The sequence below is a fragment of the Rhizobium phaseoli genome (genome assembly GCF_010668805.1).
Taxonomy (GTDB): domain Bacteria; phylum Pseudomonadota; class Alphaproteobacteria; order Rhizobiales; family Rhizobiaceae; genus Rhizobium; species Rhizobium phaseoli_A.
In genome coordinates this window covers 57672-112557 of the sequence record NZ_WUFT01000020.1, presented here as the reverse complement: position 1 = coordinate 112557, position 54886 = coordinate 57672, and the positions used below count along the sequence as shown (strand labels likewise).

The following is a 54886-nucleotide window of genomic DNA, read 5'->3' as shown; positions in this document are numbered from 1 at the left end:
CGCCACCTGGTCGCCATTGGTCTTCAGATGGCGGTCGATGCAATTGTAGGAGACGTTGGTCTGGCCGTCCTCGAACCACTTGATCGAGACCTTGCCGGTAAAGGACGTGTTCTTGACCTTGGTATAGTGCTTGAACCAGTCGATCCGTTTGCCGTGTTTGCCCCAGAATTTGTCGGGGTTCTCGACGCTTTCCTCGTACCATTTCAGGTACTTTTCCCGGTCTATGAATGCAAGGTCCCGGATAAGGCGAGGAACGGTGTAGCGTTCGAGGACCACGGTTTGACTCCTTATTAGTGGCTCCCAGAGGCGCATTTTCGTCCGATTGACGAGGATCTTGAATCCAGTTCTGTCCGATTCATATGTCGACGCAATGTCGGCTTGGATTGCAGCCGACCTCGACAGCTACATCATTTCGGGACGCCTGATCTGCGAACCGTCGAGGAACCGACTCAACCTGTAGGGTGAGATGTCTGTCATCGGGGTCTCGTTCATGACGATCTCGCTCGCCAGTCGGCCAGCGCCCGGTCCGATAGCAAACCCATGTCCGCTGAAGCCGGCGGCAATCACGTAACCAGGTAGCTGTTCCACTTTCGAAATAACCGGAACGAGGTCCGGAGAGGTATCGATGAGCCCTCCCCACGCGCGCTCGACCCTAATCCCTTTGAGCGCCGGGTACTCGCGTTCAAGGTTCTTCAAAGCGAGTTTGACAAGGTCCATGTCGGGCGCCGGATCCAGAATGCGGTGCTTTTCGAAGGGCGAGATCTCATCGTTTTCCCAACGGCCAATGGCATCTGGGCCACTCCAGAAGCTGCTCTTGAGGCGGTACTTGAGCTTCTTGCCGACCTTGCTGCGGTACATCTGGTAGAATTTGATTGCGTGTCGCATCCCCCGCGGAGTGATGTCGAGCGTACCACGTCCCGGTACGGCAATCGTGTAGGCGCCGTCTGTACGACGCCGCAACACGAAGTTTGAAGCCGAGAGGCATCCTGCTTGAATGACCTCGGGCGCGGGAGTTGTCTTAATTGCGGTCCCGGAGATGTTTGCGACCGGCAGCTCGATGCCATATCGATGTGAAAACCGGGAAGCCCATGCTCCGCCAGCGCAAACAACGGTGCTGGCTTTCACAAGTCCTCGCTCTGTCCACACGCCTGTCACCCGGCCGTTGGCAATGTCGAGGCCCCGAACTGCGCAGTTTTGGTGGAGCGACACGCCGTTTTCCTTCGCGGCGTCGGCGATGGCAGGCACAGCAAGGCTGGGCTCAGCTCTCCCATCCGTCGGAGACCAAACGCCGCCGACCCAGGACGATGTGCCGCCCGAAGCCCGCTCATTGGCCTCGGACGCACTGAGTATCTGGCTATGAAATCCTTGAACGCGTGCAGCCTGCCCCCACTTTTCCCAACGGGCGACATCCGACTCGCTCTTCGTACAGTAAAGTATCCCGCTTCGACGAAAGCCAAGATCGCGACCGATCTCGGTGCTCAGTTCTTCCCAGCGCCGCAGACTGAACATGGCAAGCGCAAGTTCAAAGAGGTCCCGGTTCTGCTGGCGGACCCATCCCCAGTTCCGGCTCGACTGCTCGCCACCGACGATGCCTTTTTCGAGCAGAGCAACGGATACCCCTTTGCGGGCGAGCTCATAGGCCGTGCAGGTACCCACGATCCCCGCCCCGATGACGACGACGTCGACCTGGGTTGGAAAAGAGGCGCTATCACTTACTTTCTGAACCTGGACCGGCATAGTCTCTATTCCTCTGGAATCGTGCTCCAGTCATCTCCGACAGGAACGATAAAGCTCAATAATCAGTCGTCGTGAACACAGAACATTCCGACGCTTGGCGGCGGCGATGACGCCCTCTGTTCCGCCGACTTGGCGTGCAGGTCAGCGGTCTCTTTTGGTGGCGCGCGACATGGTGTTTTTTCTCAGCTCTGATCACCGCGAACATCGAGCGCATCGCGCAGCCCGTCGCCGATGAAATTGAAGCTGGTTACAGCGATCGTTATGGCGGCGCCGGGAATGATCGCCAGCCACGGTGCGGTACCCAGATATTGCTGCGCGCCGTTGAGCATATTACCCCAGCTGGGCAGCGGCGGCTGGATTCCATAGCCGAGGAAGCTGATGTAGGCCTCCATCAGGATCGCCCGGGCAACAGTCAGGGTTGAAGCAACGATGATCGGACCGACGGCATTGGGAAGGATCTCGCGGAACATAATATGTGTTGCGCTCAGTCCCAGCATGCGGCCGGCCAGCACGAATTCCCGCTCGCGCAGGGATCGAACCTCGGCCTCGACAATGCGGGCAACCTCCATCCAGCTTGTGGCAGCGATGACGACGGTAATCATGATCGGGCTTGGCTTCAGCGCAGCCGCAAGGGCAAGCACGAGGAAGATGGACGGGAAGGAAAGGAAGCCATCCACGGCACGCATAAGCACCGTGCCGACCAAGCCACCCCTATATCCCGCCACCACGCCGACAAGGGTTCCGATCAGCGTCGACAACAGCATCGCCGAGAAACCCACCAGGAGCGAAATCCGGCCCGCCATGAACAACCGGGCGGCCAGGTCTCGTCCCAGCGGGTCGGTGCCCAGATAATGCTGGCCGCTCAGCGGCGGAGCGAAGCGTGCGCGCAGATCGATATAGAGCGAATCGTATGGCAATAGATGGGGTCCCAAAACGCATGCCAGCGTCAGGAGAGCGATCATCACTATGCCGATGAGGGCCAGATGGTGCTTCATGAAACGGTGCGCAGCTCGGCTGTTCCACCAGCGCTCCCGGGGCGAATTTGCGGCAATGGCAGTCATGATGGCTGACTCCTGATGAGCGTTCATGGCGCTTAACTCAGACGGATACGGGGATCAATGATGGCGACAACGATGTCGGCGGCAAGGTTGCTCACCACGACAAGGATCGCCGAGAACATGAGCAATCCCATAACCACCGGGTAGTCACTGTAGCCGAGGCTGTCGAGGAACAGGCGCCCCATGCCCGGCCAGGTAAACACCGTCTCGGTGACCAAAGCACCCGTCAGGACACTGGGAAGCTGCATCCCAAGGAGCGTGATCATCGGCAGGAGGGCATTGCCGACAACATGTTTCATCAGGATGCGGCGCTCGCTCAGGCCCTTGGCGCGGGCCGTTTTGATGAATTCCTGATTGATAACGTCGAGAGTAGCGGACCGCATGTAGCGACTCCAGATGGCCACATGCACTAGCGCGAGCACGACGCTGGGCAGAATGAGATGGTGGATATAGTTAAAAACGGACTCGTCGCCGATCGTGTACATGTTGCCGGCTGGCAGCCAGCCAAGTCTCAGCGAAAAGACGTAAATGCCGATCAGGCCGAACCAGAAAGTCGGGATCGAAAGGGCCACCATCGCACCGACTGTCGCCATGTAGTCGAAAATCGAATAACGCCTTATGGCGCCACGAACACCGATCCACGTTCCGATGGCGATCGCGATAACGGTGGACGATCCCATCAGCAACAGCGTTGCCATGAAGTGTCGTCCAATCACCTGGAGAACTGGGACGCCATCGCGGAAGGAATGGCCCCAGTCCCCTTTCAAAAGGCGCCAAGCCCAATCCAGATACTGAATCCACAGGGGACGGTTTAGGCCCAACTGCTCCGCCAGTCGGTTCAAGTCATCCTGGGTCATGCTCGCATCCAGCCCAAATTGCGCTAGGGGGCCGCCGGGAATCAGGTTGAGAACCACGAAGCCAATGACGGAAACGATCAGGAGCAGTACTAGGCTCTGAGCGAACCGGTTAAGTAGGAAGCTACGCATTGAGCTCTCCCTGTGATAGCGCCAATAGAGGCCGCCGCCGCGACGCGCAGCGGCGGCGACGTTAGGTTAACTCAGCTCTTCCAGTGCCAGCCGGCAGCATGCCATGATGCCGTGCGCGTGTTCGTATTCGGTATCCAACCTTCAAGGCCTTCCTTCGTGCCAACCACATAGGTGGCGGCAAACAGCGGAAGGAAGGGAAGGTCCTGACGCACAATTTCCTGGATACGGTAGTAGATTTCACGACGTGCTTCCGGATCGAAGGTCTGGGCACCCTTCTTGAGCAGCGCATCCACTTCCGGATTGGAATACTGGCCGACGTTCGATCCCTTTCCACCCTTCGCGGCAATCGCGCTGCTGGCAAGGCGGTTGGTGGCGTCTGGGTCTGCGGCAATCAGATGGGTGACACCCGAGATCGCCGTGTCGAACTGTGACTTAAGCCAGAATTCGCCAAACATGACAGCGGCCGGCAAATTCGAGATGGTCATCTGGACGCCAATATCCGCGAATGTCTGCTGTAGGAACTGCTGCACCTGCTCGCGGAGATTGTTGCCAGATGTCGTCGAGTTGTTGAACGCCAGCTTCACTCCATTCTTCTCACGGATACCATCCGCCCCCGGTACCCAGCCGGCGTCGTCGAGGAGCTTGCGTGCGGCGTCAAGATTGAATTCCTGCGCCGGAAGGTTCGGATTGAAATAGTACGACTCCTTCGGCATGAAGGTTTCTGTGGTTGTGACCACGCCGAAATAGAGCGCGTCGATGATCGCCTTTCTGTCAATGGCGGCATAGAGTGCCTGGCGCACCGCTAGTTCCTTGAACTGCGGCCGCTCGAGATTGAGATAGAGCGACTCGACGGAGGCACCGGGCACCAAGCTGACCACACGGCCGGGCAATTTGCTGGCTTCGTCGTAGTGGTCGGGCGTAATGTACGCCTGGTCTGTGAGGTCGATGTCACCACTCTTGAACTGGGTGTAAAGCACCGTCTGGTCAGGAATGTATTTGAATATGACCTGTTCGAGATACGGGCCGTCCCCAAAATAATCCGGGTTCGCCGCCAGTTCGAGATGGTCGCCGGCGACACGCTGGCTCCACTTGAAAGCACCGGTACCAACGGGTGCCTGATTGAAGGCTGCTGCGTTCGGATCAGCTTCCTTCTCGAGAAGGTGCTTCGGCACGATAAAGGTTTCGGTGAGAAACGACAGGTAAGGCGCGAAAACCTGCTCCATGCGCCAGGTGATTTCAGTTGGCGAGACCACCGTGAGGTCACGCACCAGTGAATGGCCGCCCGTACGCCACGCGCGGAATTTCGGATTGGTGATCAGTTCAAGGGTGAACTTCACATCCTCAGCCGTAAAGGCCTGGCCGTCATGCCAGCGAACATCGTCACGCAGGCGGACGCGCCAGTTCAGGCCATCCTCGGAGATGCCGCCGTTCTTTTGCGTGGGCACTTCTGCCGCAAGATTGGGCTGGAGTACGCCGCCGGGATCCATGCGAAAGAGGGCGTCGAAGAGCGAGAAGTGTACCGCATCGTCCGTTTCGATATGAGGCATCAGCGGATTGAAGACGGTCGGTTCCTGTGAAAGCCCGACCACCACGCGACCCGCAGGTTTCTTGTCGGCAGCCAGGGCAAAGTCAGGCTTGCCAATCAGATTTGGAGCAACAAAGCAAGCAATCCCGCTTGCTGCCATCAAGCGCAGTGCGTCGCGCCGAGAATAGTCCGTTTTGGTCGTAGAATCTTTTGTCATTTTATTCCCTCTCTTTTGCTCATTAGGAAGTTACTGCCAGGAGGTAATTGAACTTTCTCAATTGTCTCTTCGGCTTTCTCCCGGAATTGCAGCCACAAGTTCACGCGTGTAATCCGATTGGGGTTTCAGGAAGATCTGAGACGGCGGGCCGCGCTCGACGACCCGGCCTTTCTGCATCACCGCAATTTCGTCACAGATCTGACTGGCGACACGAAGATCGTGGGTGATGAAGATCATTGATATGCCCGTTTCGCGCTGGATTTGGTCAAGCAGCTTGAGAATCTGGGCCTGGATCGACACGTCGAGCGCGGAGACTGCCTCGTCTGCAATGAGCAGCTTGGGCTTGAACATCAGAGCCCGAGCAATGCCGATGCGCTGGCGCTGCCCGCCCGAGAATTCGTGCGGGTAACGGCCGAAGGCGCCGGCATCGAGACCGACGTGGGAAAGCAAAGCCCGAGCCTCTTCGCGCGCCTGTGCGTAAGGCATACCATGTGCGACGGGCCCGACGGTCAGTATCTGACCGATTGTGGAACGCGGATTGAGCGAGGCAAAGGGATCCTGAAAGATCATCTGAATTCGAGGGCGCATCGGCCGAAACTCGGATTCCGAGAGCTTGACGATATCCTTACCCTCAAACAGGATCTGACCGCTGTCGCTATCCTGAAGCTTGATCAGGAGCCGTCCCAATGACGATTTTCCCGAGCCGCTTTCGCCGACAATGCCGAGGGTGCAGCCTGCAGCCAACGTGAATGACGCGTCCTGCACCGCAGGCACGACACGCTGGCTGCCGAACAGGGCGCTGCCGCTGCGGTAGGTCTTGCACAGTCCACGGACCGTCAGGATGGTCTCGTCGCTTGTCTGCGCATGGAGCTTTCTGTCTTCGCCGGTGAGGCGCGGAACAGCCGCGATCAGGCGCTGGGTATAGGGATGGCTGGGGGATTTGAGAACCTGATCGGCGCTCCCCTGCTCGACGATCCGCCCTTTCTCCATCACCACCACGCTGTCGGCAATTTCGGCCACGACGCCGAAGTCGTGGGTGATAAACATGACGCTCATATCCTTGCGCCGCTGAATGTCACGGATGAGCTTCAGGATTTGCGCTTGGGTGGTTACGTCGAGCGCTGTCGTTGGTTCGTCTGCGATCAGAACGGTCGGCTCGAGGGCCAGCGCCATCGCGATCATGACCCGCTGGCGCTGTCCGCCAGAAAGCCGGAACGGGTACTGGTGGTACATGAGTTCTGGGTCGGGGAGGCCGACTTCGGTTAGCAACTCGAGAGCGCGGTAACGACGCGAGGCTTTCGTACCCACTCCATGGGCCGCCATCACTTCGGTAACCTGTTCGCCGACCGTCATCAGCGGGTTAAGCGCCGAAAGCGGATCCTGAAAAATCATGGACACGACACGGCCACGCAGCTGGCGCAGCTTTTTTGCCGGCGCGCCGACGATGGTCGTTCCATCGAGATTGATCGCGCCCGACGAGACTGGAATTATCTTGGGCAAGAGCCCCATGATCGTGTTTGCCGTTACCGACTTGCCCGACCCAGACTCACCGATAATGCAAAGGATCTGACCACGCTTGAGGTCGAACGAGACGTTTTCGACGGCATGAGCCCGCTCCATGCCTTTCGGCAAGTCGACTGTCAGGGCACGCACAGAAAGCGCTGCGTCGCCTGATGTAGCAGCCTCTGTCATAACGGCCATCGGTCTAGCTCCCTTATCTATGCAGCTTCTCGTTTGAAATTTTGTCGCCGATTTATGCATGCTGCCGCATAGTCCCGTCGAGCAGGCGCACAGCTCCTGAACTCGGCACCATTCGCTACCAATCGGCGTTGGTTCGATGATCAATATAAGATTGGTCTTGCCATTGGTGTCAATATAGATCAAATTGGTTTCACAAAATATTTCTCGTGGAGGTCACATGAGCGTGGTGTTGAAGGACTTCATTGAGGCGGAAGGTCTGGAACCAGGCGATCGCCTGCCTCCCGAGCGTGACTTGGCGCTGAAACTCGGGCTGCCGCGTACCGCCCTCAGAAGGATGCTCAGTTCGTTGGAGAAGGAAGGCCGCCTTATCAGGCACGTTGGCAGAGGCACCTTTATCGCCGGCAGCGGCGTAAGCTCCAGCGCCCTTCGCCGGCCGGCAACCAATGAGGGAGACACATTGCGCACCTATCCGGCGGAAGTGTTTGAGGCTCGGCTGATCATTGAACCCAAGATTGCTGCCTTGGCAGCGCTACGGGCGACGAGGCAGGAAGTCGAAGAAATGCAGAAATCAATCGCACGAGGCAGCACGTCGGAAACACTGGTTGAATTCGAGAAATGGGACGCCGTTTTTCATCGCATCATCGTCCAAGCCGCTCGTAACGGTCTTCTTGCCTCGCTCTATGAAGGCATTCACGCAGTACGGGCGGGAAACCTCTGGGGGAAAATGAAAGAGCAATCGCTGACATCTGAGCGCATGGCGACCTATATCGTCAGCCATCAGGCGATTCTTGATGCAATCAAAGACCGCGACAGCAGAGAGGCTGAGCGAAACATGTACGACCATATCATCGAAGCCAGAGCAAACATACTAGGCCCCAGCATCTGAACTTGGTCTGAGCGATTGGTATCAAAGCACGTTGTCGCGTTGTCCGCTGCGGCCCTTTCGGCTGCGATCTCCACCATGTCGCTCATCTCGCCCCACTATCTCACGTAGCGGAGCAGCCTCAGGTGTTGAGCAGACTGCGCGCTTCAGGGACCAAACTGCCGTCGAAGCCAGGAGAGGAAGTTTCGTTTCCTAGCATCGCCTTCGAACGGGAGGCGGCTCAAAAGGATGTAGCTGTATCCGTTGCCGGAGAATCCCCGCGGCGCCACCAATTGCCCACTTTCTACAGCATCGGCTACCAACGGCTCTGGACCGATTGCAGCACCTAAGCCAGCGATTGCCGCCTCGATACTTAGATAGAAATGTTCGAAGACCTGGTTGCCGGGGGAATTTGAATCTCCAATCTGGTTATCCGCGATGTACCGCGACCATGCATCTCGACGCGTAGCCGAATGAATGCGAGGCAAGGAGAGAATATCATCGCTGCCGGGAACCAACAGGCGGGGCGCACATACGGGGCCGACCCGCTCTTCGACCACCGTTTCCATAAAGATTTCCGGAGGCCAGGAAAAATCGCTTCTCCGCAATGCCAAATCGATATGGCTCCTGTCAAAGCTCACCGGACCGCCAGCGGCCAATACATGAACCTCGACATCCGGATGAAGTGCATTGAATTGCGGGAGGCGAGGGATCAGCCAGCGCTGCGTGAATGTCGGTTCGCACGAGACCACCAACGGTGCCGAGCCGCCACCTCTTATTTCGTCGCAACAATCGCCGATCTGGCGGAGCACCTCACTCATCGTAACAAGCAGGCGTCTCCCCCCCTCCGTGAGGAAAACGGCCCTGTTTCTTCGTTCGAAAAGGGCCACTCCCAGATCTTCCTCAAGCACACGGATCTGCTTGCTGACGGCGCTGTGCGTCACAAACAATTCATCACCGGCGCGCCCGAAATTCAAATGACGTGCAGCGGATTCGAAGACTCTCAGTGCGGATAATGAAGGGAATCGTGCGGCCATATCTGTGACTTGAAGTTACGGATTTCTGTCAGAATTCATCGTTTTTTCGTCAGAAGCAATAGCGCTAACATCCTCGTCGTCACAAAAAAGCCGACGAGACAGCGATGTTGAAGGTAGGAATTCTAGCCGATGATCTGACTAGTGCAACGGATGGCGCCGCGCCATTCGTGAGCATGGGGCACAGATGCGTTGTCTTTACGGATCATCGGGGATCGCCTCCGGAAAATGTCGCGATTGTCTCGGTGAATAAGGTAAGCCGCGCAGCATCCGTTGAGGACGCCGTCGATCGGGCGACCCAGGTGGCAAAAAGCCTGATGTCCGCAGATATTCTTTACAATACCGTCGATTCCACCATTCGGGGCCACCTCGGAGCTGAAATAATGGCTGCGCTCGCGGCCTCCGGTCGGGCTGTTGCAATTGTCGCTCCGGCTTTCCCGGGAGGTGGGAGGACCACTGAAGGAGGGCGTCAGCTTCTTCGTGGGATGCCGGTGGAGAACACAGAATTCGCAAAGGACCCGCTTCACCCCATAACCGACTCGCATCTTCGCCCTCTGTTTCGAGGTATCCCAGACGCGGAAGTGCGTTTTCTCGGGCTTGCCGAAATCCGAGCATTGAAGTCCGGCGAACTTATCGCGGATGGTCGGAAATTGCTGATAGCCGATGCGGCAATTCAGGAAGATCTGGCCCTGCTGGTGAAATCGGCGGCGGATCCGAAGTCCATCCTTTGGTGCGGGTCTCCGGGACTGGCGACCGCGTTGGCAGACTATGTCGGTTGGGCTGATGACATCGCACTGTCGACCGCCCCGGCACCGCTGAACCTCTTCGTCATCGGCAGTATCAATCCGCTGAACCGTGAGCAATGCTCAAGGCTGATAGGCACTGGCAATGTCCAGCAGATCACGGTCAACGCCGAAGAGGCATCTCGCTCTCCCGTTCTCGCGGCCCAAAGCGCCCTTGCGCAATACAGCCAATCTGTATCCAGCGGAGATGTCATTCTAACCACATCTGAGGGTGGAACGTCGGCTCAGCCTAGGTCCGTCGCGATGGCTCTTGGCCAGGCAGTGCGCGCGATTATGGACCTTCATCCCGTGACCGGGCTCTTCTTGACAGGCGGCGACACTGCCGAATCCGTGTTGAGAGAACTTGAGATTGGTTCGCTGGATCTTCTGGGCGAGATCGAGCCCGGAATTCCGATCGGCCGCACGACCGGATCGCATCCTATTCACATCATCACAAAGGCAGGCGGCTTCGGTTCGTCGAATGTTCTGCTGAAATCAGCCGAGTTGCTTCGGGGCCTTTGGCTTGGAGATAAGAAATGAAGAAGCCAATTGGAATAACAATGGGCGATCCCTGCGGGATCGGCCCTGAAATCGTCGCTCGCGTTTTCGCGGACGGACTGCCTGAGCAAGCGGTGGTGATTGGTGACGCCAAGGTGATGGAACGTGCTATCCGAGCCCTTGACCTTGCTCTCCAGGTGCAGCCCATCGCGTCAGTCAATGACGCTGTCTCAGATACAAAACTCATACCCGTTCTCAACGTTTCCAACCTACCGGACGATTTGCCGATCGGCCAGGTGGACGCTCGCGCTGGCCGTGCCAGCTACGACTATGTCGTGAGAGCGGTCGACGAAGCGCTGGCAGGTAACATCGGGGCAATCGTTACCGCGCCGATTAACAAGGAAGCAATGAAGATGGGCGGGCTCAATTATCCCGGGCATACCGAAATTCTTGCAGAACGGTCAGGGACCGACCAGTTTGCGATGATGCTGGCAAACGACGAATTGCGTGTGATCCTGGTTACGATCCACGTCTCGTTGCGTGATGCCATCAACCTCGTGACGCAGGATTCCGTCCTTAGAACGATCGAATTGGCGCACAGGGCAAGCAAGGCCTATGGCATTACTTCTCCCCGCGTTGCCGTCGCCGGCCTCAACCCCCATGCCGGGGAAAACGGCATGTTCGGTCGGGAGGATCTCGACATTATCGCGCCAGCCATCAGCCGAGCTCAGGAGCGCGGAATAAACGCATCCGGTCCGTGGCCCGGAGACACAATTTTCATGCGAGCCCGCAAAGGCGAGTTCGACATCGTCGTTGCGCAATATCACGATCAGGGCCTCATTCCGGTCAAGTATCTCGGCATTGACAACGGCGTCAATGTCACCATCGGCCTGCCCTTCATCCGTACCAGCGTCGATCACGGCACCGCATTCGACATCGCGGGCCAAGGTACGGCCGACCATTCCTCACTTCGCTACGCCTTCGATCAGGCGCTGCTTCTCAACGCAATCTAGGAGCGCTTTCGATGCCCCAGACTTCTCCCGACTTCATATTTATGTTGACCAACCAGGACCGCACCGTTGCCGACGCGGCCGAGCGCCTCCAGGATGTGCTTGCCGCCGGCATCAGACATGTGGGGTTCAAGGATATTGGCCTGCCATTCGATAAACTCTTGGGCCTTGCTTCGGCAATCAAGGCGGCGGGTGCCACGCTCTATCTCGAAGTGGTCAGCCTCGACGAGGAGAGCGAGCGACGATCCGCGCAGGCCGCGGTCGACCTTGGCGTCGACATTTTGATGGGTGGCACTCGACCGCATGTCGTTCTCCCAGTTATTGCTGGCCGAAACATCGGGTACTATCCGTTCCCCGGCAAGATTGTCGGTCATCCAAGCAAGCTCGAAGGGACGATCGAGACAATTGTGGAAAGTGCCCGGCATTTGACGGCGATCAACGGTGTCAGCGGTCTCGATCTGCTCGCCTATCGCTTCGGCGGCGATGTCGAAGCGCTGATGGCGCGGGTGTGCGAGGCCGTGGCCAAGCCTGTGGTTGTTGCCGGATCGATCGACAGCCCTGAAAGGAGATCGCCCGCTCGACGAACAAGCGGATAGCCGGAAACTCCAATGCGTCGGCGGCGGTGAGACCAGCCGCCGGAGGTGGCATATCCAGAGATGGAAGCCTGTAGACACTCTCCCCCTCGACCCGCAACGCCTCGCGACTGGTGGCAACGATACCGATCTCCGGTGCTTCACGGAGCAACGTTTCTGCAAGCCGGGCCGCGCCGTCGAGGACCAGTTCGCAGCTGTCGAACACGAGCAGCATACGCTTATCACGAAGGTGCGCGCCCAGATGCATGGTGGGATCATGGGACGTGTCGTTCAGACGGAGCTGCGAAGCCAGCATGAAGGGCAGTGCTTGGGGGTTCGAAATCGGTGCCAAGTCCAGAAAACACAAGCCGTGCTCGTACGATGATGCCAGGCGCTCTGCCACGCTGAGGCCTACGGTGGTCTTTCCTATCCCACCTGGTCCTACTATGGTTACAAGACGGAACCGTTGGAAGCGCCCTTCGACAACCCTGATCGCCTGTTCCCGCCCGATGGGCTGCGTCAGCAGTCTTGGCAGATTGTTCGGTGCAGCCGTTACGGTTGTCGCGGTGTCACCTTGAGCACGTGAAAGAGGAGCGATGAAGCGATAGCCTCGTGAAGGCACGGCGGCGATGTATCGCGCAGCGGCATGATCGTCACCGAGCACTTTTCGGAGCAAGGCAATCTGCGCTCTGAGATTTGACTCTTCGACTGTGGCTCCAGGCCAGGCCCGCGATATCAGTTCGTCCTTCGTTACGAGCTCGCCCGCGCGTTCCGTCAATGCGATAAGGATTTCGAGCGCTCGCGAACCGATGGTGACAGGTTCATCGCCTTTGAGTAGAAGATGACGCGCAGGATAGAGGAAGAAGGACCCAAATATTGTTGCCAGCTCTATGGTAGCGATTGCCGTCAGGTCAGCCTGCCCTTGCATTCAATACCTTCCTTTGCGGCTATTCTTTTATGCGGAAAGTACTTTACGGCGTCAGCCATTGTGGCTCAAGTACCGATGTCTAATCCAGTGCGCGACGCGCTAATGCGCCACAACCGCTCGGCTCTCTCTGGGTCGATGGCATACGGGCGCACTCCGAACCTCTCTTCGGGCTCCACGGACGCAACATCGCAGTTTTCACAGTAGACGCCCCCTGTGGCCTCGAGCGCGGGAGCAGTTGCGCACCACACTGTCGTTGCCGCTCCTTGTTCGGCGGTCTTCTTGTCGTTTGCCGGATCGATTACCGGCGTCCCATCCTGGGCCAGAGCGCCAACTGCATCGAACTCGGCCCTCGTCAGATGGCGAATTCCTGGGGTGACAATCATTCCCGGGTGTGCGGAGAAGGCGCGGACCCCATGACCGCGGCCGCGCTGGTCGAGCGCGACTGCGAAGAGCGCGTTAGCGGTTTTCGATTGAGCATAAGCCATCCACTTGTCGTACGGTCGTCGCACGAAATCGAGATCGTCGAAATCGACCTCGCACAGCTGGTGAGCGCGCGATGAAAGGATGACGACCCTGGATTTCCCTGCCGCAAGCAAAGCCGGCCAAAGCAACGCCGTCAGGTGAAAGTGTCCGAGGTAATTGACCGAGAAGTGGCGCTCACGGCCGTGCTGGTCGCGCGACAGCGGCTGCGCAATGACGCCCGCGTTAAGGACCAGGAGATCAAGGCTGCGACGACGCTCAAGGAACGCGTTCGCGAAAACTTTGATAGAGCCGAGGTTCGACAGGTCAATGGGCCAGACATCTACTCCTTTAATGCCCCTCAAAGCGGCTCTGGCAGCGACGGGGTCAATAGCCGGAACGCATACTTGGGCGCCCGATGATGCAAACGCTCGGACAGACTCGAGACCGAGGCCGGAAGAACCGCCGGTTACCAACGCAACCCGCCCGGTAAGGTCCACGTGGCGAATGACTTCGGCCCCAGTCACAGCGGCATCGATCCGTGTGTGGAGCAGCGTCTGAGTTTCGTACATCGCACTTCTCCAGAACCTATTGGTGGACCGAAACAGGCTTCGTCGGAGACTTCACCGGCGGTATGATGCGGGGAGCTCTACAGACGTTTCTTGTATAGCAGCAGTCCGAAATTTTCGATCTGCCTAACTCGGCAAGAAGTCAGATTGGCCCAACGGGGATTGCCTCAGATTCAAGCCGCCACGGAAAAACGTGAAGCTCTTCGCCTTGAAAGGACTCGAACCGGCGGCCTGTTGTTGCGAAAGCCCTTTTGTTCGCAAAGGCGCCGACAGGAGATGTTGCGGTACAAATTTTGGCTGAACAGCAAATCGACGATGTCGCGATAGGGTCAGGTGCACCGGTTGATTTGCACCGGAGTTCGCATCCTTGGATTCCCGTTCGATGCAACGACTTTTACCGCCTTAGCGAGCGATCGAGTGCGTACATGTTGCAGACCTGATGCTGCGGCGGCGGCAGGCCTTTAGCATGCTGACTACGGAGCCGGGGCCGCACATCGCACCTTACCACGACCGGCAGATTGTCATCCTCGATCGCGACGCATGCGCCGATTGGCTCGATGCGACCGTTTCTGCAAAGTCTTTGATCAAGCCGCTCCCTGTTGGAACGCTATCGGTGGAGCAGGTTGACTGAACAGCAATGCCGATGCCCATCTCCAGGCCACTGCATCCGGGAAAGTTCTAGCTATCTCAGAGCCTCGCCTGCGCTTCAATTGCTGTTTTGTCGATTACGGAGAAAACCTCGGCAATCTTGCCCTTCCTCAGAGCGTAAAAGGCGTGCTCATGGAAGACGACGCGCTTGCCATGGACAGGCACGCCAAGAAATTCGTTGATCGGCGCGCAGTCGAATCGAATCCGGGACGCAACATGGCTTTCATTCGCTACGACGAAATCGACGTGGAAATAGAGGTCGGGAATTTCGCGGCAGTTCTCTTCCAGCATTGCTCGGTAGCCATCCACCCCGAGCAGGCGGCCGTTGTGAACCACATCGTCCGCCACGAATTCGCCCAGCCCTTTCCAGGCGCGGGCATTCAAGCAGGCAATATATCGCTCGTACATGATCGTCGCTGCTCGTTCGTGTGATGAAGCGTCCATGTTAAGTCTTCCGATCGTTCGCCATCAGGAGTGGAAACGGCGCGAGGTGCAGGTCAGGAAAGAAAGAAGTCCTGACCCGCTATCGGCAGGCCGACCGCCTTTCGAGGATAACGATGACTGACCGGCTGTGCAATTGATCGGCTTGAAGGGATACGAACTGGCGGCCTGTTGTTGCGAAAGCCCTTGTGTTCGCAAAAGCGCCGACAGGAGATGTTGCGGTACAAATTTTGGCTGAGCCGCCAGTCGACGAATGTCGGGAACTCTCGATCCCGATGCGTGGCCAGTTCCTATTGATCCATTTCCCAACTCTGAGAAGTCTGCCTCCGGGGACTCAGCCGCGGCTGGCGGCGATCAGGGCGTGTGCCGCATCGCGAAGCAAACCGGTCGCCTCGCCGGGTTCGAAAACCTGCATGCTGACAAAGGCGCCGTTGATCAGCACCGCGAGTTGCCCAGCAAGCCGGTCGGGTGCCGCGACCGCCAGTCTCCCGGCGATGGTCTTCAGGCGGCGCCGCATTTCATGCATGTGGGCTTCGGCGACTTTGCGGGCGGGGTGGCCGGCCTCCGGAAACTCGGCCGCCGTGTTGATCTGCGGGCAGCCCCGGTAATTGTCCCGGCCGACCCGTTCGCCGATCCATTCGAAATGGGCGTCGAGTTCAGCCAAAGCGTCATCCGGGTGCTGTTCGGTTACCTGGTCCCAGGTGCTCCAGAAGTCCAGGTCTTCGCGCTTCAGGAAGGCCGCGACCAAATCGTCCTTCGTGCCGAAATGGCGGTAAAGGCTGGTTTTGGCGACACCGGATTTTTCAACCACCAGATCGACGCCGACGGCACGCACGCCGCGCCGGTAAAAGAGTTCCGATGCCGTCTCGAGAATTCTGTCCCGCACGTCGTTCACGGCTGGGGCGGGTGCGTTCACTGTGCTTTTCGTCATTCGCGTATCTCCAATTCAGTCACCCTAGCAGAAAGTGGATTGACGCGCTACAGACCTGTATGTTTTATTGAGTACAGACAGGTCTGTAGCGATGGAGAGAGCAATGACCACGACCCAACAAGCCGACATCACCAGAACACCATCCGAGGCCGTGGCGGTCCTTGGCGCGAATGGCCATACCGGCCGTTTTGTCGTCGCCGAACTGCTGCGGCGCGGGCTGAAACCGATCGCGATCGGACGGAGTGCCGAACGATTGGCGGAGGCGGGCTTTGCGGAGCGCGGCATCGAATGCCGCGAAGTAGCGATAGAGGATGATGCAGCGCTGGACCGTGCGCTCACCGGAGCGGCGGCGGTCATCAACTGCGCCGGCCCGTTCATGGACACGGCCGACGCAGCCGTGCGTGCCGCGTTGCGGGCCGGCATCCATTATCTCGACGTCACGGCCGAACAGCCGAGCGTACAGGCGACGTTCGACCGGCATGAGGCTGCGGCCCGGAAAGCCGGCGTAGTCGTCATCCCGGCCATGGGATTTTACGGCGGACTGGCCGACCTGCTGGTGGCAGCCCTGATGGACGAATGGCAGCACGCCGACACCATCGAAATCCGGGTTGCGCTCGATAGCTGGCTGCCGACCAAAGGCACGCGCGTGACCGGGGAAAAGAACACAGCAAAGCGCCTGGCGGTCAGCGGTGGCGAGCTTAGGCCCGTGCACCAGCCGCCGGCCGAGAAGGTATCCGTCTTGCCGGCCCCATTCGGCCGGCAGACATTCATCGAGCTTCCGTTTTCGGAAGTACCGCTGATCGTCCGCCACGTCCGGACCAACGAGCTGCATACGTTTCTCAGCACGATTGCCCTGCGGGATGTTCGGGATCCATCGACGCCCCCGCCCCAGGCCATCGATGAAACCGGACGTTCGGCGCAGCGCTTCGCCGTTGAGGTGATCGTCACGCAAGGCGACTTGCATCGGCGCGCTCTCGCCCAGGGACAGGACATCTATGCCGTCACGGCGCCGATCATCTGCGAAGCGGTCCAGCGTATCCTGTCGGGTGACATCCGCGATACCGGCGCAAAGCCACCGGCTGCCATTTTCCATGCCGCGAGTTTCCTCGGCGCGCTCGGCCCCAATCTGTCGGTTGAGACATCGATATCGACGGAGACGCCGTGGATCACCGGAACGGCACCATAATGCTTGCGGGCCTCGTCGACCGTAACCGATGCCACGTCGTTTCCTCCAGAGATCAAAGACTGAGCTGCCAGATTTCGGCGGCAAGTACATTTCCCTCGGGTGCGATCAGACGCGCAGCACTTACCCCCTTGTAGCCGGGCAGCCGCTTGGTTCCCGTCCAGCGGCCATCGTCGGCGAAGACCTCGATCGAGCCTGCATCGAGGAATATCCGGATGGTCGACGGGCGTGCGCCGGCGGCGATATAGCGGGGTGATGGCTTGGCACTCGCCACCGCGAAGGGAATGCTCAGCCCGGCCTCATTCAGCTGAACCGCGACCGTCGCCTCGGGATGTTCGAGATCGAGGCGGAACGCGTTGCCGGCTTGCCGGAGAGTGAGCAGGATTTCGACGGAGCCGTTGGCGAGATCGACGGTCCGGCCATCCAGAAGACCTTCGGCATCCAGTCGACGCTGCCGCAAGCTTTCGACACCTGACACCGGCGGCGTGATCAGCGCCCCACTTTGCAATGCCAGCCGGCGCGGCAGGGTCATTGCCGTCGGCATGTCGATCTCTCTTGATATATCCGTCCAGTTCGCAAGCCATGCGATGCCGATCGGGCCGGCGTCGTCGACGAATGCCTGGAACGCGTAGGCGTCGGTGCCGAAGTCCAGTTCCTGTTCGAATTCCATCCAGAACCTTTGGCCATCGAAACGGCCGACGGTCGCAAGCGTCATGTTGCGCCGGCCGGTTGCCGGGTCGCGGCTGGTGAGCAGACCGAAAATCAGGGCCCAGCGCGTCGTCGGGTCGTTGGCGGGACCATCGAGGGGCACCATGCAGGGGCACTCCGCCGCCGTCATCCCGAAGCGGTTCTCGCGGTGAAGCATGCCGAGAAAGCTCCATCCCGTCGCCGCAGCCGGATCATCGGTTTGGTAGAGCAGGATGACGCCGCCCTCGCGGTCGCGCGTGCCGAGCAACATCTTCCATTTGCCGTCGGGGCCCAAGAAGACGTAAGGGTCGCGGAAGTCGGTCGTCAGGCCGAGCCCGGCGGGACGCGCCGGCAGGATCAGGCTCGCCGGCTCGACATTGACGAGATCGCGGCTGGTGGCGGTGAACTGAACCTGTTCCTCCGGTTCCCGATCCTTCATATGCTCGGTGAAGAAAATGCGAAGGCCGGCTTCATCGCCGGGAAGAGCGATCGCGGAGCCGGAAAATGCCCCGCCCCGCCCGTCGGCCCGCGCAGTGAGTTCATCCGAAGGGAAAAGAAGGATCGGGAGATGCGTCCAGCGAAGATAGTCCTCCGAGACCGCATGACCCCAATGCATGTTGTTCCACCGAAGGCTATGGGGATAGTGCTGGTAGAAGAGGTGCAGCTTGCCACCGTATCTTCCAAACCCGTTGGGATCGTTCATCCAGCCGAAAGGCGGGCGGAAGTGATAGCTGCCGGGGACCTCGGGTGTGGCATTGGCAGGGCTGGCATGCAGCAGCCGGACGCCTTCTTCAAGAACGCGCGGCTGAAGGAAGGCATAGAGGACCGAGACCTCGGTCGTCGCGGGATCATAGGAGAAGGCCGCCTCTCCGCCGCTTTCCAGCGTCAGCAGCCGAAACTCGAATTCGTCAGGATTTGCTGTTTCGACAGCACCGGCCGGGTTCCCATCGACATGTGCCGTCAGCTTTCCCGGGGCGGCCCCATGTGCCGCCTTGATCCAGGCATGGATCGTGGACCCCTCTGGCAGGACAGCGCTGATCGTCTCCAGCGCCCCTTTATCGGACGGAGAAATCGCTTGGCTTGTCATCAATTCAACCTTTCACGGCAGAGCCGATAAAGGAACTCACGAACCACCGCTGGAATGCGAGGTAGAGCCCCAGGATCGGGATCATCATCAAAACGGAGGCTGCCATGGCACGATCCCAGTAGATGCTGTCCTGCCCGAAGAAAGTGGCGATGGCGACGGAGATCGGCCGGGCATAATCCGTCTGCGTGACCAGGATCGGCCAGAGATACTGGTTCCAGGTCTCGATACCCATGAGGATCGACACGGTGGCGAGCGCGGGCAGACTGAGCGGCAGGAAGATGGAGCGATAGGCCCGGAAAAAGGACGCGCCGTCGATCTCGGCTGCCTCCAGCAATTCCTTCGGCAATTGCGCGAAGAACTGGTAGAGCAGAAAGATATAGAGGGGGCTGGCGACCCAGGGCACGATCTGCACTGCGAAGGTATCGGACATTCCCGCCCGCGAGACCATGATCACCAACGGCATGATGATGCTTTCCTGCGGGATCACATAGAGTGCAATCACGATCGACAGGATGACGGCGCGGCCCTTGAACGATCCCCAGGCCAGTACAAACGCGGCCATCGAATTCACAATTAGGCCGCAACAGACCGTCGTGACCAAGATGATCAGCGAGTTGATGAGGTAGCGTCCGAAGGCAAGTTCGCCTGAGAGGTGGCCGACCTCGGCATAGTTGGAAAGCGTGGGGTTCGAAACCCAGAAGGCGCGGAAGCTGCCCATATCGGCCAGAATCCGGAACCGGTCATCCTTGAGGCTTGCCACGACCAGCAGCAGCAATGGAGACACGATCACCAATGCGATGATGAAAATGCATATCGTCTGAATGATGCGAAGAACCGTTGCGGGGGAACGGAGCCGCGCCGTGCGGACCTGCGGGATCGAGAGAGCGAGATCAGACATCGAAGCGCCTCAGGAGCTGGCGCTGGATCAGCGCGATGATGAGAACGATCACGAACAAGATGACCGAAACGGCAGAGGCGTAGCCCATCTTCTGCTCTTCGAAGCCGGAACGGACCATGTAGTGCACCACCGTTTCGGTGCTGCTCTTCGGCCCGCCCTGCGTGAGGATGGCCACCTGGGTATAGAGTTTAAAGGCCTGGATGGTGGTGATCACCAGAACGAAGACATGGGTCGGCCGCAGGCCGGGCATGGTCACATGCCAGAAGCGCCGAAAGGCGTTCGCACCGTCGATCTTGGCGGCATCGTAGAGTTCGTCCGGAATGCCCTGAAGGCCGGCGAGATAGACGATCATCTGGAAGCCGTAGGCCTGCCAGGCCGAGAGCAGGACGAGCGAGAACATCGCCCATTGCGGATCGCCGAGCCAATCGATCGGTTGGATCGTCCCGCCGGAGAGAAAGCCGAGGATCTGGTTGAACGGTCCCGTGGGATACTGGAACAGGGTGCCCCAGATGACGCAGACCACGACCATCGAGGTGATCGCCGGCAGGAAGAACATGCCGCGCAGCAGATTGCGGAACGGCAGCTTTTGATGAAGCAGCAGCGCCGTCGCGAAAGCGAGGCCGCACTGCGCTGGAATGATCCAGAAGGTGAAGCGCGCGACGTTCCAAAGGGCGGTCCAGAAAAGATCGTCCTGGAAAATGCGGATAAAATTGTTGAACCAGACGAACCGGACGGGCGTCGGCCGCGGCACCAGAGGCTGGTTGGTCATCGCCGTCCAGAAGGACAAGAGAAACGGCAGGATCAGAAAGAGGGTCAACAGGATCATGGCCGGCGCGAGCATGGCGGCTTCCTGCATCAGCCGTCCTTTGTCATGCCGGCGCGCCGGAGCCTTTCGGACGGATGTCGACGATGTCGATTGTTGCATGACCATGCAGTTCCTCCTTTCCAAGCCTAAAGCATGTCGCGCAAAAATGGGCGGTGGTTTTCCCGGGCAAAGCGCGAAGCGCTTTTGCCGCAAACGACATGCGAGAAAATAAAGAGCTAAAGCGCGCGAGGCGCGAATCTGAAAGATCGCGACGCGCTTTAGATGCCGGTCCCGCCCTGCGATGTCTGCCGGAGACATCGCAGGGCTTCGACCTATCGGCAGCGATCACGCTTATTGCCCGTCGCCAAATGGCGGATAGCCGTCATTGTCCTCGATATCCTGATCGATTTTCTTGGCGGCTGACGTCAGCGCCTCCTTGGGATCGCCGCCATTGAACGCCTGGTCGACGGCCTGCATGAAGGCCGAGGTGATTGTGGGATAGGCAGGATGTGGCGGGCGGGCGACGGCCGTCTTCGATGCCTGCTCGAAGGCGATCGCCATCGGGCCGCCGGCGGCATAGAGCGGAGATTCGGCAGCGAAGCTCTTCAAGCCGGGATAGCCCGACTGGCTTGCGGCGAAGGTCCGGAACTCCTTGTCCTTCAGCAGGAAGCTGATGAACTTGGCGGCGATATCGGGATGTTTCGACGTCTTGGTGATCGCCCAGATCCAGGTGCCATTCGGGCTCGCGCCTTTAGCGCCGAATTTTGGAAGCGGCAGCACGACGATGTTGTCCTTCATGGTCGCGGCAGCCTCGGCATAGACCCAGTGTCCGCCGAGCGCCAGCGCGGCCGGATTGCCTTCGGCAAAGAACTGGTTGGTTCCGGCCGACTGCGGCACGACCCAGCCGTTCTTGACCCATTTCTGCATCATGGCGAGAGCATCGACGCAGGCATCGCTATCGAGTGTGCCCTCGGATTTCCAGGCCTTGCGGTCGATCAGGTCGCAGCCGGCCGATTGCAGGATCGGGCCATAGGCATAGGTGATCCATTCGGTCTTGATGCCGTAGCCGCGGAAGGTATCGATCGGCCACTTCACGCCGTCGAGCTTGGAAAGCTTTTCGAGATAGGTTTCGAATTCCACCCGGGTCCAGGCATCGTCGACGGATTTCGGGATGCGGGCGCCGATCGCTTCGAGATATTTCTTGTTGCCGTAAAGAACCACCGACGAGTCGGTCAGGCCGATTGCGTAGAGGTCCTTGTCGATCGGGTATGTGCCCTGGGCGATGTTGGACTCCGTCATGTCGTCGAGGAGGTCCTTGTCGATCAGCGGCTTGATCGGCTGAAGATAGCCCGACCAGACGTAATTGGCGAGAAACGGCGCATCGAGTTCCATGACGTCGGGCAGTTGCTTGGCCATGACGGCCGCGCTGAACTTCTCGTTATAGGCATCGTGCGGCGCATAGATGAACTGTATGTCGACATCGGGATTGGCGGCCTCGAACCGTTCGGCGACCTTGCCGTAGGCGGCGACAAAACCGGGATCGCCCTGATGCATGACCTGGATTGCGGTTTTCTCGGCTGCCTGCGCCCACGAGGCTGATAGTGCCGAGGACAGGACCAGAGACAAAAGTAAACGTTTACCCATTAGAATTCCTCCTCAATTGAATGGGACTTTCTCAATTTATACGGATGCCCGCTCCACCAACTGGAACGGCAGTTTCTGCACCCCGACCGGAGCCCGGTCTTCGGCAAGCAGGATGTGCGCAGCCTGACGGCCCATAGCGCGATGGGGCAGCGCCATGGTGGTCAGCGGCGGGTCGAGACGCGAGGCGATCTCGACCTGGTTGTCGAAACTCGCAACGGCGACGTCGTCGGGAATGGCAGCACCCGTCCGGCGCAGCGCGGCATAGACCTCCATCGCCACGCGGTCATTGCCGCAGAGGATGGCATCGGGACGCTGCGGGCCGTTCATCAGCGCATGCACATGCGTGCCTACGAGGCTGTGTGCCCGGTCGCTGTAGATCGCCTTGCTGACCGCAGGCAGGACGATGGCGCCGGCTCCGTCGATGCCGGCATGATCGAGCGTCTGCCGGAAACCAAGTTCACGCAGGTCCCCGGCGAGCAGCCCCGGAAGGTTGATGAAGGCGATATTGCGCCGGCCGGCATCGATCAGGTAGTTGGTGATCTCAATCGCCGCCCCCGTTTCATCGGGCACCAGCGAGGTCACGCGGTCGTTGGCATCGCGGCAGTTGATCATGACCCCGACCGCATCGGCAAATTCCGGCGGCAGGTCGACGCTCTTGTGATACATGGCGGCATAGGCGATCGCCCGCGGGCGAAAACGCCGCATCTCGTCGAGGATCGACGCGACGCTGCGATGGCCGCCGAGCGTCATCGCGAAAACGGCCATGTCGGCGGCGCGCACGGCGCCGTCGAGCCCCCTGATGATCTCCGTCGCAAAAGGCGACGTGATCAGATCATCGGCAACAAGGCCGACGAGCGGCATCCACCCCTGCCGCATGCTGCGGGCGGCGAAGTTGGTGACATAACCCAGTTCCTCGGCAATCTCCTTGATCCGCTGCCGGGTGTCCTCCGACATGCGCGCCGAGCCGCCATGCAAGGCGCCTGACACGGTCTTGACGGAAACGCCTGCACGGGCGGCTATGTCGTTGAGGGAAGTCGTCACGGGCTGCGCTTTGGGTTATCGATTACCCAGATTGATACCAATCGCCTTTCGATGAGTCAAGCCGGTGTCGGGAATGCCGCCGAGAAGGGCTGAGCGATGAGACAAGAACCCCGCCGAAGCGGGGTTTTTGTCTGGGGAAGCCAATCAGTTGTTATGGGCTGCGCAGGCTTCGTCCATCGGCGTCGCATTGCTTGTGCCGCCCTGAGTCTGGAGTTTGGCGGAGTTGTTGACCGGGTTCGGGCACTTGGTCTTGTCCATTTTCATGGTGCCGCTGGTCGTGGAATTGGTCGTGGTGGAATCGGTCGCCATCGGCTTCTTGGCCTTCATGTCGCTGGCCGCGCCCCCACCCTGATCGGCCTGATTCTTGTCGATCGTGGCGCCGGCCGGCGCCGGGTTGGACTGGGCGAAGGCCGATGTGGCCATGCCGATTGCGAAAAGCGAAGCTGCTACGAGTTTCATATGCATTCTCATATCCTCCTTGGGATCTTTGCCTGACTGGCGTATCCACAACCTCGCCGGCACATCATTGTTCCCAAGCCGTCGCTCAACAAAATCTCCCTACTTCGCGTAAAGTGCGCGCGAGCGTTCGAGGTGTTTGAGCAGCGCGGTTTCCGAGCCGTCGATATCGTTGGCTTCAAGGCGGTCGACGATTTCGTCGTGTTCGGCGAGCGTGAACTTTTCCTTGCCGGTCCAGATCAGCATCTCGGTATGATATTCCTTCAGCCAGGCGAGCATGGCTTCGCTGACGGCGACGTAGATCGGATTGCCGGAGATCTGGGCGATGCGAGTGTGGAACTCCATATCGGCATCGATGAATTCTTCGGGCCGCCCGAGCGACCGGCGCTGGCGCTCGATAATCTCCCTGAGGTCGCCGATATCAGTTGCCGAAGCCCGCTGCGCGGCCTCGCGCGCCATGCCGCGCTCGAAGAAGATGCGGGCGCTCTTCAGATGCTCCAGCGAGTCCGCCGATTGCGACAGCATGATCTTGGCGGTGAGATCGACCTGGCGGAAGATCGACTTTGCCGTCAGCCTCAGAACCTTCGCCCGCTCGCCGTGCGAAATGCTGACAAGGCCCTTGTTGGCGAGCGACTGCATGGCCTCGCGGATCGCCGGCCGGCCGACCCCGAAGCGCTCCATCAGCACCCGCTCGGAGGGCATTTCATCGCCGGGCTGAAGCTCGCCCGAGGTGATCAATCGCTCCAATCGATCAAACACTTCGTCGGAGAGTTTGCGGCGGACGATCTGTTCGAGGGGTTGGGTCATAACATCTCGCTGGCTCAAAATGTCTCCTCCTAACAGTTTTCCGGACCAAGGACAAAGCTCGCGATCGAAAATCGCGCAGCCGAAGATTCCGCTTTTCAACAGTTGGAATACTCATTATACCAGCTCACGAGTTGACGCCATGGCAATCGGCGTTGGCGAGAGGAGCAGCCGTCGGTTTCATGATGATTACCCTGACCTACCGCATCGAAACGGCCGGCAGCGTCGAGGCGATGGCGGAGAAGATCGCCAGCGACCAGTCGACCGGGACCTTCGTGCCGGTTCCGGGCGAGACCGAGGAGCTGAAGGCGCGCGTCGCCGCTCGGGTGCTGGCGATCCGCCCGCTCGAGGATGCGCGTCATCCGACCTGGCCGGAGGCGGCTCACGGCACGCTGCTCCACCGCGCCGATGTCGACATCGGCTTTCCGCTCGAGGCGATCGGCACCGATCTCTCCGCTCTGATGACGATCGCGATCGGCGGCGTCTATTCGATCAAGGGCATGACCGGCATCCGCATCGTCGACATGAAGCTGCCGGACGCCTTCAAAAGCGCCCATCCCGGACCGCAGTTCGGCATTCCGGGCAGCCGCCGCCTCACCGGCGTGGAGGGACGGCCGATCATCGGCACGATCGTCAAGCCGGCGCTTGGTCTGAGACCGCATGAGACGGCTGAGCTCGTCGGAGAGCTGATCGCATCGGGCGTCGACTTCATCAAGGACGACGAGAAACTGATGAGCCCGGCCTATTCGCCGCTCAAGGACCGTGTCGCCGCGATCATGCCGCGCATTCTCGATCACGAGCAGAAGACCGGCAAGAAGGTGATGTATGCCTTCGGCATCTCGCATGCCGACCCGGACGAGATGATGCGCAACCATGACATCGTCGCTGCGGCCGGCGGCAACTGCGCCGTCGTCAATATCAACTCGATCGGCTTCGGCGGCATGAGCTTTCTGCGCAAGCGCTCGAGCCTGGTGCTGCACGCCCATCGCAACGGCTGGGACGTGCTGACGCGCGATCCGGGCGCCGGCCTGGACTTCAAGGTCTACCAGCAGTTCTGGCGGCTCTTGGGTGTCGACCAGTTCCAGATCAACGGCATCAGGGTCAAATATTGGGAGCCGGACGACAGCTTCGTCTCGTCCTTCAAGGCCATCAGCGCGCCGCTGTTCGACGCCGCCGATCGGCCGCTTCCGGTCGCCGGCTCCGGCCAGTGGGGCGGGCAGGCGCCGGAGACCTATCAGCGCACCGGCCGCACCGTCGACCTCCTCTATCTTTGCGGCGGCGGCATCGTCAGCCATCCCGGTGGCCCTGCGGCCGGCGTTCGCGCCGTGCAGCAGGCCTGGCAGGCTGCGGTCGCCGACATTCCGCTGGAGGTCTACGCCAAGGATCATCCTGAATTGGCCGCCTCGATTGCAAAATTCAGCGACGGCAAGGGCGCGTGACCGATATGGACGGACGTCTCGTCAGCTATTACGGCGATGATTTTACCGGCTCGACCGACGTCATGGAGGCGCTTGCCTCGAACGGTGTCGAGACCGTGCTTTTCCTCGACCTTCCCACGCCGGAATTCTTCGCCCGCTTCAAACACTGCCCCGCGATCGGCTTGGCGGGAACGAGCCGCAGCGAGACACCGGCGTGGATGGAGGAACATCTTGCGCCGGCCTTCGACTGGCTGAGTTCGCTCGGTGCTTCGATCTGCCATTACAAGGTCTGCTCGACCTTCGATTCCAGCCCGGGGATCGGTAATATCGGCAAGGCGATCGAAATCGGCCGCAGGCGATTCGGGCAATCCATCGTGCCGGTTATCGTCGGCGCGCCGCAATTGAAGCGCTATACGGCTTTCGGCAATCTCTTCGCCGCCTATCAGGGCCGCATCTTCCGCATCGACCGCCACCCCGTCATGAGCCGCCATCCTGTTACGCCGATGGACGAGGCGGATCTTGCGCTCCACCTGTCGAAGCAGACCTCCCTCCCCGTCCGGCTCGCCGATCTCGTCGCGATCACCGCGGCGGACGCAGACCAACGGATCGACCAATTAACGTCGAAGGGCGAAGGGATCCTGCTCCTGGATGTCGACTCCGAGGCAACGCAGGCGGCGGCCGGCCGGCAGATGCTGCGGGTCACCGGCCGCTCGGGAGGTTTCGTCGCCGGCTCCTCAGGGGTGGAATATGCTCTCCTCAGCGCCTGGCGGCAGACCGGCGCGATCGGCGAGAACAGCGCCGAATTTCCCGATATCGGTCCGGTCGAGCGCCTTGCCGTCGTCTCCGGCAGCGTCTCGCCGACCACCGAGCGGCAGATCCGCACGGCTGCCGAGAACGGTTTCGAGAGCATTGCGCTCGACCCGCTGGCGCTGGTTTCCAATGGGGAAGCCGCCGTGGAGGCGGCCGTGCAGGCGGGTGTCGGCAAGCTGAAAGAAGGCAAGAGCGTCATCCTCTATACGGCGCTCGGCCCATCGGCGGACCGTGGCGCCGATATCGACCGGCTGCCGGGCGCCCGTCACCAGCTCGGCAGTAGCCTCGGCACGATCCTGCGCCGGCTGATCGAAACGGAAGGGCTGTCGCGCGCGGTCGTTGCCGGCGGTGACACGTCGAGCCATGCGCTTCGGCAATTGAGGATCGACGCGCTGACGACGCTACTGCCGCTGCCCCAGACGCCGGGTTCGCCGCTATGCCTCGCCCATGGCGATTACCCGCCGACCAACGGCCTGCAGATCGCGCTGAAAGGCGGCCAGGTCGGAACGGACGGCTATTTCGCGCAGATCCGTCTGGGAAGGAAGAACTGATGGTCGTCTGGGTCGGCACCAGTTTCAAGATGAACAAGACGGTGGAGGAAGCGCTGGCTTTCGCGCACCGCCTCGCAGCGACGGACGCGGAACGCGATACCCGCGTGCAGCGCTTCGTCATTCCCGCCTTTACGGCAGTGCGCGAGGTCAAGCGTCTGCTGGCCGAGACTTCGGTGAAGGTCGGCGCCCAGAACATGCACTGGGAGGATGCCGGCGCCTGGACCGGCGAGATTTCTCCTCTGATGCTGAAGGATTGCCAGCTCGACATCGTCGAACTCGGCCATTCCGAGCGGCGCGAGCATTTCGGCGAAACCGACGAAACCGTCGGCCTCAAGGTTTCCGCCGCCATCCGCCATGGCTTGACGCCGCTGATCTGCATCGGCGAGACCTTGCAGGAGCGCCAGGAGGGCCGGGCCGATGCGGTTTTGCGGCGGCAGGTCAAGGCCGCCTTGCGGGGCGTCGATACCGAGGCCGAAATGGTTCCGATCCTGCTTGCCTACGAACCCGTCTGGGCGATCGGCGTCAACGGCATTCCGGCGAGTGCCGACTACGCGTCGGAGCGGCACGGAAAGATCGCCGAAGTGGCCAAGGCCATTCTCGGCCGTGCGGTACCGGTTCTCTACGGCGGCAGCGTCAATCCTGAAAATTGTCAGGAACTGATCACAGAGGCGCATATCGACGGGCTGTTCATCGGCCGCTCTGCCTGGTCCGTCGACGGCTACCTCGACATTCTCCGCCGCGTCAGCGCGGCGATCGAACGGTGATTTCCATGCCTGAGGGCGAGCGAAAGGAAACGGCTATGAAGATCGCAATCGGCGCAGACAGCGCAGGCAAACCACTATTGGATGTCATTGCCGCCCATCTGGCCGGCAAGGCAGACCTCGAAGTTCACGACCTCAGCCAATCCGGCTTCTATGCCGATCTTTCGCAACGTCTCGCGCAGACTATCGTCGATGGCGAACATCAGCGCGGCATCCTGTTCTGCGGCACCGGCATCGGCGTGTGCATTTCCGCAAACAAGGTGCCGGGTATTCGCGCCGCCCTCACCCACGACACCTATTCGGCGGAGCGCGCGGTGAAATCGAACAACGCCCAGATCATAACGATGGGGGCGCGGGTCATCGGGCCGGAACTGGCGAAGTCGATCGTCGACGTCTGGCTTGCTTCCGAATTCGACCCCGATGGCCCGTCGGCCGGCAACGTGCAGGCGATCGACAGGCTCGACGCCGAAAAACACAGGTCCTGACAAGATTCCTGGTGATATAGTGATTGACTCATCATACCAGTGTATGATCCTATCGCGACTGAAATAGTGAGGAAAACATGACCAAGATTGCTCTCTTCGGCGCCGGCGGCAAAATGGGATATCGGCTTGCCAAAAATCTCAAGGGCTCACGCTTCGACGTGCGCCATGTCGAGGTAAGCGATGCGGGCAAAGCGCGTCTGAAGAATGATCTCGGCTTCGATTGCGTGCCGGTTGATGCCGCACTCGACGGCGCAGACGTGGTCATCCTCGCGGTGCCGGATACGGCGATCGGCAAGGTCGCGGCTGGAATCGTCGACAAGCTCGCTTCGGGGACCATGGTGGTCGCTCTCGATGCCGCCGCCCCCTTTGCCGGCCACCTGCCGAAGCGTGATGACCTCACCTATTTCGTCACCCATCCCTGCCACCCGCCGATCTTCAACGACGAGACGGATATGCAGGCCAAGAAGGATCACTTCGGCGGCCTATTCGCCAAGCAGCACATCGTCTCGGCGCTGATGCAGGGTCCCGACAGCGCCTATGCGCTCGGCGAGGAAATCGCCAAGCTCATCTGGGCGCCGGTCATGCGCTCACACCGGGTTACGGTCGATCAGCTCGCCATGCTCGAACCTGGCCTTTCCGAAACCGTCTGCGCATCGCTACTCGTCGTCATGCGCCAAGCGATGGATGAATGCGTTGCGCGTGGCGTGCCTGAACAAGCCGCCCGTGATTTCCTGCTCGGCCATATGAACGTGCTCGGCGCGGTCATCTTCAAGGAAGTCGACGGCGTGTTCTCGGATGCCTGCAACAAGGCGATCGAGTTCGGCATTCCGGCGCTGATGCGCGACGACTGGAAGAAAGTATTCGAACCGCAGGAGATCGCCGAAAGCATCCGGCGCATCACCTGAACCGGCTGGGGAGGCAAGCCCTCCCCCTCTACCGCTCCGGAGACGGGGCAACGCTCCGGGGAGACGGAGTAACCGCTCCGGGAAAACGGGGCTTCATTCACAACGGGAGGAAAGAATGAAACTGACGCGCAGACTAACACTTGCAGCTTTTGCCGGCGCGCTGGCGCTTGGAACTGCCATGCCGGTTTTCGCAGCCGATCTCATCGCCATCATCACGCCGGCGCATGACAACCCCTTCTTCAAGGCTGAAGCCGTCGGCGCCGAAGCCAAGGCGAAGGAACTCGGCTACGAAACTCTCGTCATGACGCATGACGATGACGCCAACAAGCAGTCGGAAATGATCGATACGGCGATCGGGCGTGGCGCCAAGGCGATCATCCTCGACAATGCCGGCGCGGACGCCTCCGTCGCTGCCGTCAAGAAGGCCAAGGATGCCGGCATCCCATCCTTCCTGATCGACCGCGAAATCAACGCGACAGGCGTTGCAGTCGCCCAGATTGTTTCGAACAACTATCAGGGTGCCCAGCTCGGGGCGCAGGAATTCGTCAAGCTGATGGGCGAGAAGGGCAATTACGTCGAGCTGGTGGGCAAGGAGTCCGACACCAATGCCGGCATCCGCTCGCAGGGTTATCACGACGTCATCGACGACTATCCGGAGCTGAAGTCGGTCGCCAAACAGTCGGCCAACTGGAGCCAGACGGAAGCTTATTCGAAGATGGAAACCATCCTTCAGGCAAATCCCGATATCAAGGGCGTCATCTCCGGTAACGACACCATGGCCATGGGTGCCATCGCAGCCCTGCAGGCTGCCGGCCGCAAAGACGTGATCGTCGTCGGCTTCGACGGTTCCAACGACGTGCGCGACTCGATCAAGTCGGGCGGCATCAAGGCGACCGTGCTGCAGCCCGCCTATGCGCAGGCTCAGCTGGCGGTCGAACAGGCCGACGCCTACATCAAAAACAAGACGACCCCGAAAGAAGAGAAGCAGTTGATGGATTGTGTTCTCATCAACGCCGACAATTCCGGCAAGCTTGAAACCTTCGCCCTGACGAACTGATCAGCACCAATTGCGGAGGGTGCAGCGTTGCGCCCTCCGCAATGCATTTTGCAAGACGTCGAGGTTCACCCGCATGTTGAGAATGAAGGGCGCTCTGCTTGCCGCCGTCGTGGCGGCGGCCCTGCCCGGTTGCAAGATCATCAAGACGCCGACCGCTGAGGAGAAGGCTGCGGCAGCGGCGAAGACGGCCTTCGACCCGAATGCGAAGGTCGAGGCGATCTGGCAGCCTGAGGTCGTGCCCTATTTCGAAAAACGCGCCGGCGAGCTGAAGGACGTCATGCAGCTCGTTGCCACGAGCCCCGATACCGCCGGCGAAAAATTCGGTAATCCGCGCAAGCAGAGCAGCTCGCCATGGACCTATGCGGTGAAGATTACCGGCAAGGTCGTCGCCGCCGATACGGCCTCGCGCGCGGCAACACTCGATGTCGACGCCGATGGTGACGGCAAGGCCGATGCGAAGGTGCAGATCGGACCGGCGCTGCGCGGCACCGCACTGCGCGACACGCTGGAGTTCGTCAATTTCAACGAGTTCAAGAACCAGATCGAATGGGCGCAGTTCGGCAAGGCCTTCAACGAGAAGGCCAATACGGCCATTCTGTCTTCCGTCCCGCGCGACGGCTTGGTCGGCAAGACGGTGATGGTGATCGGCGCCTTTGCGTTGCCGAAAAGCGGCGAGCTTCCGCTCGTGACACCTTCTGAACTGAAGGTGGGCTCATGACGGCGGCAGAGGCACAAGAGGACGATATCATCCTGCGCCTCGACGATGTGTCGAAGGTCTATTCGGGCATCGTGGCCGTCAAGCGCGCCAATCTGGAGCTGCGCCGCGGCGCAGTGAATGTTCTGGTCGGCGAAAACGGCGCCGGCAAATCGACGCTGATGAAGATCATCGCCGGCGTCGAGCGCCCGACGCTCGGCCGTATCATCCTGGACGGCAAGCCTGTCTCCTTCGACAGTCCGGCCGATGCGCAGGCCAACGGCATCGGCATGATCTTCCAGGAGCTCAATCTCTTCGCCAACATGTCGGTCGCCGAAAACATTTTTGCCCGGCGCGAGATCACTCGCGGCCTACTCGGCATCGATCACAAGGCGCAGGTCGAGAAAGCCAATGAATTTCTGCGGCGTCTCGATGCCGGCATCGATGCCGGCACGATGGTCGAGGATCTGCCGATCGGCCAGCAGCAGCTCGTCGAGATCGCCAAGGCGATGTCTCTGAATGCCCGCATCCTGATCATGGACGAGCCGACCTCGGCGCTGTCGGCGGCCGAAGTCGAGATCCTGTTCAAGGTGATCGCCGAGCTGAAGGCGCAGGGTGTGGCCATCGTCTATATCTCGCACCGGCTGGAAGAGCTGATGCGGATCGGCGACTTCATCACCGTGCTGCGCGACGGCCAGATCACCGGTCATGCCATGGTCCGCGACATCGATACGCGCTGGATCGTGCGCTCGATGATCGGCTCGGACGCAAAGGATTTTGCCAAATCGGTCACTCATTCCGTTGGCGAAGAAGTCTTCCGCGCCGAAAACATCAGCCTGCCCAGGCCGACGGGCGGGCTTGCGGTCAACGATGTCTCCCTGTCGGTCAAGGCAGGTGAGATCCTCGGCATCTACGGCCTGATGGGCGCGGGACGCAGCGAATTTTTCGAATGCGTGATCGGGCGCCACACGCATTCGACCGGCAAGATCTTCATCGACGGCAAGGAAGTGCGCGCTCGTGACACCACGCGGCGCATCCGCCGCGGCCTTGCGCTCATCCCGGAAGACCGGCAGCGAGAGGGGTTGGTGCAGGTGCTTTCCATCGCCTCCAACCTGACGCTGGCGAGCCTTTCCCGCTTCACCCGGCTCTTCCATATCGATCGTAGCGCCGAGAAGGATGCCATTCGCGAGGCGATCCGCGATCTCTCGATCAAGGCGCCCAACCCGGATTTCGAGGTCACCTCGATGTCCGGCGGCAATCAGCAGAAGGTCGTCATCGGTAAGGCGCTGATGACCAACCCAAAGGTTTTGCTGATGGACGAGCCGAGCCGCGGCATCGATGTCGGCGCCAAGGCTGACGTCTTCCGCACCATGCGCCGGCTGGCGGCAAACGGGCTCGCAATTTTATTTTCGACCTCCGACCTCGAAGAGGTCATGGCGCTATCCGATCGCATCGCGGTGTTGAGCAACGGCCAACTGGTCGCTGTCTTCGACCGGGACGAGGCGACGGAGGAAGCGATCATCGCGGCTTCGGCCAAGGGACACGGACATCAAGGGAAACTCGCGTCATGATGGCGGCTACGTCTACCACTCTTGCGCCGAAAGGCGCCAACGGCTCCGCGCTTCTGACGCTGATGAAGCTCAGGACCTTCATCGCGCTTTTCGCCGTCATCATCTTCTTTGCGATCTTCGCGCCGAACTTCACCTCGACGGCGAACATGATCCTGATGTCGAAACATGTGGCGCTGAACGCCTTCCTGGCGATGGGCATGACCTTCGTCATCATCACCGGGGGCATCGATCTCTCGGTCGGCTCGATCGTCGGGCTGTGCGGCATGGTCGCCGGCGGGCTGATCCTTTACGGCGTCGAACTGCCGATCGGCTACACCATCTATTTCAACCTCTTCGAGATCGTGCTGATCACGCTGTCGATCGGCCTGCTGATCGGCCTCATCAACGGATTGCTGATCACCAAGCTCAACGTCGCGCCGTTCATCGCCACCCTCGGCACGCTCTATGTCGCCCGCGGGCTGGCCCTGTTGTCTTCGGATGGCCAGACTTTTCCGAACCTCGTCGGCCGGCCCGAATATGCCACCACCGGCTTCGATTTCTTCGGAGCCGGACGCATTCTCGGCCTGCCGGTGTCGATCTGGATCCTGATCGTGCTGGCGCTCGCGGCCGCCTATGTTGCCCGATCGACGCCGATCGGCCGCCATATCTTCGCCGTCGGCGGCAATGAGCGGGCAGCACGCATGTCCGGCATCCGCGTCGATGTCGTGAAAATCTCAGTCTACATGTTCTCCGGCCTTTGTGCCGCCATCGTCGGCGTCGTCATCTCCTCCGAGCTGATGGCCGCCCATCCGGCCACCGGCGAAAGCTTCGAGCTCAATGCGATCGCGGCAGCCGTTCTCGGCGGCACCTCGATGTCGGGCGGCCGCGGCACGATCGGCGGCACGATCATCGGCGCCTTCGTCATCGGCATCCTTTCGGACGGGCTTGTCATGATGGGCGTTTCCTCCTTCTGGCAAATGGTTATCAAGGGCCTCGTCATCATCATCGCCGTGGTCGTCGACCAGGCGCAGCGCCGCCTGCAGCAGCGCGTCACCCTCATGCAGATGGCAAAGGCAGGTTGACATGACCGAATTGAGAGGTGCGTTGATCGGCTGCGGCTTCTTTGCGATCAACCAGATGCATGCCTGGAACGATGTCGAGGGTGCTGAGATCGTCGCGATCTGCGACCGCGATCCGGAGCGGCTTGACATCGTCGGCGACCAGTTCGGCATCGCGCGCCGCTACAGCGATGCCGAGGCCCTGTTTGCCGATGGCGGCTTCGATTTCGTCGATATCGCCACCACCGTGCAGAGCCATCGCGCGCTGGTGGAAATGGCGGCTCGAAATAAAGTGCCGGCCATCTGCCAGAAGCCCTTCGCCAAGACGCTGTCGGATGCGAAGGCGATGGTCGAGGCCTGCCGCGAGGCCGGCGTCGCCCTGATGGTGCACGAGAATTTTCGCTGGCAGACGCCGATCCAGGCGGTCCGCACGGCGCTCGACACCGGCGCGATCGGCACGCCCTTCTGGGGCCGCTTTTCCTTCCGCTCGGGCTACGACGTCTTCTCTGGCCAGCCCTATCTCGCCGAAGGCGAGCGCTTCATCATCGAAGATCTCGGCATCCATACGCTCGATATCGCCCGCTATATTCTCGGCGACGTCAGCTCGCTCACCGCCCGCACCAGGCGGGTCAATCCAAAAATCAAAGGCGAGGATGTCGCGACCATTCTGCTTGATCACGAGAACGGCGCCACCTCGGTCGTCGACGTCAGCTACGCCACCAAGCTTTCCAAAGAACCGTTCCCCGAGACGCTGATCGAACTCGACGGCGCCGAAGGCACGATCCGCCTGAGCCAGGGTTACGGCCTCGAAATCACCAACGCCAAGGGCACCACGAGAACGGATGTCTCGCCAAAGCTGCTGTCCTGGGCCTCTCGGCCCTGGCACAATGTCCAGGAGAGCGTCTATGCGATCCAGCAGCATTGGGTCGATCAGCTCAAGCGCGGCGCCGAGCACTCGACGTCGGGGCCCGACAATCTGAAGACCTTCGCCCTTGTCGAGGCCGCCTATAACAGTGCTTCCAAGGGGCAGACGATCGATGTCGGGGCGATGCTGCGATGACGGCCGATGCCTTCCAGCTTTACGGCACCTATGCTGTGGAAACGCCGCCGGTTCGCCTGACGGCCGGAAAGCTGACTGCCGATCTCGCCGACGGCAACCTCCGTACGATCCGCTACCAGGGGATCGAGGCGCTGCGGGCGATTTCCTACCTCGTTCGCGACCGGGACTGGGGCACCTACAGCCCCGAGATCGCCGATCTCCGAATCGAGCAGGGTGACGACCGTTTCGACATTGCTTATCGGGCGCGTTGCGAGGGACTGGATGGAACGAAGCTCGTCATCGACGTCCGCATCCGGGGATATCCGGACCGGCTCGATTTCGAGGCCGAAGCCGTCTCCGAGACCGGCTTCGAGACCAATCGCTGCGGCTTCTGCATCCTGCACCCGATCGTCGGCGTGGCCGGTTCAGCGGCGAGGGTCGAACATGTCGACGGCCGGATCGTCGAGACACGCTTTCCCGATGTCATCGAGCCCTGGCAGCCGTTCAAGGATATGCGCGCCATTTCCCATGAGGTCATGCCTGATGTGACGGCGGAATGCCGGATGGAAGGCGACACCTTCGAAATGGAGGATCAGAGGAACTGGTCCGATGCCTCCTATAAGACCTATGTCAGGCCGCTTGCCCTGCCCTGGCCTTACAAAATTCCCGCCAATCAACCGGTTCGGCAGAAGACGTCGCTCGTGATCAGGGACACCAGCCGTTCCGCAGCGCTTTCAGCCGCGGCGTCGAGCGGTGTCATAAGGCTCGAACTCGGAACACAAACGGGCAGCATGCCCGATATCGGCGTGGTTGTTACGCAGGAGGAGGCCGATGCAACGCTCTCGGCGCGGTCGCTGCTGTCGGAGATCGCGCCTCGCGAACTGCTCTTCCATTTCGATCCGAACGCCGGACATGGCGCCGAAGCGCTGCAGAAATTTGCTGCGATCGCCGCCGCCCATCGCGGCCGCACGACGCTGGAGATTGCGCTTGCCTGCAAGTCGTCACCAGCAAGCGAGGCGGCCGAGATAGCCCGCCAGATGCAGCGCGCGGACTTCCGGCCGGATGCGATCCTGATCTCGCCTTCCATCGATCGGCAGTCGACGCCGCCCGGCAGCAAATGGCCGGACTGCCCTCCCCTCGAAGAGATCTATGCCGCGGCCCGCGCCGCGTTCCCGGGCATACGCATCGGTGGCGGCATGCTGAGCTATTTCACCGAACTCAACCGCAAGCGCGTACCATCAGGCGAGATCGACTTCGTCAGCCATTGCACCAATCCGATCGTGCATGCGGCCGACGATCTCAGCGTCATGCAGACATTGGAAGCGCTGCCCTTCATCACTCGATCCGTCCGCGCGATCTACGGCGACAAGCCCTATCGCATCGGCCCGTCGACGATCCCGATGCGACAGAACCCTTATGGCAGCCGCACCATGGACAATCCGGCCGGCGGGCGCATTCCGATGGCCAATCGCGACCCGCGTCATAACGGGGGTTTCGCCGAGGCCTTTGCGCTCGGCTACGCGATCCGGGTGCTGGATGCCGGTCTCGAATGCCTGACGCTTTCGGCACTGACCGGCCCGTTCGGCCTGATTGCCGGCCCTGATGAACCGACCGAACGAGGCGGGCGGCGGCCGCTCTTCAATACGGTGCAGACTTTGTCGGCACTCGCCGGCGCGTCCTGGCAGGAATGCGTTTCGTCTTCGCCCTCCCAGGTGCTGTCTTTCATGGCGCGGGATGCCGGCGGCGCCAAGATCTACGTGGTCAATCTGACCGGCGAAGAGCGACGGGTTGACGGCGGCGCATTGGCCAAAGAGGTGCGGCTCACACCATTCGCCACTGCGGTCTTGCCGCTCGCGGATTGACGTCCCGCGCGCCAGCCGCATCTATGCAGTCGGAGCTCGTTCTGGGAGGATCGGCGTGAAGACGAAAAAGCTTATCAATGCAGGCGCGGATGCCGTCGATGAAATGCTGCAGGGCGTCCTCGCAGCTCATCCCCGGCATCTCTTTGCCGTGGACGACATGCCACGCGCGATCATTGCCAGAAACGGGCCACGCAAGGGCAAGGTCGGGCTGGTGATCGGCGGCGGATCCGGGCACGAACCGACATTTCTCGGCTATGTCGGCAAGGGGCTGGCGGATGCCGCGGCGATCGGCAATGTCTTCGCCTCGCCGCCGCCCGATCCGATCATCGCCTGCGCCAAAGCCGTCGACGGTGGCACCGGCGTGCTATTCATGTACGGCAATTATGCCGGCGACGTGATGAATTTCGACATGGCGGCGGAAATGCTGGCGCTCGACGAGATCGAGGTGCGCACCGTCTTGACCACCGACGATGTCGCCTCCGCCCCTGCCGATCAGAAGGAGAAGCGGCGCGGCGTTGCCGGCAACGTCTTCATCTTCAAGGCCGCCGGTGCTGCCTGCGATCTTCTCTATTCTTTCGACGAGGTCGAGCGCGCCGCGCGCCACGCCAATGCGCGCACCTATACGATGGGCGTGGCGCTCGCGCCCTGTTCGCTGCCGCAGACTTTGAAGCCGAACTTCCTGATCGGCGAGGAGGAGATGGAGATCGGCATGGGCATTCACGGCGAACCCGGTGTTGCCCGCGAGCCGTTGAAGACGGCCGACGCGGTGACCGACGAACTGATGGACCGCATCCTCCGGGAGATGAAGGCAGAGCGGGGCGATCGCGTCGCCGTGCTCGTCAACTCGCTGGGCTCGACGCCGATGATGGAGCTCTACATCATGATGCGGCGGGTCAAGGCGCGGCTCGATGAAGCCGGGCTTGTCATTCATACGGCGCTCGTCGGCAATTATTGCACGTCGCTGGAAATGGCGGGCGCGTCGATCACCGTCATGCATCTCGACGACGAGCTTCAGAAGCTGATCGACCATCCCTGCGATTGCGCCATGTTTGCGAGGTGACGATGGCAATCACGACGAAAGACCTGCAGCACCTCTTTGCCCTGATCGCCGAGGACATCGCGGCGCAGCGTGATCATCTCTGCGAGCTGGATGGCGCCATCGGCGATGGAGATCATGGCCTTGCCATGGATGCCGGCTGTGAGGCCGCGACCAAGGCCGTCGGCGGGCTCGACCCCGCGCAGGCCGCGCCGACGGCCGTCTTCAACGCGGCGGCAAAGGCATTTCTAAATGCGGTCGGTGCATCCTCCGGGCCGCTTTATGCGACGGCCTTCATGCGCGCCGGAGCCGCCGTCAAGGACAGACCGGAGCTGAGCGACGAGGAGTTCGTGCGCGTTTTCGCGGCGATGGCGCAGGGCATTCAGGAACGCGGCAAGGCGGAGCCAGGCGAAAAGACCATGGTCGATGCCTGGAAGCCCGCGGCCAACGCGGCGCTCGATGCCTGGGCCTCGGGAACCTCTCTGCCCGAATGTTTCGAGCTTGCGGAGCGGGCAGCGCACCAAGGCTGCGAAGCGACCAGGGATATGACGGCGGCCAAGGGGCGGGCGTCGCGGCTCGGCGATCGGGTGATCGGCCATATCGACCCCGGTGCGGCATCGGCCGCCATTATCGTCGCCTCCATGACCAATTTCGTTCGAAGACTGAATGGTTAGCTCAGGCTTGTCATCTCAAAATCTCGCCGATAGGTTGTTGGCTAACGACGAGGTAGCCAAGACATGCATATTCGAAAAGCCGTCTCCTCCGACGCGGAGGAACTGAGCGTTCTCCTGAACGAAATTATCCGGGCCGGCGGAACGACAGCGCTCGAGACCCCGCTTTCGGCCGCCGAGTTTGCGGACTGGTTCATCGATGGCGAGTTTTCGCTTGCCTGCCATGTTGCCGAGCACAAGCAGACACTTGTCGGCTTTCAATCGCTGAGCTTATACGGCGATCCGCCGAAAGGCGTCGGCGACATCGCGACCTTTGCCCGTATCAACCCGAAGACCGCAGGCGTCGGCAGCGCGCTTTTTCCCGCGACCCTGGCGGCAGCGGAAGAGTTCAAGCTCGAATTCATCAATGCGACCATCCGCGCCGACAATGTCAGCGGACTTGGCTATTACGCGAAGATGGGCTTTGAGACCTATGACAGACTGGTCCAGGTCCCCCTTCAGGACGGGACAGCTGTCGACAGGATCAAGAAGCGTTTCAGCGTAAACGCCATGGGTGGCACGGCGCCGCGCGCCTGATTGCATCGTTGGCGCTCTGGGAGGCTGTTGATGCCCGAGGCTATGGCCGGCTCTGGGAGATGCTGCCTGCTTGCAGGTCAGATTCGCCGGGCGGTGGCGGCTTCGTTTGTCGTCCTGACTGTATTAAGCATTTGACGTAACAATGAAGTTTTCCGCAATGGAAGCAAATTAGCGATTAACTTCCGTCACGAATGCCGCCTGCTGAAGTTGCCCCCCTTTATCGAGATCGATCATGTATCGACAGATATGGATCCGCGGACGCAAACGGGTTAGCAAACGGAAGGGATCGAAGTCCGGAGATGAGCCATGACCACTGCGACGTTCACGGCCGACGAACTTGCGGTGGTCCGCCGCGCCTACGCCCATCAGGTGGCGGCAACCGCCGGAACGACAAACCCGCGGATCGAGGCCGCCTTTGCCGTCGTGCCGCACGAAAAATTCCTTAGTGCGCCGCCATGGCAGGTCGCCAATCTGGGTGGCGGATATCGCCCGCTGCTGTCCTCCGAGCTGGTTCTGGCCTATCAGGATGTGCTGTTCGCGCTACAGTCCGACAAGGGCGTCAATAATGGCAGCCCGTCGCTGCATGCCCGGCTGCTGGCGGAGCTGGATGTCCAAATCGGCGATCACGTCGCCCATATTGGTGCCGGGACAGGTTATTATAGCGCCATTCTTTCGGAGTTGGTGGGTGCCGCCGGTCATGTCTATGCCATCGAGATGGATCCCGATCTGGCGGGCCACGCTCGATCAGCGCTTGCCGATCGGGCCAATGTCAGCGTCATCATCGCCGACGGCAATCACATGCCGCGGCAAGAGATGGATGCGATCTACGTGAATTTCGCTGTCGGGCGCCCCGCGGCGCCCTGGATCGAAATGCTGCGACCCGGAGGGCGCCTGGTGTTGCCACTCGGCGTACCGCGCCAAGGCCGGCCAACGAATGGCGGTCGTCATGCCTCTCATGGCGCCGCACTTCGTATCGAGCGCGGCGTGAGTGGATTTGCGGCGCGCTGGATCGGCACAGCTTATTTTGTCTGCGCCGATGGTGGGTTGACGATCGACGAGAACGAGATCGAGGCACTGACGGCCGCGTTCAAGCGCGGCGGCATCGAGTTCATCAAAAGCCTGCTTTGGAAGACGGATCCGCGGATAGGACGCTGTTGGTATATCGGCGACCAATGGGCGCTCTGCTATGACGAGCCTTGAAACATTTATTCCAGAGAGCCGACAGCTCCATCTCCTTTGCGAGCGAGAGCAATGCAGCCCACCACCGCGCCGCAGATCTCGATGCCCCTCGCCGCTTGGTTCGGTGCGATCAGTGGGCCGCAGCTTTGACCGGCGGCAATATCGCTGCATCCAAACGGCGGGCGGAGACGGTTGGAACGATGGCGCGCTCGGAGTGTCGACCTTGGAGCTGGCCTTCTCGAAGCGTGGCGCAGGCTCGCTCGCCAACGGCGCTTTCTCCAATTGAAGCGGGAAAATCTGCTGTTGAAATTTACTGTCGATGATCTTTGAGATCGAGCCGGAAGTGCCGAGCATGCACGCCATGGCCATGCCGACGAGAGTTTATATGAAACGCTCGCCACTGCCGGCGGCAACTTCGGCGCAGATTGGCGACGCAGGCAATGAACTTTGCCGTTGGCTCTGCCGATCCCGGCGCATCTCGTTTGTGGGCCGGATCGACAGGAACGGAAGAATTGCAGGATGTTGCCGATCCGGCGACGACAGTGGTTTACCGAAACAACGAAAGCCCGGCGCGGGAGAGGGCGCCGGGCTTCGATACTGACCGACAGCCTGGGAGGAGGAATGCTGTCCGTCGGACCGAAGCGGCTCGGAGGGGTTAAGCGCTTCGGTCCACCACGAAGTAGTGCTGCAGTGCGGCGAATTCAAGCTTGGCGGTTGGGCCGCGTGACGGGTGAGGTTGGAAGAACTCGAATTGGGCGCAGCTTCTGATTATCGTTCGCGGCCGGATTCGGCGGCGTTGTCCGCGGACAACTTGCGCTGCGGGCCGTTTATTCCTGGAGCACGCAGGCAGCTGCGTTCTTTTCAGGTGCTTGGGGGCGTCTCAGGCTCAATTGGGCGACAGCGGCGAGGGGGTGTGCTCGAGAGCTTGTTTTGTCTTGATGGCCACATGGTTGTCCGCGGACAACCCATTTGCAATCAGGCCCGTATTCTCGGCGCTCACGCTTTTGGGTGCCCATCCTTCTTTGCGTTTAGCGCGCGGCGCCGACGTTGCTCGGTGCATTTCTTCGACATCGGCGCACTCGCATCGTCCTTTGAGGCCTCGTGCGGCGCGCGCCAGGACGAGGCTCTCGTGGGCGGTGACGCGGATTCGTCAACGCCTGAAATTGAGACGCAGGAAATCTAGTTCTCTTGCGGGGCGCCCTCAACGCCCCTCATCCTGAGGTGCATAGCCCATAGGGCGAAGCCTCGAAGGACACGCCGCAACGCTGCTTCCTGCATTTCTTCGACGTCGGTACCGCGCCGTCCTCCGAGGCCCTGTGCGGGGCGCCTCAGGATCAGGCTCTTGCGGGCGGTGTCGGATTCTCCAGCGCCCGCAACTGAGACGGAAGAGCCCAACGTCCTTGTTGGAGGGGCATCCCTCAACGCCCTCATGCTGAGGCGCGTAGGCCGAAGCCTCGAAAGACGGGCTCCGGTGCTGCTCCTCGCATTCATTCGGCGTCGGCGCGCCCGCCTCGCCCTTCGGGGCCCCTTGCGAGGCGCCGCAAGGTGAGGCTCTCTTGGACGTTGGCGCGGGATTCTTCAAGCGCCCCGATCCTGAGGTGCGTAGGCAGCAGGCCGGGGCCTCGAAGGACAGGTCGAGGCTTTGCTCCTTGCTTTGTTCAACCTCTGGCGTACCCGCCTCGTGCTTCCAGGCTATTCGGGATCTCCTCGGGAGGAAGCGATCATAGACACCGGTGCGGGATTCTTCAGCGCTCACTATTGAGACGCATAATTCCAACGGCTCTTATGGACGGCGCCTCCCCGCGTCCCTCATCTCGGGGCGCGCAGGTCGAGGGCTGGAGCCTCTTAGAAGGCACTCCAGCGTTGCTCCTTGCATTCGTTCTGTGCTGGCACACCCGCCTCGTCCTTCGAGGCCCCGCGGGGCACCTCAGGAAGAGGCTCTCTTGGATGTTGGCGCTGCATCCTCCAAGCTCCCTGATCCTGAGGTGCGCAGGCCGGAGCCTAGAAGGACCGGCCGAAGTTTTGCTCCTTGCTTTGTTTAACCTCCGGCGTGCCCGCCTGGTGATTCCAGGCCCTTCGGGAACTCTTCAGGATGAGGCGATCATGGGCGCCGATGCGGCATTCTTCAGCGCCCACTATTGAGGCGCAAAATCCCAACGGCTCTTGTGGAGGGGTGCCTCCTCCAGGCGTCCCTCATTTTGAGGCACGCAGGTCAAGGGCTGGAGCCTTTTAGAAAGTACTCCAGCGCTGCTGCTTGCACTCATTCGGCGGCGGTGCACCCCGCGCATGTCGCTGCTGTGCACACCAGTTGGGAGAGGACTGAAGGGCCTAGCGGTCATCGTCTGATTGCAGGTTGTCCGCGGACAACGGGCAATCACGCACGTGGTCCTGCAGCTGAGTTCAGTGGTTCGCGAGTTGGCGCCTGGCCTTGTCGCGGGGAGGACCTCTGGGCGAGGGGTGACCCGATCGAGGCCCAACTGTCGCACGTCTGCGACGAGGCTGCTCGCACGTATCGTCGCCGCGCTGGCCTGCATTTCGCATCGGTCGATGGCTGGAGATGCCGAACTGGTTGCACTTTCGCCATGTGAGGTCGCATCCATCAGCGCGATGGCTGGTCGAGCTGGATGACTGTCTCGCCGGCCTCGGCGTGGGGCGGAACCAAATGATTATGAAGCAGGGGAGGGGACGGCTCTCAAGCGAGCCGACCCGGTCAATAGACGAGACATCCGGAGCGCATATCATGAATGCGTTGTCGGGCTGCGACCGAGGGTTTGAGATCTCGATCGCGGGCTCCGGCCACCGAGGCGAGCACTCTGGATGATGCCAGCGAAAGCAACTCCGCGTGCGGTTCCCCATATTCACCGTCGATAACAAGAGCGGCTATTGCAGGTGATTGCCACTGGCGTTATTGTTTTGTCGATCGCTGATTGGCGCCGTAGTCGCAAGATTGCGAACGCTTGGAGGCAGAATTCGCAGCCTTCTAGACCGAAACGGTAGTTGTCGGGCGGGCGTGCCGAAAAGATCATCAGCCAGTAACGTAACTAAAGTGCGGGTTCACTTCCATAACTGGAGGTGATTATAATGAGATCAATGGCTTAGAATTCGGCAGGCTGCTTCGTATGCTCGGCTGCCGAGCGACAGATTCGCCCGCGGCGACCGGTTTGACAAGCCCCAATCGGCCAAAACTGCCGCTACTCGACCGGCTCGGGGGACGGAACGATCTCCGTCGCGCTCGAATGATCGCGGGGGCAGCGGCTTGCATCCTTTAGCGGCATCCGGCGTTATCCCGGCACCAGATCGGAGAGCATCCTGATGCCAGGTGGGCTTCACCTCAAGAAGATGTCGATCGCCGCGGCGATGGTGGCTGCGGCGATCGGTGCGGTTGCGTTGGTGCAGGCGACGGAGCGCGGTGCCGTTGCCCCGACTGCGGAACCCCGCCGCGCTGGTGACGATCATGGCCGCAGCGCCGCGACGCCCGAGGCTATTCCGCTCAGCGGTCTTCGCGATGTGTTCTGGCGGGTCTACCATGAAGTCCTGAACGACCGGGTCACACTCATTGCCGCGGGTGTGACCTTTTATCTGCTGCTGGCGCTGTTTCCCGCCATGGCAGCTCTGGTGGCGCTCTACGGGCTGGTCGCCGACCCGCTCACCATATCCGAACATCTTCGCGAATTGGCCGGACTGATGCCGCCGGGGGCGTTCGACCTTCTTGCCGATCAGATCAAGGAACTCGTCAATAAGCGTGACAGTGCGCTTGGCATCACCTTCTTCGTCGGTCTCGGCATCGCGCTGTGGAGCACGCATAGCGGCACGCTGGCAATCTTCGATGCGATGAACGTCGCCTATGAGGAGAACGAAAAGCGCGGTCTTATCAGGTTGAACCTCATAGGCCTCTGCTTCACCTTGAGCGCGATGCTTTTGACGGTGGTCATGGTGGCGCTTGTCGGGGTCATGCCTGTCGTCCTCTCCTATCTCTGGCTCGATCAATTCAAGGAACACATGGCGCTCCTGATGCGGTGGCCGCTGCTTCTGCTGGTCGTTGCGGTTGCCGTTACCGCGGTCTACCGCTTCGGCCCCAGCCGGGAGCCTGCGAAGCTGCGGTGGATGACGTGGGGTGCTGGTTTGACGACGATCGCCTGGGCGGCCATGTCGCTCGGCTTCTCCTTCTATCTCGATCATTTCGCCAATTATAACGCGACTTACGGCACGCTCGGCGCGCTTATCGGCTTCCTTATCTGGATCTGGCTGTCCGTCGTCATTCTCGTTGTCGGCGCAGAACTCAACGCCGAGCTGGAGCATCAGACCGCAAGGGATACGACGACGGGCACGCCGCTGCCGATGGGCGCGCGCGGCGCCTATGTTGCGGACACTTTGGGCGAGACCGTGAGTTGACTGTTAACGAGCGGCATCGATCATTGCATTCTCCTCTGCGGTTTTGATGTAATTTGTTCTTGGGCAATCCCGACAGAGGAGACGATCATGACGGCCCCGCATCCTTCCAAAACCCATATCGGCAATCATGCACTGCATCCCGAAACGCAGATGCTGAATTACGGCTACGATCCCGAACTCTCGGAAGGGGCGGTCAAGCCGCCGGTATTCCTCACCTCCACCTTCGTCTTCAACTCCGCCGAGGATGGCCGCGACTTCTTCGATTACGTCTCCGGCCGCCGCGAGCCGCCGGCGGGCAAGGGCGCGGGCCTCGTCTATTCGCGCTTCAACCATCCCAATAGCGAGATCGTCGAGGACAGGCTCGCCGTCTATGAGCGGACGGAAAGCGGCGCGCTGTTTTCCTCAGGCATGTCGGCGATCGCCACCACCCTGCTTGCCTTCGTCCGGCCGGGCGACGCGGTCCTGCATTCGCAGCCGCTTTACGGGGGAACAGAAACATTGCTGGCCAAGACCTTCCTGAATCTCGGTGTCGCCGCCATCGGCTTTGCCGACGGGGTCAGCGAGGGATCGGTGCAGAAGGCGGCCGAGGAGGCGATGGCCAAGGGCCGGGTTTCCGTCATCCTGATCGAAACACCCGCCAATCCGACCAACAGCCTGGTCGATGTCGCGATGATCCGGCGCGTCGCCGACGCCATCGGCGCAAAACAGGGGCATACGCCAATCGTCGTCTGCGACAACACACTGCTCGGCCCAGTTTTCCAGCGGCCGATCGAGCACGGCGCCGATATCTCGCTCTATTCGTTGACCAAATATGTCGGCGGCCACTCCGATCTGATCGCCGGCGCCGTTCTCGGCCGCAAGGCTGTCGTCAAGCAGGTCAAGGCGCTGCGCGGCGCGATCGGCACCCAGCTCGATCCGCATTCCTGCTGGATGCTCGGCCGCTCGCTGGAAACGCTGCAGCTGCGCATGGAGCGGGCAAACAGCAATGCGCGGGCGGTTGCCGATTTCCTGCGCGATCATCCGAAGGTCGAAAAGGTTCACTACCTGCCCTATCACGAAGTGGACTCGCCGCTGGGACGCACCTTCGCCGCACAATGCACCGGTGCCGGCTCCACCTTCTCTTTCGACATTCGCGGCGGTCAGCCGGCCTCCTTCAAGTTCCTGAACGCGTTGCAGGTCTTCAAGCTGGCGGTCAGCCTCGGCGGCACCGAATCGCTGGCGAGCCACCCGGCCACGATGACGCATTCCGGCGTGCCCGCCGATGTCCGCGAGCGCATAGGCGTGTTGGAATCGACGATCAGGCTGTCGATCGGCATCGAGCATCCGGATGATCTTGTGGCGGATCTGGAACTGGCGCTGCAGGCCGCCTGATACGGCGGGAGAAATCGATGCCCGGCGGCGCCGGGCATCGTGGGTGACGTCACTTGTCGTCGGTCGTCAGTTCCGTCTCGTCTGAGTTCACCACGAAGATTGCGAGCAGTTTCGCCGATTTGGTCTTGCTGCCGTTGGCGCTGACGCTGTGATGATCGCCGGGGAATTCGGGAAAGCTTTCGCCGGCCTTGTAAATCTTCACCGGGCCGTCGTTCACCTGGCTTTTGATCGAGCCCTCGAGAACGGTGGCGTAGATGAAGGCCGATTTCGGGTGGGTGTGGCCCGGCGATGTGCCGCCGGGTTTATATTCGACGAGCACCGCCTTGATGCTCTTGCCCGGAACGTTGGGAAGCTGGTGGTCGTAGACGAGGGTAACCTTCGCCGCGTCGCCCGCGGCATGCGCTGCAGTGCCGGCAACAAGGGCAATAGCGAATGCCGCTACCGAGATCATTTTTTTGAGCATGTCTGTCTCCTCAGTTGATGGGAATGGGTCGTCCGCGCCCGCTATCAGGCGCTCTTTTTCTGCGGCGGCTGCCGGCTCAGCCAGTCGTCGAAGCGGATCCGTCCGAGCCGCGCATTGACTCCGGTTACCAGCGAATCGTCCTCGAGTTCGACTCCGAAGTAGCGGGCGTGCGGATCGGCCATCACCTGGCGCGGATCGTTCATGGCTTTCAGGAGGCGCGTGACGATTTCGGTGAGGCGGATTTTCTCCGGCCCGCCAATCTCGATCGTGCCGTTCAGGGGCGTGGCCAGCGCCACCTCGGCCATGACATCGGCGACATCGTCCGAAGCGATCGGCTGGATATAGGCCGGCGACAGATGCACCATCTGGCCTGATGTGCCCGACTGGGCGATGCCTGCCATGAATTCATGGAACTGGGTGGAATGGACGATGGTGTAGGGTATGCCGGAAGCCTTGATCAGCTGTTCCTGGGCCATCTTGGCGCGCATGTAGCCGCTGCCCTGAAGGCGCTCCATGCCGACGATCGAGAGCGCGATGTGATGTTTCACGCCGGCTGCCGCCGCTGCCTTGAGCAGGTTTCGGCCCGAAGTCTGGAAGAATTCGAGAACCGCCTTGTCCTCGAAGGAGGGGGAGTTGGCGAGGTCGAGAACCACCGCAGCACCCGCGAGCGCTTCGGCGAGCCCCTTGCCGGTAATCGTGTCGACGCCGGAATTCGGCGACGCCGCCAATACCTCGTGTCCCTTGCTGCGCAGTCTTTCCACGGTCTTCGAGCCGATGAGGCCGGTGCCGCCGATAATGACGATCTTCATGGGGTGTCTCCTTGTCCTTGCGAGGATTTCCTCTGTTGACGTGAAGTGGCTGCCGAAATCGCCTCCTCGGCGAGGCAAGCGACTTCATCGGTATAAGAACCGTCACTGGGGTAGGGGCGGCCGGAACCGACGGGCAGCAGAATGCGCCGGATCGTCAGCCCGAACCATTCTCCCTCGGTCGCTGTCGCCCTATGCCAAGGCAGTAGGGCGGCTCGCCCTACGATCGGGCCGTTCGGTCGGAGACCTGCGTCGTCAGGCGTTGCGAGGGACGGAGTTGGGCGGCTGGATAGGTCCAGCGGAGTTTGGCGAGAAGCCAACCCCACTCTCCGTCGTCCTCCGAGGACCCATGCCACGGCTGCCGGTGGATGCGGCATGGATGCTCGGCTCAAGGCCGAGCAGGACGGAGGGTGGGGCTAAAGTCGCTGGAGAAAGCTCACCCTGAGCACGAACGAAGGCCAATGATGGTGTGCCATGCGCGCTCCTTGCATGCCGCCACCTTCTGCTCGCTCGCGGGGCGAAGGGACGAAGCTGTGCCCCTCTCTGTCCCGCAAATCTCTCGCGGGGCACGTCCCCTCTCCCCGTTTTACGGGGAGAGGGTTAGGGTGAGGAGCAACTTTTACGCGAACGGGCGCGATATCAAATGCAGTCCTTCTCAGGAAAGCGCGACAGCCTCGAACAGCGCCGTCAACCCGAGGCCGCCGGCGATGCCGATCATGGCGAGGCCAGTCGCACCGATCGCCTCCTCTCGGATCAGCTGGGTATATAGCCGGGTAACGAGGATTGCGCCGGATGCCCCGAACGGATGACCCAAGGCAATGGCGCCGCCATTGCTGTTGACCGCATCAGTGGGGATATCGAGTTGATCCAGCGATGCCAGAACCTGGGCGGCGAAAGCCTCGTTGAATTCGATCGCATCGATGGCAGCGAGCGAGAGCCCGGGCTGACGCTGCAGCAGCTTCCTGGTCGAGGCGACGGGGCCGATGCCGAGCAGGTTGGGGTCGACACCGGCCGCTGCGCTGTCGATGAAGGCGAGGCCCTTGTCGATGCCCATGCTTTTCGCCATTCCGCGGCTCATGACCAGCACCAGGCAGGCGCCGTCATTCACAGGGCAGGCATTGCCTGCTGTCACCGAACCGTCGCGGAGAAAGACCGGCCGGAGGTTTGCGAGCGCCTCCAGCGATGTGGATGGGCGCGGGCATTCGTCGCGTTCGACCAATCCGTGGCCGGTGGAGATGTCGACGATCTCGGGCTGAAAGATGCCGGCATCGGCCGCCGCGACCGCGAGCCGGTGACTGCGGAGCGCGAATTCATCCTGTCTCTGGCGTGTGATGGCGAATTGGCGGGCGACGTTTTCGGCGGCAATGCCCATCTCGGGATCGCCGACCGCTTCAGGCGAAAACCGGGCCCGGCCGTAAAAGCGCGGTAGTGCCCCATTGGCTTTTGGTCTGTCGACGCGCCATGGCGCGGTGCTGACGCTCTCGACGCCGCCGGCCAGAAAGCAGGAACCGGCCTTTGCCTGGATCAGGCGGGCGGCGAGGATGATCGCTTCCAGGCCGGACCCGCATTGCCGGTCGATGGCGACGCCGGGAACCGACACGGGCAGGCCGGCGCTGAGTGCTGCCAGCCGGCCGATATTGCCGCCGCCGCCAGCGGCATTGCCGACCAGCACATCGTATATGGCTTCGGGCGCTATTGCCGTTTCAGACAGGATCCGGTGGATGATCGGCGCGAGCAGGTCTTCTGCCGCCACCGTTGCAAGCGACTCGAAGGCTCGGCCGATCGGCGTGCGGTAAGCGGCCACCACGATCGGCTGCCAATCTTCGTCAGGCTGATAGGCGTAGGACAAGTCCGTCTCCCGAAATGACCGCTGCTTCCACCTGCCCCCTGGCAATCTTGCCGCTGGTCGTCATCGGCCAGGATCCGATATGGTAGAATTGCCTGGGGATCTTGTACCTGACCAGCCTATCCGCGCAATGATCGGCGAGGATTTTGGCGTCCATCGTCTCTCCCGACACGACCGCGACGATCCGTTGGCCGTAATAGGCATCCGGCAGCCCGAAGACGACGGCATCCTCGACCCCCGGGCAGGCTTTCAGGGCGCTTTCGACTTCGGCCGGATAAACATTGTTGCCGCCGGATATCATCATGCCGCCCGCCCGGCCGATCACCCGCAGCATGCCGTTGTCATCGAGTTCGCCGAGATCGCCGACCGTTGCTCCCGCCTCGGTGACCCGGAATGCCTGACCGTCGTCGCCCCAGAGATAGCCATCGGCGATCAGGTCGCTCCTGACGAAGATGGTTCCCGGCACGTCGGTGCCGACATCTTTTTCATCAGGATCACGAATTGAGATTTCCACGCCGGGATAGGCCTGCCCCACCCGATCGATCGGAAAACCGGCCGCGCCGCCGACAAGAGTGGAGACGGTCATGAAGCCGATTTCGGATGCGCCGTAATATTCGCGAATGCGCGCTCCCGGGAAAAGGCGGCGCATGGATTCGACGCCGTTCACGTCAAGCTTGGCGCCGGCGCTCAGGATATCGCGCAGAGAGGTCAGAGCCGGCTTGGCGGCCCAAGCGCGGGCAATGCCCGCAACATGGGTGGGCACGGCGACCAGCCGCTCGATCTTTTCGGCGGAGAGCGTGCGCGCGACGGCTTCGGCATGCCATTTTCGCACCGAATGGAAGGTGCCGCCGGCATCCAAGGCTTCGACCAAGGCGTAAAGCGCCAGCCCATGCGCCAGCGCTCCGGGGCATAGGGTCGATGGCGCGTCTTTGAGTTCGAAAACGAGACGTCCGCGATCGAGGCTCCGGCGCCACTGCTCGCGCGAGCGGTAATAGGCTTTCGGCTCGGCGGTGGTGCCCGAGGTAAAGCCGATCAGGAAGATGCCCTCGGCCTCACTAGGCAGCTCGCCTTCCGTCTCGGCGAGATCGAAGGGCTCGGCTCCGGCGGTAATAACTGATATGCCGAGCCTGCGGCCGATCTCGGCGCTTGGGCCTATATCGTCGACGACAAGCACATCCGGCGCCAGCCGCTCGATGATGCGCTCGACCCTCTCCGGCGGCATCATCGGGTCGATCACCGCGCAGGCATTCGGCAAGGCGGTAGCGGCGACAAAATATTCGGCAAAGCCGATATGATTGCCAAGGCTGAGGGCGGCAAGCTTCTCCACGCCCGGCAGCTCGAGCGTGCGGCACTTCGAATAGGGAAGCGCCTGGAGAAAGCCATAGATTGCCTTGGCGCGGGAATAGAGCTCGCCATAGGTCAAGACGCGGTCGTCGATCACCAGCGCCGGCTTATCCGGCCTTTCCGTTGCATGTCGAGAAAGCTGCGCATGGATCGGCATGGACACTCGCTGGTTTGAAGATCTGCCGTCAGCCTAAAGCGGCTCTGGTCGCTTCCGGAATCGGCGTCGGGCGGCTGTCGGACAGGCCGACGCAGACCCAGACGAGCCCCGCCGATGCACAATGGGCGCCATCGCGCCGGCGAAAGAGTTCGATCGCAAAGGAGAGGCTCGTGCGCCCGATTTTCTCGACGCTCACCTTTGCTTCGACGACATCGTCGACGTCGATCGGACTGTGGAAGATGATCTCCGCCTTCTTCACATGATAGGCGACACCCGAGGAGGTGTGACGGAAATGGCTGAGGATTTGCCGGTGCCGCAGGAATTCGACGACGGCATCCTCGCAATAATCGAGGTACACCGAATTATGGACATGACCATAGATGTCGATGTCTCGCATCGAGACCCGGAACGATGCTAAAGGCCTGTCGTCAACACTCATTCGATCACCGAAATTTCGAAGGCGTGTTCTAACCGCTGTTGTCTGGGGGATGCAATGCAATATCAGGCGGTCGTGCGAAAATTCGGGCCGGCCGCGGAGGCCGTCGAGATCGAGCGGGCCGCATTGCCGGTGCTGCGGCGCGATCAGGTGCGGGTGCGCCTCTTGGCGCGGTCGATCAATCCGTCCGATATCATCACCATATCAGGCGCCTATGCCGGGCGTACGACCCTGCCCTTCATTCCAGGGTTCGAAGCCTTCGGTGTGGTCGAAGCATGCGGTGAAGACGTTTACGGGCTTGCGCCCGGCACGCGTGTGCTGCCGGTGCGCGGCGCAGGCGGATGGCAGGAATACAAGCATACCGATCCCAGCTGGTGTCTTCGTGTTCCGGACGGGCTTTCAGATTTCGAAGCGGCGACGAGCTATGTGAACCCGATGACGGCCTGGCTGATGCTGCACAAGAAGATCGGGCTAAGGCCGGGCATGCGCATTGCCGTCAATGCCGCTGCCTCTTCGATCGGATCGATCCTGATCGGCCTCGCCAATGCCGTCGGTGTGGAACCGGTCGCGATCGTCCGCAGCGAGGAGTCGCGCGCGCGCCTTAGCGGCAGTCTCGAGGCCGTCATCGTCGACAGGGCGGACAGCGACCTGGCGACGGGGCTTGCCGGCCGCCATGGGCTGGACGCCGTGCTCGACTGCGTCGGCGGCGCGCATGCCTCAATCCTCGCTGCTGCGCTCAAACCCGGCGGACATTTCGTGCATTACGGCCTGCTCTCGGGGCAAAGTATTCCGCCGTCTTTCTGGTCGTCCCATCCCGATATTGCCTTTTCCTTCTTCCATCTTCGGGAATGGGTTCATTCCGAAGCCATGGAAAATGTTCAGCGCGCCTATGCCGAAGTGGCGGCGCAGATCGCCGCGAAGATCATCGCGACCGAGGTGCGGGAGGTCTTTCCTCTGGAAAAGATCCGCCTTGCGCTGCAATCCACCCTTCCTTTTCGGACGGGCGGCAAGGTGCTGCTCGCCTGACAGGCGAGCGCGCAAACCGCCGCCGGCGGCCAACGCCCCTTCAAGATGTGGGTGGATGGATCCACGGTCGTTCCGATTTCGGCGTCGCCAGCCCGTGTTTGGCAAGCTCCAGCGTCAGGATGCGGGTTTCGAGCAGGTTGAAGATCCGCAAGACAGCCTCGATCGCGTCGAAGGGCTTCGTCAGGAAATCCTTGGCGCCGAGCGAAAGCGCCCGCCTGCGCGTCGGCAAGGTCGCATCGGCGGTCAGAACCAGGATCGGCAGGTAGCTGTTTTCGGGAATGAGTCTTGCGAAGGTTTCGAGCAGCGCGAAACCGTCGAGATCCGGCATCATCAGGTCGAGGAGAACGAGATCGACGGGATGCTCGCGGAACAGCCGCAGCGCCTCGCGCGGTTCGGTGGTGCTGATCAGCGCTTTGAAGCCTTCGCGCTTGAGAATGCGCTCCAGCAGCGAAACATTGGCGGGCTCGTCATCGACGATCAGGATCGTCGAGGCGCGCACCATATCGGTGGAATCTGTCATGGACCAAAACCCCCGCGACGTCATCCTCGGCTTTGCGCCGAGGATCTACGCCGGCCTAATTAAGTTTCTGAAAATAAATGTTTTCCTGTCAAGCAATTATCGTGGTCAGATGCTCGGCACAAGGCCGAGCATGACGAAGGAGAACTTTTCACGATGCCTTACGGCACCGCGACGTCTTGCGCCCCGGCCTCCTGCATCGCCGCAGGCGCACGCGGCAGATCGACATGAAACGTTGCGCCGCCTTCCCGATTGCTGAAGCCGAGCGTGCCGCCCATGGCGTCGATCAGATGTTTCGAGAGCGCAAGCCCAAGGCCGGTTCCTTCCTGGCTGATACGTTCGGCGCCCAGCCGGTCGAACGGGGTGAACAGCCGGGCGATGCGGTCGGCTGGAATGCCCGGGCCGGTATCACTGACCTCGATCCGAATGCGGTCATCAAGCGCGCGGTGGCTGACGGTCACGCTTCCCTGGTGACGATTGTATTTCACCGCATTGGAGAGAAGGTTCAGGAACACCTGCAGCAGACGCCGCCGGTCGGCGAGCACCGTCAGATCCGGCTCGGCCGGCTTGACGACCTCAATCCGGATCTGCTGTTTGCCGCAGAGCGGCTTTGCAAGCGACACGGCTTCGTCGATCACCTCGGCGACGGGTTGCGCTTCGACGGTGAGATCCATGCGGCCGGCCTCGATCCTTGCCATATCGAGAACCTCATCGATCAGGCTGAGCAGATGCCGGCCGGCCCTTAAGATCTGTGCGACGCTCTCCCGGGAATCGGCATCGGTGAGATCCATTTCCAAAAGCTGGGCGAAACCGAGCACGGCATTCAGCGGCGTGCGCAACTCGTGGCTCATGCGCGACAGAAATTCGCTCTTGGCATTGCTGGCCCGCACCGCATCCTCGCGGGCGGCAAGCAGGGCTTCCTCGAACTGCTTGCGCTCGGTAATGTCGCGGGTGATCTTGGAAAAGCCGCGCAGCCGGCCCGTCTCGTCATGGAGTGCGGTGACGACGACATGCGACCAGAAGTGGGAGCCATCCTTGCGCACCCGCCAGCCTTCCGCCTCGGTTCTCCCGTGAAGGCTTGCTTTGGAAAGCTCTTCAGCCGGAAACGATTCCCTGGTCTCAGCGGGGTAGAAGCGGGAAAAATGCTGGCCTACGATCTCCTCTGTTCGATAGCCGGTGATCCGCTCGGCGCCGGCGTTCCAGCTCACCACGTGACCGTCGGGATCGAGCCCGAAGATGCCGTAGTCGCTGACGCCCTCGACCAGCTGGCGGAAGCGTTCCTCGCTCTCGGTCAGATCGGCCTCGCGCTTTTTCAAGAGGACACTCGCATCTTCGAGCCCCTGTTCGAGGCTGCCGAGTTCATCGCGGGAGGAATCGGCCACTGTCACGACCTCGCCTTGTGACAACCGATGTGCCTGGGCTTTCAGGGCATGCACCCGGCGCACGATGCTTGCCGAAAACAGGAAGACGGCAACGAGCGCGCCGGCAAAACCAAGGAAGCCGGCTGATATCATCAGGCTGCGCGACAGGGTGCGAACCCGGTCGGCGGCCTGCGTCCTGGCATTGAGGAGATCGGCCTCACGCCGGGTCATCGCGTCGATCTCCTGTCGCAGCACGTCGAGAACCTGCTTGCCTTCGATGAGCTTGGCCGCAAGATCCTCGCGCCCGCCGGCCCGCAGGATGTCGGCCTGCTTCAGCAGTTGGAGGCGGTCAACTTTGGCGTCGACCAGGGCGCGGATGCGGTCGAGGCGGCTCTTCTGCTCTTCATCCCGCAATCGGCGGCCGACCTCGTCGAGCACGACGGGCAGCCGGTCCTCGGCCCGGTTGAAGGGGTCGAGGAAATCGGTTCTGCCGGTCAGCAGATAACCCCGCATGGCGGTCGCGGCTTCGGCGATCAGGGCGTGGATCTCCTGAATGCCGGACTGGATCTCCAGCGTCACCCGCACCTGATCCTCGGCGATCCGGCTCTGCCGGTCGGCGACGAAGACCGAAACGAGCGCCGCAAGCAGCAGCGCCAGCGGCACCGTGATGATGACGATGCCCTTTGCCCGCAGCGGAAGGTCGGCGAAACGCAGAGCCCGCCGGTGCCCAGTCATTGCCGCGGTCATGGCTGCTCTTCCCTGGATGCTGCGACGAGGCCGCCGCGCACGGCCATGACGGCGGCCTGCGTCCGGTCGCCGGCTCCGAGCTTGCCAATGATGCGCTCGACATGGATCTTGACGGTGCCGGGCGAGATCTTCAAGGCCCGGCCGATCTCCTTGTTCGTCAGGCCTTCGGCGACCTTCGCCAGCACCTCGCGCTCGCGCACCGTCA

At 61.1% G+C, this 54886-nt stretch carries 47 protein-coding genes and 3 pseudogenes (1 of these 50 running past the window's edge); 24 read left to right on the top strand and 26 right to left on the bottom strand.

The features are described 5' to 3' along the window. The 6 genes from GR197_RS26040 to GR197_RS26015 form a co-directional block, all read right to left on the bottom strand. A partial coding sequence (locus GR197_RS26040; RefSeq protein ID WP_348643299.1) for an acetyl-coenzyme A synthetase N-terminal domain-containing protein occupies positions 1-276 on the bottom strand: 276 nt, incomplete at its 3' end. A 126-nt stretch (positions 277-402) separates the two neighbouring features. Beyond that, positions 403-1737, bottom strand: coding sequence for an NAD(P)/FAD-dependent oxidoreductase (locus GR197_RS26035; RefSeq protein ID WP_164014827.1), 1335 nt, complete (start codon positions 1735-1737; stop codon positions 403-405). 182 nt (positions 1738-1919) lie between these two features. Continuing rightward, positions 1920-2798 (bottom strand): ABC transporter permease, encoded by an 879-nt coding sequence (locus GR197_RS26030; RefSeq protein ID WP_164014825.1) that lies wholly within the window; start codon positions 2796-2798, stop codon positions 1920-1922. Positions 2799-2830: 32 nt separating this feature from the next. Next, positions 2831-3781 carry an ABC transporter permease gene (locus GR197_RS26025; protein WP_164014823.1) on the bottom strand — a complete coding sequence of 317 codons (951 nt, stop codon included), beginning with the start codon at positions 3779-3781 and terminating at the stop codon, positions 2831-2833. A gap of 71 nt (positions 3782-3852) precedes the next feature. Further along, a complete protein-coding gene (locus GR197_RS26020; protein ID WP_164014821.1) occupies positions 3853-5523 on the bottom strand; it encodes a peptide ABC transporter substrate-binding protein in 1671 nt (556 codons plus the stop codon). Positions 5524-5580: 57 nt separating this feature from the next. Beyond that, a complete protein-coding gene (locus GR197_RS26015; protein ID WP_164014819.1) occupies positions 5581-7224 on the bottom strand; it encodes an ABC transporter ATP-binding protein in 1644 nt (547 codons plus the stop codon). Between the two features lie 217 nt (positions 7225-7441). On the opposite strand from GR197_RS26015, the gene GR197_RS26010 reads away from it, so the two are divergent. Further along, positions 7442-8110, top strand: a complete 669-nt coding sequence (locus tag GR197_RS26010) for a FadR/GntR family transcriptional regulator (protein WP_164014817.1) — start codon at positions 7442-7444, stop codon at positions 8108-8110. Between the two features lie 143 nt (positions 8111-8253). Here GR197_RS26010 and GR197_RS26005 read toward each other — a convergent pair whose 3' ends face one another. Further along, the gene (locus tag GR197_RS26005; RefSeq protein ID WP_164014815.1) at positions 8254-9123 is read right to left on the bottom strand and encodes a LysR substrate-binding domain-containing protein; all 870 of its coding nucleotides are present in this window, start codon (positions 9121-9123) and stop codon (positions 8254-8256) included. A 104-nt stretch (positions 9124-9227) separates the two neighbouring features. Here GR197_RS26005 and GR197_RS26000 point away from each other — a divergent pair, with 104 nt between their 5' ends. From GR197_RS26000 to GR197_RS32890, 3 genes and pseudogenes are all read left to right on the top strand, one after another. Continuing rightward, positions 9228-10442, top strand: coding sequence for a four-carbon acid sugar kinase family protein (locus GR197_RS26000; protein ID WP_246724692.1), 1215 nt, complete (start codon positions 9228-9230; stop codon positions 10440-10442). Then, positions 10439-11413 (top strand): 4-hydroxythreonine-4-phosphate dehydrogenase PdxA, encoded by a 975-nt coding sequence (gene pdxA / locus GR197_RS25995; protein WP_164014813.1) that lies wholly within the window; start codon positions 10439-10441, stop codon positions 11411-11413. The genes GR197_RS26000 and pdxA overlap by 4 nt, the downstream gene beginning before the upstream one ends. An 11-nt stretch (positions 11414-11424) precedes the next feature. Next, positions 11425-11997: pseudogene (locus GR197_RS32890) on the top strand (4-hydroxythreonine-4-phosphate dehydrogenase); the annotation flags it as partial. A gap of 595 nt (positions 11998-12592) precedes the next feature. Here the strand turns inward: GR197_RS32890 and GR197_RS32885 are convergent. Further along, a pseudogene (locus GR197_RS32885) lies at positions 12593-12910 on the bottom strand (winged helix-turn-helix domain-containing protein); the annotation flags it as partial. 65 nt (positions 12911-12975) lie between these two features. Then, entirely contained in the window at positions 12976-13941 is a 966-nt protein-coding gene (locus tag GR197_RS25980) for an SDR family NAD(P)-dependent oxidoreductase (protein WP_164014811.1), read from the bottom strand. Between the two features lie 451 nt (positions 13942-14392). On the opposite strand from GR197_RS25980, the pseudogene GR197_RS25975 reads away from it, so the two are divergent. Beyond that, positions 14393-14569, top strand: a pseudogene (locus tag GR197_RS25975) (SOS response-associated peptidase family protein); the annotation flags it as partial. 56 nt (positions 14570-14625) lie between these two features. On the opposite strand, the gene GR197_RS25970 reads toward GR197_RS25975, so the two are convergent. Continuing rightward, complete coding sequence (locus GR197_RS25970; RefSeq protein WP_141335742.1) at positions 14626-15030, bottom strand: ester cyclase; 405 nt, start codon at positions 15028-15030, stop codon at positions 14626-14628. Between the two features lie 331 nt (positions 15031-15361). Continuing rightward, positions 15362-15958 carry a TetR/AcrR family transcriptional regulator gene (locus tag GR197_RS25965; RefSeq protein ID WP_164014809.1) on the bottom strand — a complete coding sequence of 199 codons (597 nt, stop codon included), beginning with the start codon at positions 15956-15958 and terminating at the stop codon, positions 15362-15364. 103 nt (positions 15959-16061) lie between these two features. Here GR197_RS25965 and GR197_RS25960 point away from each other — a divergent pair, with 103 nt between their 5' ends. Next, on the top strand, positions 16062-17144 hold the full coding sequence (locus GR197_RS25960; RefSeq protein WP_164014807.1) for a saccharopine dehydrogenase family protein: 1083 nt from the start codon (positions 16062-16064) through the stop codon (positions 17142-17144). 52 nt (positions 17145-17196) lie between these two features. On the opposite strand, the gene GR197_RS25955 is transcribed toward GR197_RS25960, so the two are convergent. From GR197_RS25955 to GR197_RS25925, 7 genes are all read right to left on the bottom strand, one after another. Further along, a complete protein-coding gene (locus tag GR197_RS25955) occupies positions 17197-18915 on the bottom strand; it encodes a GH32 C-terminal domain-containing protein (protein ID WP_164014805.1) in 1719 nt (572 codons plus the stop codon). Positions 18916-18919: 4 nt separating this feature from the next. Beyond that, positions 18920-19813, bottom strand: coding sequence for a carbohydrate ABC transporter permease (locus GR197_RS25950; protein WP_164014803.1), 894 nt, complete (start codon positions 19811-19813; stop codon positions 18920-18922). After that, positions 19806-20744, bottom strand: a complete 939-nt coding sequence (locus tag GR197_RS25945) for a carbohydrate ABC transporter permease (RefSeq protein WP_164014801.1) — start codon at positions 20742-20744, stop codon at positions 19806-19808. The genes GR197_RS25950 and GR197_RS25945 overlap by 8 nt, the downstream gene beginning before the upstream one ends. A 225-nt stretch (positions 20745-20969) precedes the next feature. Further along, positions 20970-22262, bottom strand: a complete 1293-nt coding sequence (locus GR197_RS25940) for an ABC transporter substrate-binding protein (protein WP_164014799.1) — start codon at positions 22260-22262, stop codon at positions 20970-20972. A 36-nt stretch (positions 22263-22298) separates the two neighbouring features. Beyond that, entirely contained in the window at positions 22299-23303 is a 1005-nt protein-coding gene (locus tag GR197_RS25935; RefSeq protein ID WP_164014796.1) for a substrate-binding domain-containing protein, read from the bottom strand. A gap of 144 nt (positions 23304-23447) precedes the next feature. After that, complete coding sequence (locus tag GR197_RS25930) at positions 23448-23768, bottom strand: hypothetical protein (RefSeq protein WP_164014793.1); 321 nt, start codon at positions 23766-23768, stop codon at positions 23448-23450. Positions 23769-23861: 93 nt separating this feature from the next. After that, a complete protein-coding gene (locus GR197_RS25925) occupies positions 23862-24566 on the bottom strand; it encodes a transcriptional regulator NanR (RefSeq protein WP_164014792.1) in 705 nt (234 codons plus the stop codon). 179 nt (positions 24567-24745) lie between these two features. Here GR197_RS25925 and oiaX point away from each other — a divergent pair, with 179 nt between their 5' ends. From oiaX to GR197_RS25840, 17 genes are all read left to right on the top strand, one after another. Beyond that, positions 24746-26002, top strand: a complete 1257-nt coding sequence (gene oiaX / locus GR197_RS25920; protein ID WP_164014790.1) for a 3-oxo-isoapionate-4-phosphate decarboxylase OiaX — start codon at positions 24746-24748, stop codon at positions 26000-26002. A gap of 5 nt (positions 26003-26007) precedes the next feature. Further along, positions 26008-27342, top strand: a complete 1335-nt coding sequence (locus GR197_RS25915) for a four-carbon acid sugar kinase family protein (RefSeq protein ID WP_164014831.1) — start codon at positions 26008-26010, stop codon at positions 27340-27342. Beyond that, on the top strand, positions 27342-28106 hold the full coding sequence (locus tag GR197_RS25910) for a triose-phosphate isomerase (RefSeq protein WP_164014788.1): 765 nt from the start codon (positions 27342-27344) through the stop codon (positions 28104-28106). The genes GR197_RS25915 and GR197_RS25910 overlap by 1 nt, the downstream gene beginning before the upstream one ends. A gap of 35 nt (positions 28107-28141) precedes the next feature. Next, positions 28142-28588: an RpiB/LacA/LacB family sugar-phosphate isomerase gene (locus GR197_RS25905; RefSeq protein WP_164014786.1), complete on the top strand. Its 447-nt coding sequence runs from the start codon at positions 28142-28144 to the stop codon at positions 28586-28588. A 77-nt stretch (positions 28589-28665) separates the two neighbouring features. Next, the gene (locus GR197_RS25900; protein ID WP_164014784.1) at positions 28666-29493 is read left to right on the top strand and encodes a phosphogluconate dehydrogenase C-terminal domain-containing protein; all 828 of its coding nucleotides are present in this window, start codon (positions 28666-28668) and stop codon (positions 29491-29493) included. Between the two features lie 115 nt (positions 29494-29608). Further along, a complete protein-coding gene (locus tag GR197_RS25895) occupies positions 29609-30550 on the top strand; it encodes a D-ribose ABC transporter substrate-binding protein (protein ID WP_164014783.1) in 942 nt (313 codons plus the stop codon). A gap of 73 nt (positions 30551-30623) precedes the next feature. Continuing rightward, complete coding sequence (locus GR197_RS25890; RefSeq protein ID WP_164014782.1) at positions 30624-31268, top strand: DUF2291 family protein; 645 nt, start codon at positions 30624-30626, stop codon at positions 31266-31268. Then, positions 31265-32815 (top strand): sugar ABC transporter ATP-binding protein, encoded by a 1551-nt coding sequence (locus tag GR197_RS25885; RefSeq protein ID WP_164014780.1) that lies wholly within the window; start codon positions 31265-31267, stop codon positions 32813-32815. Before GR197_RS25890 ends, GR197_RS25885 begins: the two co-directional genes overlap by 4 nt. Continuing rightward, on the top strand, positions 32812-33876 hold the full coding sequence (locus GR197_RS25880; protein ID WP_164014779.1) for an ABC transporter permease: 1065 nt from the start codon (positions 32812-32814) through the stop codon (positions 33874-33876). The genes GR197_RS25885 and GR197_RS25880 overlap by 4 nt, the downstream gene beginning before the upstream one ends. 1 nt (position 33877) lies before the next feature. Beyond that, a complete protein-coding gene (locus GR197_RS25875; RefSeq protein WP_164014777.1) occupies positions 33878-34912 on the top strand; it encodes a Gfo/Idh/MocA family protein in 1035 nt (344 codons plus the stop codon). Continuing rightward, positions 34909-36753, top strand: a complete 1845-nt coding sequence (gene apnL, locus GR197_RS25870; protein WP_164014775.1) for a D-apionate lactonase — start codon at positions 34909-34911, stop codon at positions 36751-36753. Before GR197_RS25875 ends, apnL begins: the two co-directional genes overlap by 4 nt. 55 nt (positions 36754-36808) lie before the next feature. Next, entirely contained in the window at positions 36809-37813 is a 1005-nt protein-coding gene (locus GR197_RS25865) for a dihydroxyacetone kinase subunit DhaK (protein ID WP_164014773.1), read from the top strand. Positions 37814-37815: 2 nt separating this feature from the next. Then, positions 37816-38463: a dihydroxyacetone kinase subunit DhaL gene (gene dhaL, locus GR197_RS25860; RefSeq protein ID WP_164014771.1), complete on the top strand. Its 648-nt coding sequence runs from the start codon at positions 37816-37818 to the stop codon at positions 38461-38463. Between the two features lie 63 nt (positions 38464-38526). After that, entirely contained in the window at positions 38527-39036 is a 510-nt protein-coding gene (locus GR197_RS25855; protein WP_164014769.1) for a GNAT family N-acetyltransferase, read from the top strand. A 306-nt stretch (positions 39037-39342) separates the two neighbouring features. Continuing rightward, positions 39343-40236, top strand: coding sequence for a protein-L-isoaspartate O-methyltransferase family protein (locus GR197_RS25850; RefSeq protein ID WP_164014767.1), 894 nt, complete (start codon positions 39343-39345; stop codon positions 40234-40236). A 3291-nt stretch (positions 40237-43527) separates the two neighbouring features. Next, on the top strand, positions 43528-44607 hold the full coding sequence (locus tag GR197_RS25845; RefSeq protein ID WP_164014765.1) for a YihY/virulence factor BrkB family protein: 1080 nt from the start codon (positions 43528-43530) through the stop codon (positions 44605-44607). Between the two features lie 87 nt (positions 44608-44694). Beyond that, positions 44695-45978: a cystathionine gamma-synthase family protein gene (locus tag GR197_RS25840; RefSeq protein WP_164014763.1), complete on the top strand. Its 1284-nt coding sequence runs from the start codon at positions 44695-44697 to the stop codon at positions 45976-45978. 49 nt (positions 45979-46027) lie between these two features. Here the strand turns inward: GR197_RS25840 and GR197_RS25835 are convergent, their stop codons facing one another. From GR197_RS25835 to GR197_RS25815, 5 genes are all read right to left on the bottom strand, one after another. Further along, complete coding sequence (locus tag GR197_RS25835; protein WP_164014761.1) at positions 46028-46441, bottom strand: cupin domain-containing protein; 414 nt, start codon at positions 46439-46441, stop codon at positions 46028-46030. 44 nt (positions 46442-46485) lie between these two features. Further along, positions 46486-47250 carry an SDR family oxidoreductase gene (locus GR197_RS25830; protein WP_164014759.1) on the bottom strand — a complete coding sequence of 255 codons (765 nt, stop codon included), beginning with the start codon at positions 47248-47250 and terminating at the stop codon, positions 46486-46488. Between the two features lie 652 nt (positions 47251-47902). Further along, entirely contained in the window at positions 47903-49096 is a 1194-nt protein-coding gene (locus GR197_RS25825; protein WP_164014757.1) for a thiolase family protein, read from the bottom strand. Then, complete coding sequence (locus tag GR197_RS25820) at positions 49074-50594, bottom strand: class I adenylate-forming enzyme family protein (RefSeq protein ID WP_164014755.1); 1521 nt, start codon at positions 50592-50594, stop codon at positions 49074-49076. The genes GR197_RS25825 and GR197_RS25820 overlap by 23 nt, the downstream gene beginning before the upstream one ends. A 28-nt stretch (positions 50595-50622) precedes the next feature. Beyond that, positions 50623-51033, bottom strand: coding sequence for an acyl-CoA thioesterase (locus GR197_RS25815; RefSeq protein ID WP_164014753.1), 411 nt, complete (start codon positions 51031-51033; stop codon positions 50623-50625). A gap of 54 nt (positions 51034-51087) precedes the next feature. Here GR197_RS25815 and GR197_RS25810 point away from each other — a divergent pair, with 54 nt between their 5' ends. Further along, positions 51088-52056: a zinc-dependent alcohol dehydrogenase family protein gene (locus tag GR197_RS25810; protein ID WP_164014751.1), complete on the top strand. Its 969-nt coding sequence runs from the start codon at positions 51088-51090 to the stop codon at positions 52054-52056. A gap of 40 nt (positions 52057-52096) precedes the next feature. Here GR197_RS25810 and GR197_RS25805 read toward each other — a convergent pair whose 3' ends face one another. From GR197_RS25805 to GR197_RS25795, 3 genes are all read right to left on the bottom strand, one after another. Beyond that, complete coding sequence (locus GR197_RS25805; RefSeq protein WP_164014749.1) at positions 52097-52576, bottom strand: response regulator; 480 nt, start codon at positions 52574-52576, stop codon at positions 52097-52099. Between the two features lie 158 nt (positions 52577-52734). Further along, positions 52735-54681, bottom strand: a complete 1947-nt coding sequence (locus GR197_RS25800; protein ID WP_164014747.1) for a sensor histidine kinase — start codon at positions 54679-54681, stop codon at positions 52735-52737. Beyond that, positions 54678-54886, bottom strand: the end of a protein-coding gene (locus GR197_RS25795) for a response regulator (protein WP_164014745.1). The gene runs 454 nt beyond the window's last position; only the last 209 of its 663 coding nucleotides appear in the window; its start codon lies beyond the right edge, outside the window; the stop codon is at positions 54678-54680. Before GR197_RS25795 ends, GR197_RS25800 begins: the two co-directional genes overlap by 4 nt.

Excerpts from the sequence above, each read along its gene's own strand:
- GR197_RS25805 (WP_164014749.1), bottom strand. The coding sequence starts at position 52,576 with ATGACAGATTCCACCGATATGGTGCGCGCCTCGACGATCCTGATCGTC.
- GR197_RS25945 (WP_164014801.1), bottom strand. The coding sequence starts at position 20,744 with ATGGTCATGCAACAATCGACATCGTCGACATCCGTCCGAAAGGCTCCG.
- GR197_RS25855 (WP_164014769.1), top strand. The coding sequence starts at position 38,527 with ATGCATATTCGAAAAGCCGTCTCCTCCGACGCGGAGGAACTGAGCGTT.
- pdxA (WP_164014813.1), top strand. The coding sequence starts at position 10,439 with ATGAAGAAGCCAATTGGAATAACAATGGGCGATCCCTGCGGGATCGGC.
- GR197_RS25850 (WP_164014767.1), top strand. The coding sequence starts at position 39,343 with ATGACCACTGCGACGTTCACGGCCGACGAACTTGCGGTGGTCCGCCGC.
- GR197_RS25970 (WP_141335742.1), bottom strand. The coding sequence starts at position 15,030 with ATGGACGCTTCATCACACGAACGAGCAGCGACGATCATGTACGAGCGA.
- GR197_RS25940 (WP_164014799.1), bottom strand. The coding sequence starts at position 22,262 with ATGGGTAAACGTTTACTTTTGTCTCTGGTCCTGTCCTCGGCACTATCA.
- GR197_RS25845 (WP_164014765.1), top strand. The coding sequence starts at position 43,528 with ATGCCAGGTGGGCTTCACCTCAAGAAGATGTCGATCGCCGCGGCGATG.
- GR197_RS25905 (WP_164014786.1), top strand. The coding sequence starts at position 28,142 with ATGAAGATCGCAATCGGCGCAGACAGCGCAGGCAAACCACTATTGGAT.
- GR197_RS25960 (WP_164014807.1), top strand. The coding sequence starts at position 16,062 with ATGACCACGACCCAACAAGCCGACATCACCAGAACACCATCCGAGGCC.
- GR197_RS25895 (WP_164014783.1), top strand. The coding sequence starts at position 29,609 with ATGAAACTGACGCGCAGACTAACACTTGCAGCTTTTGCCGGCGCGCTG.
- dhaL (WP_164014771.1), top strand. The coding sequence starts at position 37,816 with ATGGCAATCACGACGAAAGACCTGCAGCACCTCTTTGCCCTGATCGCC.
- GR197_RS25900 (WP_164014784.1), top strand. The coding sequence starts at position 28,666 with ATGACCAAGATTGCTCTCTTCGGCGCCGGCGGCAAAATGGGATATCGG.
- GR197_RS25915 (WP_164014831.1), top strand. The coding sequence starts at position 26,008 with ATGGACGGACGTCTCGTCAGCTATTACGGCGATGATTTTACCGGCTCG.
- apnL (WP_164014775.1), top strand. The coding sequence starts at position 34,909 with ATGACGGCCGATGCCTTCCAGCTTTACGGCACCTATGCTGTGGAAACG.
- GR197_RS26020 (WP_164014821.1), bottom strand. The coding sequence starts at position 5,523 with ATGACAAAAGATTCTACGACCAAAACGGACTATTCTCGGCGCGACGCA.
- GR197_RS25885 (WP_164014780.1), top strand. The coding sequence starts at position 31,265 with ATGACGGCGGCAGAGGCACAAGAGGACGATATCATCCTGCGCCTCGAC.
- GR197_RS25880 (WP_164014779.1), top strand. The coding sequence starts at position 32,812 with ATGATGGCGGCTACGTCTACCACTCTTGCGCCGAAAGGCGCCAACGGC.
- GR197_RS26035 (WP_164014827.1), bottom strand. The coding sequence starts at position 1,737 with ATGCCGGTCCAGGTTCAGAAAGTAAGTGATAGCGCCTCTTTTCCAACC.
- GR197_RS26030 (WP_164014825.1), bottom strand. The coding sequence starts at position 2,798 with ATGACTGCCATTGCCGCAAATTCGCCCCGGGAGCGCTGGTGGAACAGC.
- GR197_RS25815 (WP_164014753.1), bottom strand. The coding sequence starts at position 51,033 with ATGAGTGTTGACGACAGGCCTTTAGCATCGTTCCGGGTCTCGATGCGA.
- GR197_RS25925 (WP_164014792.1), bottom strand. The coding sequence starts at position 24,566 with ATGACCCAACCCCTCGAACAGATCGTCCGCCGCAAACTCTCCGACGAA.
- GR197_RS25835 (WP_164014761.1), bottom strand. The coding sequence starts at position 46,441 with ATGCTCAAAAAAATGATCTCGGTAGCGGCATTCGCTATTGCCCTTGTT.
- GR197_RS25840 (WP_164014763.1), top strand. The coding sequence starts at position 44,695 with ATGACGGCCCCGCATCCTTCCAAAACCCATATCGGCAATCATGCACTG.
- GR197_RS25980 (WP_164014811.1), bottom strand. The coding sequence starts at position 13,941 with ATGTACGAAACTCAGACGCTGCTCCACACACGGATCGATGCCGCTGTG.
- GR197_RS25965 (WP_164014809.1), bottom strand. The coding sequence starts at position 15,958 with ATGACGAAAAGCACAGTGAACGCACCCGCCCCAGCCGTGAACGACGTG.
- GR197_RS25950 (WP_164014803.1), bottom strand. The coding sequence starts at position 19,813 with ATGTCTGATCTCGCTCTCTCGATCCCGCAGGTCCGCACGGCGCGGCTC.
- GR197_RS25890 (WP_164014782.1), top strand. The coding sequence starts at position 30,624 with ATGTTGAGAATGAAGGGCGCTCTGCTTGCCGCCGTCGTGGCGGCGGCC.
- GR197_RS25820 (WP_164014755.1), bottom strand. The coding sequence starts at position 50,594 with ATGCCGATCCATGCGCAGCTTTCTCGACATGCAACGGAAAGGCCGGAT.
- GR197_RS25930 (WP_164014793.1), bottom strand. The coding sequence starts at position 23,768 with ATGCATATGAAACTCGTAGCAGCTTCGCTTTTCGCAATCGGCATGGCC.
- GR197_RS26015 (WP_164014819.1), bottom strand. The coding sequence starts at position 7,224 with ATGGCCGTTATGACAGAGGCTGCTACATCAGGCGACGCAGCGCTTTCT.
- GR197_RS26000 (WP_246724692.1), top strand. The coding sequence starts at position 9,228 with ATGTTGAAGGTAGGAATTCTAGCCGATGATCTGACTAGTGCAACGGAT.
- GR197_RS25955 (WP_164014805.1), bottom strand. The coding sequence starts at position 18,915 with ATGACAAGCCAAGCGATTTCTCCGTCCGATAAAGGGGCGCTGGAGACG.
- GR197_RS25830 (WP_164014759.1), bottom strand. The coding sequence starts at position 47,250 with ATGAAGATCGTCATTATCGGCGGCACCGGCCTCATCGGCTCGAAGACC.
- GR197_RS26005 (WP_164014815.1), bottom strand. The coding sequence starts at position 9,123 with ATGGCCGCACGATTCCCTTCATTATCCGCACTGAGAGTCTTCGAATCC.
- GR197_RS25800 (WP_164014747.1), bottom strand. The coding sequence starts at position 54,681 with ATGACCGCGGCAATGACTGGGCACCGGCGGGCTCTGCGTTTCGCCGAC.
- oiaX (WP_164014790.1), top strand. The coding sequence starts at position 24,746 with ATGATGATTACCCTGACCTACCGCATCGAAACGGCCGGCAGCGTCGAG.
- GR197_RS25910 (WP_164014788.1), top strand. The coding sequence starts at position 27,342 with ATGGTCGTCTGGGTCGGCACCAGTTTCAAGATGAACAAGACGGTGGAG.
- GR197_RS25810 (WP_164014751.1), top strand. The coding sequence starts at position 51,088 with ATGCAATATCAGGCGGTCGTGCGAAAATTCGGGCCGGCCGCGGAGGCC.
- GR197_RS25875 (WP_164014777.1), top strand. The coding sequence starts at position 33,878 with ATGACCGAATTGAGAGGTGCGTTGATCGGCTGCGGCTTCTTTGCGATC.
- GR197_RS26025 (WP_164014823.1), bottom strand. The coding sequence starts at position 3,781 with ATGCGTAGCTTCCTACTTAACCGGTTCGCTCAGAGCCTAGTACTGCTC.
- GR197_RS26010 (WP_164014817.1), top strand. The coding sequence starts at position 7,442 with ATGAGCGTGGTGTTGAAGGACTTCATTGAGGCGGAAGGTCTGGAACCA.